We start from the raw sequence: 56,545 nt of genomic DNA on the forward strand, positions 1-56,545 counted from the left end.
ACTCTTAAATAAAATCATTATTGTCTTTATCGTTTTGATAACCTTACTTCCTTTACTTTATATCGTCGTAGCATCCTTTATGGATCCTAAGGTTCTGGTTAGTAGAGGGATTAGCTTTAATCCAGCCGATTGGACGGTAGAAGGTTACCAGCGTGTATTCAGTGACCAATCTATTCTAAGAGGTTTTATCAATTCTCTACTATACTCTTTTGGCTTTGCGGCTTTAACAGTCTTGCTATCTGTGTTTACAGCTTATCCTCTTTCTAAGAAAGACTTGGTTGGACGTCGTTGGATTAATTATTTCTTGATTGTAACCATGTTCTTTGGTGGTGGTTTAGTTCCAACTTACTTACTAGTAAAAGATTTGGGCATGCTTAATACTCCATGGGCTATCATCGTTCCCGGTGCTGTCAATGTTTGGAATATTATTCTTGCTAGGGCCTATTTCCAAGGATTGCCTGAAGAGTTAGTTGAAGCTGCTGTCATTGATGGTGCAAATGATTTACAGATTTTCTTCAAAATCATGCTTCCTCTTGCAAAACCAATTATGTTTGTTCTCTTCCTCTATGCTTTTGTAGGACAGTGGAACTCATACTTTGATGCAATGATTTATATCAAGGATCCAAACTTGGAACCATTGCAACTAGTACTTCGTAAAATTCTCATTCAGAGCCAACCAGGTCAAGACATGATTGGAGCACAAGCGACTATGAATGAAATGAAACGTTTAGCTGAATTGATTAAATACGCAACTATTGTCATTTCCAGCTTGCCATTGATTGTTATGTATCCATTTTTCCAAAAATACTTTGATAAAGGAATTATGGCTGGTTCACTTAAAGGATAAAAAAAGAAAAAATAAAAGGAGTTTTCTCATGAAATTCAAAACATTCTCAAAATCAGCAGTTTTGTTGACAGCTAGTTTAGCAGTACTTGCAGCCTGCGGCTCAAAAAATACAGCTTCAAGTCCAGATTATAAGTTGGAAGGTGTAACATTCCCGCTTCAAGAAAAGAAAACATTGAAGTTTATGACAGCCAGTTCACCGTTAGCACCCAAAGACCCAAATGAAAAATTGATTTTGCAACGTTTGGAGAAGGAAACTGGCGTTCATATTGACTGGACCAACTACCAGTCCGACTTTGCAGAGAAACGTAACTTGGATATTTCTAGTGGTGATCTACCAGATGCTATCCACAACGACGGAGCTTCAGATGTGGACTTGATGAACTGGGCTAAGAAAGGTGTTATCATTCCAGTTGAAGATTTGATTGATAAATACATGCCAAATCTTAAGAAAATTTTGGATGAGAAACCAGAATACAAGGCCTTGATGACAGCACCTGACGGACACATCTATTCATTCCCATGGATTGAGGAGCTTGGAGAAGGCAAAGAATCTATCCATAGTGTCAACGATATGGCTTGGATTAACAAAGATTGGCTTAAGAAACTTGGTCTTGAAATGCCAAAAACTACTGATGATTTGATTAAAGTCCTAGAAGCTTTCAAAAACGGGGATCCAAATGGAAATGGAGAGGCTGATGAAATTCCATTTACATTTATTAGTGGTAACGGAAACGAAGATTTTAAATTCCTATTTGCTGCATTTGGTATAGGGGATAACGATGATCATTTAGTAGTTGGAAATGATGGCAAAGTTGACTTCACAGCAGATAATGATAACTATAAAGAAGGTGTCAAATTTATCCGTCAATTGCAAGAAAAAGGCTTGATTGATAAAGAAGCTTTCGAACATGATTGGAATAGTTACATTGCTAAAGGTCATGATCAGAAATTTGGTGTTTACTTTACATGGGATAAGAGTAATGTTACTGGAAGTAACGAAAGTTATGATGTTTTACCAGTACTTGCTGGACCAAGTGGTCAAAAACACGTAGCTCGTACAAACGGTATGGGATTTGCACGTGACAAGATGGTTATTACCAGTGTAAACAAAAACCTAGAATTGACAGCTAAATGGATTGATGCACAATACGCTCCACTCCAATCTGTGCAAAATAACTGGGGAACTTACGGAGATGACAAGCAACAAAATATCTTTGAATTTGACCAAGCAACTAACAGCCTCAAACACTTACCGCTAAACGGAACTGCACCAGCAGAACTTCGTCAAAAGACTGAAGTAGGAGGACCACTAGCTATTCTAGATTCATACTATGGTAAAGTGACAACTATGCCAGATGATGCCAAATGGCGTTTGGATCTTATCAAAGAATATTATGTTCCTTACATGAGCAATGACAATAACTATCCAAGAGTCTTTATGACACAGGAAGATCTGGATAAGATTGCCCACATCGAGGCAGATATGAATGACTATATCTACCGCAAGCGCGCTGAATGGATTGTAAATGGCAATATTGATGCTGAGTGGGATGATTACAAGAAAGAGCTTGAAAAATACGGACTTTCAGATTACCTCGCTATTAAACAAAAATACTACGACCAATACCAAGCAAACAAAAACTAGAGGTTGATTATGGGAGATAAGAAATACACAGTAGAAAAAGCCAATCGTTTTATAGCAGAAAATAAACATCTCGTAAATACTCAGTATAAGCCTAAAGAACATTTTTCAGCTGAGATTGGTTGGATCAATGATCCAAATGGATTTGTCTATTTTCGTGGAGAATACCATCTCTTTTATCAATTCTATCCATATGATAGTGTTTGGGGGCCTATGCACTGGGGACATGCTAAAAGTAAGGACTTGGTGACTTGGGAGCACTTGCCAGTGGCACTTGCTCCTGACCAAGATTATGACCGCAATGGTTGTTTCTCAGGCTCTGCCATTGTCAAGGATGATCGCCTCTGGCTTATGTATACTGGTCATATCGAAGAAGAAACAGGTGTTCGTCAAGTGCAAAATATGGCATTTTCAGACGACGGGATTCACTTTGAAAAGATTGAACAAAATCCAGTCGCAACTGGAGCAGATTTGCCAGATGAGTTAATTGCAGCTGATTTCCGTGATCCAAAACTCTTTGAAAAAGATGGACGCTATTACTCCGTAGTAGCTGCCAAACACAAGGATAATGTGGGCTGTATCGTTCTACTAGGATCCGATAACCTAGTAGAATGGCGGTTCGAATCCATCTTTCTAAAAGGGATAGAACACCAAGGCTTTATGTGGGAATGCCCAGATTACTTTGAGTTAGATGGGAAGGATTGCCTTATTATGTCACCTATGCGTTATCAGCGTGAGGGAGACTCATATCATAACATCAACTCATCGGTTTTGTTTACGGGTAAGGTAGATTGGGGAGAAAAACGTTTTATCCCAGAATCAGTTCAAGAAATTGATCATGGGCAAGACTTCTATGCGCCTCAAACATTGTTGGACGATCAAAATCGTCGTATCCTGATTGCTTGGATGCAGACATGGGGGCGTACCCTTCCAACCCATGACCAAGAACACAAGTGGGCATGTGCCATGACTTTACCTAGAATTCTAAGGTTGGAAGATGGCAAACTAAGACAATTCCCTGTTAAAAAAGGCCAATATCAAATCCAAATAGATAAAGATTGTCATTACCACTTAGGAAATGATACAGATTATCTTGAATTTGGTTATGACAGTAATGCGCAGCAAGTTTACATTGATCGTAGCCATCTTGTTCAAAAAATTCTAGGTGAAGAAGAACAGGACACTAGTCGACGGTATGTAGATATTGAAGCTAAAGAATTGGAAGTTGTTCTAGATAAAAATTCCATCGAGATTTTTGTCAATCAAGGTGAAGCAAGCTTGACTGCAACTTATTACTTAACGGTGCCAGCTAAGCTATCACGAATCGATTAAAAATTAATACTTTTCGAAAATCTCTTCAAACCACGTCAGCGTCGCCTTACCGTACTCAAGTACAGCTTGCGGCTAGCTTCCTAGTTTGCTCTTCGATTTTCATAGAGTATAAGTTATTTCTCCTAAAGAAAAAGTTCTCTTTCTAGCAAAATGGAAAGAGAACTTTTTCTAATTAAGCAGAGCAGATTTCTGTTTAAATAACTCAATTTTATCATTACAGTAAGTGATTAAATCTTGAGCTTTCTCAAAAGTATAGCCTTTTTCAGAAACAGATTTCACTTTCTTCTCATCAAAATAGTAGCCAGTCAAACCAGTGACTTCTTCTGATAATGTAAGATAGTAGCCTGTTTCAATTCCCTCGTCTAGATTTTTGGAAAATGACTTCATCAAGCGTCCGAAGAGAGACTTTTTAGTCTTTTCATCACTGGAATCACTCCCCAAGTTGGTTGAAATCAAACCTGGATGGTAGGCATTGATGGTGATGTTTGAACCTTTTAAAAAGAAGTCTCTTGCCAGATAACGTGTCATCCAAATGGTATAGAGTTTGGAATTATTATAGGCCAATCCGGGATTATAGTTGTTCTCAAATCCAAAGTCTAAATCCTTGACCTTGGCAAAATGATGCATATAGGAAGAAGTATTAATGACACGGCCGTCAGACGCTTTTTCTAACAAGGAACTTAGCTCAGTTGTTAATATATAGGGAACTAGAACAGATAACATAAATGTCAACTCGACATTTTCAGCACTCGCTTTTCGTTCTTTTCCAGCATACAGACCTGCGTTGTTAAACAAGACATCAATACTTTGAAAGTCTCGCTTGATTTCCTCTACAAATCGATAAACGTCGTCTAATTTTGAAAAATCTGCAAGGTAGCTAGAAACTCTGCCTCTCAAGGAGACTGAACGAACCTCTTGAAGCGCTAGCTCAAGTTTTTGGGGATTTCGACCATGGAGGATGACATGATGGCCTTCACTGGCCAATTTCTTTGCCAAATGTTTACCAATACCGTCAGTAGCACCTGTAATCAGAATTGTTTTGACCATATTAGTTCTCCAAGAAAGCTTTTAATTCTTTTGAAAATTCGTTTGCATATTGGAAAATCGAACCGTGGCCAGCATTTGGATAGATGATCAGCTTACTATCTTTTATTTTCTCATGCATATCATAAGAATTTTCCGTTGGAACCTGCATATCCTTATCACCATTGACGATTAAGGTTGGTTGGGTGATAAATTTTAGGTCGTCTTGAGAATCTTTCCCCCAACGTTTAATCGCTTTGAGTTGAGTTAGGAATCCTGGTAGGTTCATATCTTTATCCGCAAATTCCTTTGTTCTCATCCCCATTCGTCCTAGGACTTTCAAAGCTTCAATTTTCCCTTGTTCATCATGATTATAGAAGATATAGCGTTTAGGATCGATGCGTTCGAGTTCCGCTTTAAACATATAGTTAAAGGTTTTCCCTGTTACCTTATTGACCTCTTTTCCACCTCGAGGTCCTGTTCCAGCCAAGATTAAATGATTGACTAGAGTGGGATTTATTCTGATGATTTCTTGGGCAATCATACCTCCCATAGAAAGGCCAAGAAGATTGATTTTATCGTAATCAAGCGCTTTCACACAGTCAATTGTCTGCTCAGCCATTCCAGGAATCGTCGAAGCAACTTTGCCCTGACTAGCTCCAACACCAGGAAGATCGACTACAATGACATGGTGCTTTTCAGCGATTAAGTCTAATAGTTTTGGATCCCAGTTATCGAGAGTTGCTGCCAAATGGACCAGCATCAGAAGAGGTAGTTTTGATTTACCTTTCCCGAGTTCGCGATAGGCAATTTGGTTTCCTTGGACAGTGATGTATTGATTTTTTGTTGTAAGATATGACATTGTGTTTTCCTTTTTATTTCTTAAAGCTGAGAACTGTTTTACCACGAGAGCGACCATTAGCGACTTTGTCTAAGGCGCTATTTACCTCTTCAAATGGATAAACTATATCGATAGAGGGTTTGATTTCTAATTTGCTAAAGAGGTCAGCTACCTCTTGTAATTGAGCGCCATTGCTTTCTACAAAGATAAAATGGTAGTGGACACCATATTTTTCCGCCATTTTATCAAATTTGCGACCCGCTAGTCCAAGTAAGATTTGTTTCCATTTTGGTAGATTCATGCGTTTGGCAAAGGCACCGTTTGGCATGGCACGAAGGGAAACAAGCTGTCCACCTTTTTTCATGATAGACATTTGTTTCTCAGTTTCAGCTCCACCGAGAGTATCGAGGACATAATCTACCTCACTAACAGTCTTTGTATAATCCTCTGTTTTGTAATCGATAAAGCGGTCTGCTCCTAGGTTCAATACACGCTCAGCGCTATCTCCAGAACCGTTGGTAATGACCTTCAAACCTTTCGCCTTGGCAATCGGAATGGCCATGCCACCGACACCTCCAGTACCACCAGAAATAAAGATCGTTTTCCCAGCTTGAGCGCCCATGAGGTCAAGAGCCTGCATAATGGTCAAGGCAGTAAGAGGAACAGCAGCAGCTTCCTCGTCTGATAGATAGTCTGGAACCTTGGCTAAGGCTTGGCTATCGACAGCTAGGTATTCTGCAAAGGCACCAATATGATCAAGTGGCAGACGGCCAAAAACTCGGTCTCCTATCTGAAAGTTGTCAACTTGCTTGCCAATGCTTTCAACGATTCCAACGACCTCATTACCAGCAGTTTGAGGAAGTTTGTAAGGAACAATCATCTTGACCTCACCACGAGAGATCATGTTATCGAGAGGATTAACCCCGGCTGCGGTGACTTTGATTAAAACTTCTGTGTCTGTAATACTTGGTTTAGCGACTTCTGTGATGTTCAGTGTGATATTGTTTTTGTTATAAGTAGTGTGTTGTGCGACTTTCATGTGTTTTCTCTTTTCTTTTTTAATATAATTAAATGAACTTGTATCTAATACAAGTACATATTGTTTTTAGTAAAAACTGACTTGCTATCAAATCAGTTTCGGACTTGTTTGGCTTGTTTATATAGATTGTCAATGACATCTTCTAAAGTTTGATTAGCTAATTCCTTCTCTAATTGAGATTCGGCACTAGCGAAAAGCGGTGAAACTGCTCCTTGGATATGTTTTCCAACGGGACAATCGGGATTACTATTTTGATGAACAGGGAATAAACTAATGTGATTGATTTCTTGAGTAGCATAGTAGATCTCTAGTAAAGTCATTTCCTTTGGAGACTTATTGAGTTGATAGCCAGTTTTTCCTTGCTGGGAATGAATCAAATCTGCATTTTTCAATAAGGCAATCACTTTTCGAATGTAACTAGCATTGGTCCCGACACTAGTAGCTAGTGCTTGAGAACTTAAGGTTTCCTTGCTTTCACTAATCATTGTTAAGATATGCAAAGCAACTGAGAATTTTGTATCCATCTGAGCTCCTTTTTATAAACGTGTATCAGATACAAGAACAAGTATATCAAAAATAAAAAGAAAAGCAAGACTTTTGTTTTAAATTTTTTAAAATTTTAAGTGCAATCAGATTAGAGCTGTCTGGAAAGGGTGTTCACAAAATTATATCTTTAATATCCATTGGTTGACCAAAAGTAGAACAGATATGCAAAAAAGCCCTATATTATAAGACTTTTCCTGTTGTATTTAGATGCCCCCTACAGGGATCGAACCTGTGACCCACGGATTAAGAGTCCGCTGCTCTGCCAGCTGAGCTAAGGAGGCGAAGAAAAAAGCTGTATTGGTGCCGAAACTTCACGGTTTGTATTGAACCCGCGCAATTAAGCAGGTGGGCAACTCGCTCTAACTGAAGCTGTTTCCGTGTGAGACGGCCTACATGCTGTTAGAAGACTTTTGTTTCCCTAATAATACAAAAAATAGTCGGTCAACACTTAAGTGTGAAGTCGTACACCACAGCGTTTCTATGTTTATATGATACCACTTTTTCAAAAAAAATCAAGAGGAAAGTGCAATTTTTTGAAAAGGATTTCAGATTTTTCGCAAACGGTCGATGGCTTCCTTTCTTTGAGCCAAAGCCCGTTCATATTTACCAGTATCTTCTGCTTGGAAATAGTGATGATTACGAATTTTTTCTGGTAGATAGTCTTGCTTGACCCAATTTCCAGGATAGTTGTGTGGATAGAGATAGTCTTGGGCATTCCCCAGTTCCTTGCTTCCGCTGTAGTGCCCATCACGCAGGTGTCGCGGAATAGGCAAGTGCCCTGATGTTTTGAGGTCAGCAAGTGCCTTATCCATAGCTACATAGGCTGAGTTGGATTTTGGAGAAAGTGCCAAATCAATGACGACATTGGCAATGAGAATGCGGGCTTCTGGGAAACCAATCTTTTGGGCGGCATCCAGAGCAGTCACGGTATGAATCTGGGCTTCAGGATTGGCTAAACCGATATCTTCATAGGCGATAACAGTCAAGCGACGAGCGAGACTAGGTAAATCACCAGCCTCAATCAAGCGGGCAGCATAGTGGAGACTGGCATCCACATCCGAGCCACGGATAGACTTTTGCAGGGCTGAGAGAACATCATAGTGGCCATCTCCATCCTTATCCATAGTGATGTAGCTTCGCTGTAGGCTATTTTCCATGATGTCGAGGGTGATATGGCGGATGCCCTCGTCATTCTCAGGGGTAGAAAGAACAGCCAAGTCCAATGAGTTGAAAGCAGAGCGCAGGTCTCCGTTTGTAGAGGTTGCGATGAACTCCAGCGCATCCTCATCTAGTCCTACTGGAAAATCAAAACCACGCTCAGGGTTACTTAGAGCTATCTGCAGGGCCTCTTTGACGTCTTGGTTAGACAGAGGTTCCAACTCAAAAATTTGAACACGGCTACGAATGGCAGGGGTGACAGAGAAGAAAGGATTTTCAGTCGTAGCCCCAATCATGATGACCAGACCGCTTTCCAAGAGGGGAAGGAGAAAGTCTTGCTTGGTCTTGTCAAGACGATGAATCTCATCTAGTAATAGGACGAGACCACCAGAAAATTTAGCCTCTTCGGCAATTTCTTGTAGTCGTTTTTTACTATCAACAGTGGCATTAAAGGTACGAAAGGCATACTTAGTAGTTCCAGCGATGGCAGAGGCAATACTGGTCTTGCCGATTCCTGGAGGTCCATAGAGAATCATGGAGGACAGACGATTGGCTTCCACCATGCGGCGGATAATTTTTCCAGGGCCGACCAGATGCTCCTGACCGATGACCTGGTCGATTGTTTTAGGGCGCATGCGAAGCGCGAGATTGTCTGGCATAGCAGTCCTTTCTAACGTGGATTTTCTGATGTATATGTGGTAAGATGGTAGTATCTATTTTAGCATATTTCCGAGCAATCGGGGCGATTAAAGAGTCGCATAGAAAGAGGACAAAATGGCAACATACGGATTTTTAGATGTTTTAGAGGAAGAGTTGGACAAGAATTTTCCCTTTGACTTTGAGATTAGTTGGGACAAGCGCAATCACGCGGTAGAAGTGAGTTTTCTATTGGAAGCGCAAAACTCTAAAGGTGTGGAGATGGTGGATGAAGATGGAGAGGTTTCATCAGATGACATTCTCTTTGAAGAAGCAGTCCTTTTCTACAATCCTGCCAAGTCAACCGTCAATGAGGAAGACTATTTGACGGTCATTCCTTACTTACCTAAAAAAGGCTTTTCTCGCGAATTTTTAGCTTATTTTACGCTATTCCTTAAAGATACTGCCGAGGTTGGGCTGGATGCCCTCATGGACTTTTTGGAAGACCCAGAAGCAGAAGAATTCGTCATGGAATGGAACCAAGAAGTCTTTGAAGAAGGAAAAGTTGGCTTGGAAGAAGGAGAGTTTTATCCTTATCCGAGATACTAGGAGTTGGTTGGAGATTTTATGAAGAAAATTGGGATTTATTTGGTTTATGTGCTAGCTGTTGTCTTTATTATGCTGGCTTGTGCTTGTGGAACAATCGCATTTGCAGAGCTGGGATATTCCGCAGTTTTAGTCTTTACTTTTGGTTATGCATTTGCTCTTCTAAGCATGTATTTAATCTTTATTCTTCATGAGTTGGGTCATGCATTTTGCGGTTACCTGACAGGCTATCGCCTGGTGGCTTTTGGATTAGGAAACTTTCTTTTGACCAAAAAGTCAGGCAAGTTTCATCTGAGTCGAACAGCCGTTCTGAAAAATGTTGGTGCTCAGTATATTGGATTAAAAGAAGATGAAAGTGATCAAAGAATCATCATGATGCTTTCAGGAGGCTTGATGGTTCATCTTGGTTTGATTTTATTGGCGATATTGTTTGGATTTTTGACAAAAAGCTGGTATTTTGCTGGTACTTGGATTTTTCTTAATTTGTCTTTCTTCCTAAACAACGCTTTGCCAGTCGACATTACCGATGGAGCGAAAATCTGGGAATTGTTACAACACCCTGAAAATACCAAATACGCTTACTTGGTGTTGAGGCATTCTGCTCAAACTTTGCTGGCTCCTCAAGAATATGATTTAAAAGACTTTATCATGCCTGTTGATGAGGAGGTGAGAGGGAGTTTTGCAGAAAGTGTTCAGACTCTTCAGGGGTTGGTATTCATATTGGATGATAATATAGAACTTGCAAAGCAACAGTTTCAGTCTGTGTTAGAGAAAACAGATAATTCAATGTCTAAAACTATTTCTCAAATATACCTTCTTCAAGTTGCTCTGATGGAAGGAGATAATAAGAAAGCGGAAGAATATGCAAGTATTCGAGGGGTCAAATCCTTTTTATCTATAAAAACAGCAGATATGCAGGTCATTCAAGCTTGGTATCAATTTAAGGTAAAGAAAGATGTAGTTCAAACTCACAAGGCTATGAAGATTGCTAGACGTAAAATGAATAGCAGTCGGATGTTACGGGATGAGAAAATCTATTATCAAAACTGGTTAGCCGAGCTGGAAAAGGAATTAACCGAAGGAGTCTAATATGGAAATAGAAATTTCTGATTTCACAGGCTGTAAGATTGCTTTGTTTTGTGGGGATAAGCTTCTGACTATCTTACGCGATGATAAGGCAAGCATTCCCTGGCCCAATATGTGGGAACTGCCCGGTGGGGGACGCGAGGGGGATGAAAGTCCTTTTGAGTGCGTGGCGCGTGAAGTTTATGAAGAACTGGGAATTCATCTGACTGAGGATTGTCTGCTATGGAGTAAGGTTTATCCAAGTATGCTTTTTGCGGATAAACAATCTGTATTTCTAGTCGGTCTGTTGACACAGGCCCAGTTTGACAAGATTGTCTTTGGAGATGAGGGACAGGGTTATCAGTTAATGAATGTCGAGGAATTTCTTAGTTCCAGTCAAGTTGTACCTCAGTTGCAAGAAAGGGTGAGAGATTATATGGAGGAAGTTTGATAAATGGAAAAGCGAAGCAAAAATATCAATATGTTTCTCATGGATGGTGAAGTGACTGGAAAAATAAAATGTACTTTGTCAAATTGGACGGGAGTGATTTACAAAATACCTCGTATTCAGTTGGGAGATTTGAAGTCACGTGATGAAATGAAACAAAGTGGTATTTATTTCTTATTTGGTCGAGATGAAGATAAGCAGAAAGATATGACCTATATTGGTCAGGCGACAACTCGGAAAAATGGTGAAGGGGTATTGTTGCGAATTCAAGAGCATACCCGTGATACTCATGCAGATTATTTTAATGATGTCATCATTCTAACAACTCAAAATAATTCTTTCGGTCCAACAGAAATTAGCTATTTGGAAAATAAATTTACTCAACTTGCTAAAGAAGCTGGTCGCTACATTGTGAAAAATGGGAATGATCCAAATCCTGGTAATGTAACTGAGGAAAAGGAATCTGAACTGGATGAAATTATTGAAAATACGCTTATGATTATTGGAACTTTAGGTTATCGTGTTTTTGTTCCGATGACAAAGAAAGTTAGTCAAGATTTGATTGATAATCATTCCACTTATCTTTATTTAAAGCGTAAAACTAAGAAATCTAACAAAGTAATAGAAGCAACTTGTGAACAGACAACTGAAGGTTTTGTTGTTTTAGAAGGAAGTCAAGTAGAAATAATGGATTCTCCAAGCCTCCCAGCAAGTTTAAAAGAAATGCGTCAGAATTTAATAGCTTCACAGGTCATTCAAGATGGAGTGTTGAAAGAAAAACAACTCTTTTCTAGCCCTTCTTATGCAGCGGCTTTTTTGCTGGGTTTGCAAACGAACGGTCGAACTGATTGGAAAAATCAGGATGGAAGAACTTTAAAAGAATTGGAAGAATTAATAGATTGATAAGGAAAAATTAAATGGAAACATGGCAAGAGTTAAAAGTTACGGTTAAGCGTGAGGGGGAGGAGTTGGTTTCCAACCTCTTGATTGAGCTGGGAGCTCAAGGAGTCGCAATCGAAGACAGTATGGACTATGTGGGGAATGTGGATCGTTTTGGTGAAATTTTCCCAGAGATTGAGCAACAAGAAGAAATCGTAGTGACAGCCTATTACCCTGATACGGTTGATATAGCAACGGTTGAGGCAGACTTGCAGGCTCGCTTAGCAGAATTGGCAGATTTTATGGATTTGGGTGAGGTCAAGATGGGGACAACTGCCTTGGCTGAGGAAGACTGGGCAGACAACTGGAAGAAATACTATGAACCAGCTCGTATCACTCATGATTTGACCATCGTGCCATCTTGGACAGACTACGAGGCGACTGCGGGAGAGAAGATTATCAAGCTGGATCCAGGTATGGCTTTTGGTACGGGGACCCATCCAACCACTAAGATGAGCCTCTTTGCCTTGGAGCAGGTCCTTCGTGGTGGCGAAACGGTGCTAGATGTGGGGACTGGTTCAGGGGTTCTCTCTATTGCCAGCTCGCTTCTGGGTGCTAAGGAAATTTTCGCCTACGACCTAGATGATGTGGCGGTTCGTGTGGCTCAGGAAAATATTGAGCTAAACCCTGGTATGGAAAACATCCATGTAGCAGCAGGAGACTTGCTTAAGGGAGTTGAGATTGAGGCAGATGTGATTGTAGCTAATATCTTGGCGGATATCCTCGTTCATCTGACGGATGATGCTTATCGCTTGGTCAAGGATGAAGGCTACCTGATCATGAGTGGCATTATCAAGGACAAGTGGGACATGGTGCGCGAGTCGGCTGAGTCAGCTGGATTTTTCCTTGAAACCCACATGATTCAAGGGGAATGGAATGCCTGTGTCTTTAAGAAAACCAAGGATATTTCCGGTGTGATTGGAGGCTAGCATGCAACAGTATTTTGTCAAAGGCAGTGCAGTCTCTCCTGTCACCATCGAGGACAAGGAAACCAGCAAGCATATGTTTCAGGTTATGCGCTTGAAAGAAGATGATGAGGTTACTTTGGTCTTTGATGATGGTATCAAGCGTTTGGCGCGTGTGCTGGATGTGGAAGCCCGTCAGTTTGAGTTGGTCCAAGAATTAACTGACAATGTGGAACTGCCCGTTCAAGTGACCATTGCATCTGGATTTCCCAAGGGGGACAAGCTGGAGTTTGTCACTCAAAAAGTAACCGAACTGGGTGCCAGTCAAATCTGGGCCTTTCCTGCCGATTGGTCGGTCGCCAAATGGGATGGCAAAAAATTGGGTAAAAAGGTTGAAAAACTAGAAAAAATTGCCCTTGGAGCAGCGGAGCAAAGTAAGCGTAATGTTGTTCCAAGTATCCAGCTTTTCGAGAAAAAATCAGACTTTCTAGCTCAACTGGACCAATTTGACTCTATCATAGTAGCCTATGAAGAATCAGCCAAAGAAGGTGAAGCCGCTGCGCTTCTGCAAGCAGTCTCTGGTCTTGAAAAAGGAGCCAAATTGCTCTTTATCTTTGGTCCAGAAGGTGGCCTGTCACCTGCAGAAATTGAGAGTTTTGAAGCTAAAGGAGCGGTATTGGCAGGACTTGGTCCTCGTATTTTGCGAGCAGAAACAGCACCACTTTATGCCCTATCAGCCCTTAGTGTTTTATTAGAATTAGAGAAATAAGAGGAAGAAAATGGAACAAAAACACCGTTCAGAATTTCCAGAGAAGGAACTTTGGGATTTAACAGCCCTATACCAAGATCGTGAGGATTTCTTACGTGCGATCGAGAAGGCTCGTGAAGACATCAACCAATTTAGTCGTGATTACAAGGGCAATCTTCATACTTTTGAGGATTTTGAAAAGGCCTTTGCGGAATTGGAACAAATCTACATTCAGATGAGCCATATTGGCAACTATGGCTTTATGCCTCAGACGACAGATTATAGCAATGAAGAATTTGCCAATATCGCCCAAGCTGGGATGGAATTTGAAACAGATGCCAGTGTAGCCTTGACCTTCTTTGACGATGCCTTAGTGGAAGCTGATGAGGAAGTCTTGGACCGTTTGGGGGAATTGCCTCACTTGACGGCAGCTATTCGTCAGGCCAAAATCAAAAAAGCCCACTACTTAGGGGCTGATGTGGAGAAGGCATTGACCAATCTCGGTGAAGTTTTCTACAGTCCGCAGGACATTTATACTAAGATGCGAGCTGGGGATTTTGAAATGGCTGACTTTGAAGCCCAGGGCAAGAGATATAAAAACAGCTTTGTGACTTATGAGAATTTCTACCAAAATCATGAGGACGCTGAGGTTCGTGAGAAATCTTTCCGTTCCTTCTCAGAGGGACTTCGTAAGCACCAGAATACAGCTGCAGCAGCCTATCTAGCCCAAGTCAAGTCTGAAAAACTACTGGCAGATATGAAGGGCTACGACTCAGTTTTTGATTATCTTCTAGCTGAGCAAGAAGTGGACCGTGCCATGTTTGACCGCCAGATTGACCTCATCATGAAGGATTTTGCGCCAGTTGCTCAGAGATACCTCAAGCATGTTGCCAAGGTCAATGGTCTTGAAAAGATGACCTTGGCAGACTGGAAATTGGACTTGGATAGCGCCCTCAATCCTGAAGTGACTATTGACGATGCCTATGATTTGGTCATGAAGTCGGTAGAACCTTTGGGGCAAGAATATTGTCAGGAAGTTGCTCGTTATCAAGAAGAGCGCTGGGTGGACTTTGCTGCCAATAGTGGCAAGGATTCTGGTGGTTATGCAGCGGATCCATATCGTGTGCACCCTTATGTCCTCATGAGCTGGACAGGCCGTTTGAGCGATGTCTATACCTTGATTCATGAAATCGGGCATTCTGGTCAATTCATCTTTTCAGATAATCATCAAAGCTACTTTAATGCTCACATGTCGACCTACTATGTCGAAGCACCGTCAACTTTCAATGAATTGCTTCTCAGTGATTATTTAGAGAACCAATCTGATGACCCACGTCAAAAACGCTTCGCTCTGGCTCACCGCTTGACAGACACCTACTTCCATAATTTCATCACCCACCTCTTAGAAGCAGCCTTCCAGCGTAAAGTGTATACATTGATTGAAGAAGGAGAAACTTTCGGAGCAAGCAAACTCAACAGCATTATGAAGGAAGTTTTGACCGATTTCTGGGGAGATGCCATTGAAATCGATGATGATGCAGCTTTGACTTGGATGCGCCAAGCTCATTATTACATGGGCTTGTATAGTTACACTTACTCAGCTGGACTTGTGATTTCGACTGCAGGTTACCTCCATCTTAAAAACTCAGAAACTGGAGCTGAAGATTGGCTCAATCTTCTCAAATCAGGTGGTAGCAAGACACCGCTTGAGTCAGCCATGATTATCGGAGCCGATATTTCAACAGACAAACCACTCCGTGATACCATTCAATTCTTGTCAGACACGGTTGACCAGATTATCGCCTACAGTGCCCAGTTGGGAGAGTAAATTAAAAGAGTCTGGGACAAAAGTTTAACCTTAAATATAAAAAGCGAACAAAACGAGTTATCTGATACTCAGAATTCTGTCTTATTCGCTTTTTTCTAATCTATCGATTTTAAAAATTTATAATAAAGAATTCCTAAAATCAAAGTTTTTTGTCCTAGCCTCTTAAATTATCCCCAAAAGCTATCTTCTTCAGCTTGATCTGAAGAGAAGAGCCAAACTTCTTTGATTTTTCCGTCTTCAATGCGGAAGAGGTCAATTCCGTTCATATTGAGTTCAGTACCATCAGCACGTGTTCCAAGAAAAGTAACATTGGCTGCGATTAAATCCTTATTGTCAGAAACCCAATTTGTTATCACCTTAAAGGTTCCATTGGTTTTCTCAGCAAATGTAGCCAAGTGAGATCCTAGCTTGTCCTTACCAACAACTGTACCAGATATACTATGAGTACCAGGTTGATGCCAGACAATATCGTCTGCCATCGTTTCAAAGACACCAGGAAAGTCACCAGCAATTAAAGCTTGGTTATAAGCATTGAAAATTTCTAAGTTTGTTGACATATATATTCTCCATTTCTTTTTTATGATATAATTGTAACAATTACAAACAAAAAAACAAGTAGACACTTTTTCGATAGCTAGTATCAAAAGTAGTACTATTATTGATACTAAAAGATAAATTTTTTTTAAAAAATAGAAAGAAGATATTTTATGACAAATAAAGTGAGTGAGTATGGTATTTGTCCATTTGCGACAACGCAGAGGGTTTTAACGGGGAAATGGGCACTGGTAATCATTTATCAGTTGAGTACGGGTACCAAACGATTTAAAGAATTGCAGAGATTATTGCCTGGGATTACTCAAACTATTTTGACCCGTCATCTCCGTCAATTAGAAAAGGATAAGATTGTTCAACGAAAGGTCTATGCCGAAGTTCCACCACGAGTTGAGTACAGCTTAACTGAAATGGGGCAGGAATTCAGAGTTGTTTTAGATGCTGTCGAGAAATGGGGTCTAGATTATATCAAGTTGCTAGAAATGTAGAGGTATTGCCCATGTATCAAGAATTACTTAGAAAAATAGCAGAAGAAAAACCAAGTTATCATGAGGAAGAAATCTAATGGTTGCTTGATCATTTGGGAGATTCTTCTCCAGAAATTCGCGATGATCTTGTTTTTACAAGCTTTGCTAGAGGGATTCAGGAAGAGCTATTTACACAGGAGCAATTTCATTTCATTGCTGAGGTTGTCTTAGCTGATGGAGGACTAGATAAAGAAATTGATAAGGTAGGTCTGCCAACCCTTGAACGTTCTTTTAGGGCGCTTATTTATGCAAATCTCTTGTCTGCTGATGCCAACCAGCAATCGATTTTTTATCAGGGATTAAAAGCAGAAATTCGCAATGTTCTTTTAAATCAAGGCTTGTATTATCTTTCAAAAGAAAAGGATACAACGGGTTTTTCAAGTCAGTATGGTTGGGTTCATTCTTTTGCGCATGGAGCTGATTTACTGACAGAGGTGGTTTGTCATCCAGATTTTCCTAAAAACAGAATTCATGAAGTATTTGAGATACTTGGTCAATTATTTAAAAGAATTCCCATTCGTTTTACAGATGATGAAGATTGGCGTTTAGCAATAGTGATCTATGAAACTATTTTACAAGGGAAGTTAGCGCAAGAACAGGTAGCTTCTTGGATAAAAACTGTTGATTTTCCGATAGAAGAAAGGGAAGATTTTTATAAATTTTCCAACTTCAGATCCTGTCTGTTGGAAGTCTATGTCCAACTTGACCAGAGAAATAGTTTACAAGATGACTTGAAAGAAGCTATCCAGTCTTTTCAATACTAGGGATAAGCTAATATTGCCTATTGAGAGAGTTTCTATTGTATCCTCCTAACTAATAATGAAAACTAATAAAAGAGGTTGAATCATTTTCCAACCTCTTTTTGTGTATCTTAATGGAATTGCATACCACCATCAACGATAATGGTTTGTCCTGTAATGTAGTTTGAATCTGGTCCTGCAAGGAAGCTGACAGCAGCAGCCACATCTTCTGGTTCAGATAGACGTTTTAGAGTAATATCTTTTGCAAATGTCTGCATACCCCACTCGTCATCTTTTCCTGCATTTTTACCAACTTCATGAGCGATGTCGTACATCATTGGTGTTTTCACAATACCTGGTGCGTAGGCGTTAACAGTGATGCCTGAGTCTGCTAAATCACGTGCTAATGTTTGCGTAATTCCGCGAACAGCAAATTTGGTTCCACCATAAACAGTTAGATTTGGGTTACCGACTACACCGGCTTGAGAGGTTGCGTTGATAATTTTACCTCCGTGGCCAAGTGCTTTAAATTGCGCTTGTGCAGCTTGTGAACCCCAAATGACACCACCAACGTTGATACCGAAAGTGCGTGTAAATTGTTCCTCAGTAATTGTATCAAGAGGAGTAGTTGGAGCAACACCAGCGTTATTTACGACAACATTCAAATCACCAAAATGGTCAACAACCTTTTGAAATGCTTGTGCAACTTCGGCCTGTTTCGAAACATCGGCCACGACAGCAAAGGCATTTTCAGCTGATAATTCGGCAACAGCTTTTTCAGCTGTTTCGGGATTGTAGTCTAAGACTCCTACCTTAAAGCCATCTTGAACCAATCGTTTTGCGATTGCAAAACCGATTCCTTGACCTGCACCTGTGACAATAGCAACTTTAGACATATGATTCCTCCTTGGTATCCACGATACCATTCAAACGTTCATAAAAGAACAGCAAAGTTGTAAAAATTAGTTCAAATTAGGGACTGAACAACATATCTGAACTATGTTAATAGTATATACCTTTGGAAAAAATGTTTCAAATAAACACTACCGTTTTTATAGAATTTTATCCTGAAAATTTCCAATCAATTTTCTTGAAACCCTTTCCCTCTTTTGATAGACTAGTATCTAGTTTTTGAAAAAAGGAGAAAGAAAATGAAAAAATTTGTTGCTGAGTTAATCGGTACGTTCATGCTTGTGTTCATCGGAACAGGAGCTGTTGTTTTTGGAAATGGTCTTGAAGGTCTTGGACACCTAGGGATTGCCTTTGCCTTTGGTTTGGCAATCGTAGTTGCAGCTTACTCAATCGGAACTATTTCAGGTGCTCACTTGAACCCAGCTGTTTCGATTGCTATGTTTGTAAACAAACGTTTGTCATCTTCAGAAATTGTAAACTACATCCTTGGTCAAGTAGTTGGTGCTTTCTTAGCATCTGGATTTGTATTCTTCCTCTTGGCAAATTCAGGTATGTCAACTGCTAGTCTTGGTGAAAATGCCTTGGCAAACGGTGTCACTGTCTTTGGTGGTTTCTTGTTTGAAGTTATCGCAACTTTCTTGTTTGTCTTGGTTATCATGACTGTGACATCAGCAAGTAAGGGCAATGGCGCGATTGCTGGTTTGGTAATCGGTTTGTCCTTGATGGCGATGATTCTTGTGGGCTTGAACATCACTGGACTTTCAGTAAACCCAGCACGTAGCTTGGCACCAGCTGTCTTGGTAGGTGGTGCAGCCCTTCAACAAGTTTGGATTTTCATCCTTGCACCAATTGTTGGTGGAGTTCTTGCAGCCCTCGTTGCGAAAAACTTCCTTGGAACAGAAGAATAATTGAAACTCAAAAAGCCTTGCTCCTCATCTTGAGGAACAGGGTTTTTTCGTATGATACTCTTCGAAAATCTCTTCAAACCACGTCAGCTTCACCTTGGATTATATATGTGACGGACTTCGTCAGTCTTATCTACAACCTCAAAACAGTGTTTTGAGCTGACTTCGTCGGTATTATCTACAACCTCAAAGCAGTGCTTTGAGCAATCTGCGGCTAGCTTCCTAGTTTACTTTTTGATTTTCATTGAGTATGAGTTTAACGATTGTCAATTTTCTCTGGATAAAGATCGTGTTGGAAGAGGCGTTGTTCTGCCAAGCCTTCATACTTAGTTCCTGGCTTACCGTAGTTGTAGTAGGGGTCAATTGAGATGCCACCGCGAGGAGTGAATTTTCCCCAAACCTCCAAATAGCGAGGGTCTAGCAAGTTGACCAAGTCTTTACCGATGGTGTTGATACAGTTTTCGTGAAAATCTCCATGATTTCGGTAACTAAAGAGGTAGAGTTTGAGGGATTTTGACTCAACACAGAGCTTGTCAGGGATGTAGGAAATATAGATAGTTGCAAAGTCTGGCTGAGCAGTGATGGGGCAAAGTGAGGTAAATTCAGGGCAGTTGAACTTGATGAAATAGTCATTTTCCACATGACGATTGTCAAAGGATTCGAGGACATCTGGTTGATACTCGAAAATGTAGTTGGTTTCTTTGTTGCCTAGTAGGCTGAGGTTTTTCATTTCTTCTTGTTGTGACATAATTTTTTCTTTCTAATCTTAAACACCACGTTGGTTATCGTAGAGGAGGGTATGGAGTTGAGGAAGGACGCGGACATTGCCCCAGCTATCGTCGGCAGCGATGCGTTCCCAGAGTTCTTTGAGGCGGTCCAGTTGGTCTTGGACAATATTGCCTCTAGTCTTGGGTTCAGGATTTCCTGCTGATAAAAAGAGAACATCTGGTTGGTAGCGTTCTTGTATTCCTCTGGCAAAGGCCAAATCTGCATCGTCAAAGACAGGGATTTTAAAGGTGACCTTATCTGGATCCAGTTGGGAAACGATAAAGTCCAAGGTCTCAAAGTTGACTTCCATCTTGGATGAAGGAGGTTTGGGGCTCAGAGTGACCTGGTCAATATCTTTTAACCAATTTTGCCAGCGAGAACCTTGAGTCTCGACAGCAAGGGTGACACCGCGTTCCTTGAGTTTGGTGACGAGTTCGGCCATGTTAGCTGCTAGGATAGCAGGATTTCCCCCAGATAGGGTTACATAGTCGTAGCTCCCCAATTTATCCAAGGCAGCAATGACCTCATCAGCTGTCATACGAGTCGGTTTTTCAGAGCCATCCCATGTAAAGGCAGAATCGCACCAGTCGCAGTGGTAGTCGCAACCTGCAGTGCGGACAAACATGGTTTTCTGCCCGATAGCACGGCCTTCGCCTTGAAAGGTTGGACCAAAAATTTCCAGAACTGGTAGTTTGAGGACACGTTCCCTAGTCATCTAACCACTCCCGTCTAAACTCCGCAAAGGCAGTCGGAGTCTCATAGAGGCGAACGTATTCCAAATGGAGACCGCGCTCGTCTGGCAACTCTTGGTTCATGGTTTGGAAAATCCAGTAAACCATATTTTCAGCAGTCGTGTTCATATAGGGCAGGGTTTCATTGAGATAGCGATGATCCAAGTGGGGCTCTAAGTAGTTCTTGTAGATGGCTTTGATGTCTCCAAAATCGTAGGTCATACCCCGTTCATCTAAAAATCCACTGACAGCAATCTGCAGATGATAGGTGTGGCCGTGCAGGGATTTGCATTTTCCCTCATAGTGAAAGAGGTGGTGGGCAGCATCAAAGGTAAATTCTTTTGATACCAAGGTTCTGTGAGGATTGTAGACAAGAGACTCCCCGGTTTCCTGTTTGATTTCTTTGGGTGCAAAAAACATTAGGCCTCTCCTTTCTGTGAGAGATAAACATCCAGACCATGTTGACGTAGGTGGCAGGCTGGGCAATCTCCACAGCCACTTCCGATAATCCCGTTGTAGCAGGTTAAGGTCTTTTCACGAACATAGTCAAAGGCACCGAGTTGGTCGGCTAATTCCCAAGTTTCAGCCTTGTCTAGCCACATGAGAGGTGTTTGGATAACAAAGTCGTAATCCATAGCAAGGTTGAGGGTAACATTGAGAGATTTGATAAAGACATCCCGACAATCGGGGTAGCCTGAGAAGTCTGTCTCGCAGACACCTGTCACGATGTCTGTAATGCCTCGTTGCTTAGCAAGGACTGCCGCAAAGGACAGAAAGAGGTGGTTGCGACCGTCAACGAAGGTATTGGGAACCTCACCCTCTTTTTGTTCGATTTCCAAATCAGAGGTCAAGGCATTCTCAGTGATTTGCCCCAGCAGAGACATATCTAGGATATGATGACGAATCCCTTGTTCCTTAGCGATTTCTCTAGCGACTTGAATTTCGAGATGATGGCGTTGGCCGTAGGCAAAGGTAACGGCTTCGACTGTTTCATAGTGTTCTTTAGCCCAAAAGAGGCAGGTTGTAGAATCTTGACCGCCACTAAAGACGACCAAGGCAGATTGACGTTTCATAGTACTCCTTCCAAAATGGGAAATGTTCAGAGCACGCAAAAAGCTCCCATGAGGGAGCTAAAAAATACCAAGTCAAGGTTTTTTTTAGCGATGGCGTGTCCCAAACATCGTAATATTCTATCTACAGTCTAGCATATTTTTTGAAAAATGGCAAAGGGCAAGAAAAAAGAGACCAAAGAAAGTACTTGGTCTCTAGTGCGATTAGCTCAATTCAGCAACGATGGCCTTGATTTGTTCTGCTGTGTGAACACCAGCAACTTGTTTGACAACTTGGCCGTCTTTTTTGAAGAGAAGAGTTGGGATAGACATGATTCCAAAAGCACGAGCTGTGTTTGGATTTTCATCAACGTCCATTTTAACGATTTTCAAGACATCTTCTGAAAGTTCTTCAGACAATTTATCCAAGATTGGACCTTGCATACGACATGGACCACACCAAGTTGCCCAGAAGTCTACCAAGACCAAACCGTCTTTTGTTTCTTGTTCGAATGTTGCATCTGTAATTGCTTTTGCCATTGTATTTCTCCTTTTTTAGTTATATTGGCTTAAATCTTGTTTCTTGAGATAGAAGAAGATGTCTCCATAAGTCCCATGGTAGTCCAAATCATGACCCTTATAAGTCAATTTTTGGACAGGGTAGTAGTCTGCGACGCCGATAAGGCAAGCTTGCTGCGAACGATCAAAGTCTTCATAAGACTCGAAAGTCACAGTTCTTTCGTTCTTGCTGGCATCTAAATAGGTGATTTCAATCATGTTTAAAACTCCTTTGTTTAATGATGACTTTATTTTACTCCTTGTAGAAGAGAATGTCAAGAAAAATGATTGCGCACGCAACTTTTTTCTAAAATCATCTCAAATCAAGAAATCCAAACCAGTTTCCAAGCTTGCTTCGACAGCCTTTTGTAGCGAGGTCAGTGTCTTTTGCCCATCACTTGTCAGGCAGATAAAACTAGAGCGTCTATCTTGATGGCAACACATGCGACTGAGCAGACCGCAATTTTTAGCTTCCAAACGAGCCACCATCCGAGAAACAGCGCTCGGGCTCAGATGAAGCTTATCTGGCAGGTCAATCTGGCGTAGAGATTTTTCTTCAGCCAAGTCCAGATAGTAGAGCAGGTAAAACTCTTTCAAGGTCAGACTTTGCTCGCTCTTCTGGGCAATGGTCTCTTCCAAGAGACTTTCAATTTCTTTCTGACGCCGATTGAAGTCAAACCATTTTTCCAAATAGGTCATAGTATCTCCTTTCTTTTTAGAGTTGTAAATAGAAGAAAGTCCATTTACGGACAGTCTCTGCATCACAAGATGATTGTGCATGCAATAATTATACTACTTTTCAAAAGAGCTAGCAAGTTCTGTTTTTTAGTGGTTTTCTTTTTTACTGTCCATATTTTTGGTAAAAATCAACTTTTACTTGGATGAAGGTTTTGGCTTCACGTAGGAGTTGAAGAAGGGTGGCACGGGTTTCAAATTCGTCTCTTGTCTTGGGCAGACTGCGGTTCCGGAAGACTTCCAGATAGCGTTCAATTTCATCTAGCAAATCAGAAGCAGGATTGGTCTGGCTTAGTTGACTAGCAATTTTTGAAAAGAGTTGGGCCAAAATCAGGCTTTCACTGGCAGCTAGGTGACAGGTGTTGATTTGGTGGGCCATATTTCGCAGGATACGACTTTGTCGCTGTCTCATCTCAAAGTAGTGGATATGGTAGTCGGTTTGGTGAAAGAGGTGGTCAGAGTGATCCAAATAGACCAGTCTGAGGGCTTCTTCTAAAAGTGTGTCTAATTCCTCTACCAACTGTGCTCGGTTGCGTCCATCCCCTCTGGATAAATAATATTTGAAACGCTGGAGGATATCTTTTAACTTTTCTTCCACCAGCGTGTGGTAGTGCTGGATTTCCTCTTCTCGTGAAGGCATGTAGAGATTGACCAGTAAGGCAAATCCTGTACCGATAGCAAAGAGAAGGAATTCATTGACTAGAAGGTCTGGAGAGGTTGATTTTTGCACCAAGAGATGGCTAACCAAAACGCTACTTGGTGTGATGCCAATTTCCCAGCCCATCTTGTAGGCTAGGGGAACATAAAGAGCCAGATAGAGGCCAAGGCTCCAGATATGAAATCCGCTCAAGTGAAAAGTCAAAACCCCGATAACCAGAGCCAGAAGCATGGAAAAGAGCCGATTGCGGGCCAGTTTTAAGGTACTTCTACGCGTATCAGATAGGCTCAAGAGAGCGATAATTCCAGCCGAAACTGCTGAGGAAAGATTGAGAAAATAAGCAAGAAGGCAGGCAAGACAGGTAGCTAAGATGAGCTTGGTCGTACGTTGGCTAATAGACATAAAAATTTCCTGATAATACTCAATGAAAATCAAAGAGCAAACTAGGAAGCTAGCCGTAGGCAGTACTTGAGTACGGCAAGGCGAAGCTGACGTGGTTTGAATTTGATTTTCGAAGAGTATAAGTTAGAATAAAAGAGCAAAAGACAAAACCTGAGCAGGCTTGTCTTCTTGCTTATTTTTTACGGGCTGCTGCGTATTCGGCAACGGCAGTAAAAAGGACATCTGTAGAAGAGTTAAGGGCTGTTTCACATGAGTCTTGGATGACCCCAATCACAAAACCAACTCCGACAACTTGCATGGCAATATCGTTAGAAATACCGAAAAGGCTACAAGCAACTGGGATAAGAAGGAGGGAACCTCCAGCAATACCAGAAGCACCGCAGGCTGAGATAGCTGCTACTACACTGAGGACAAAGGCTGTGGCAAAGTCAACAGGAATTCCAAGAGTATTAACTGCAGCAAGGGTCAAAACGTTAATGGTAATCGCTGCTCCAGCCATGTTGATAGTAGAACCAAGTGGGATAGAAACAGAATAGGTATCTGGGTTGAGTCCAAGGTCATGGCAGAGTTTCATGTTGACAGGAATGTTAGCCGCAGAACTACGAGTGAAAAAGGCTGTTACACCGCTGACACGGAGGCAGTTCCAAACTAGAGGGTAAGGATTGCGTCTCATAAAGAAGAAGGCAATCAAAGGGTTGACCACAAGGGCAACAAAAAGCATAGTTGTTACTAATAGAACCAATAAAATACCGTAGTTGGCTAGGCTTCCGATTCCCTTGTCAGAAATGGTTTTAAAAACAAGACCAAGGATTCCAAATGGAGCCAGGTTGATGATCCATTCGACAATTTTAGAAGTCACATCAGCGATAGTTTTTAGCAATTCTTTACTATTTTTGCTGGCCTCTCTCATGGCAATCCCGAAAACAACTGCCCAAGATAGGATACCGATGTAGTTGGCAGTAATGAGGGCATTGACTGGATTGTCAACCAGTTTGAGCAAGAGGTTGCTGAGGACTTGCCCAATCCCATCTGGTGGTGCAATTTCAGTATTGGCACTATTTAGGGTGATTTCAATAGGGACGATGAAACTAGCTACAACAGCGACAAGAGCAGCAGCAAAAGTTCCTAGGATATACAAGAAAACAACAGTTTTCATATTGCTATCTTGCCCCTTTTGATGTTGGGAAAGGGCATTGGCAACGAGGGCAAAGACTAGGATAGGAGCAACAGCTTTTAGACCTCCGACGAATAAATCCCCGAGTAGCCCAATTCCTGAGAGATTAGGAAGGGTCAGTCCTAGGATTCCCCCACAAAGCATACCAATCAAGATACGCTTGACAAGGCTTGCCTTATTCCAAGCATGAATGATTCTTTTCATAATAATCTCCTTTTTGTGTAGTGATTATGATTATAGTATAAATGATAGACAAAATCAAGAATTTTCTGTCTATTTTTTGAATATTTATGGAGAATGAGACTGATGAAAATATGGTATAATGAAATAAAGGAGTTTTATATGCAAAAATTTATTCAAGCTTATATTGAAAAGCTAGATGTGACAACCATTATCGAGAATATTCTAACCAAGATTATTTCTCTTTTACTGCTTTTGATTGTATTTTATATTGCTAAAAAAATGCTTCATACCATGGTTCAGAGAATTGTCAAACCTTCTCTAAAAATGTCTCATCATGATGTCGGGCGCCAAAAGACTATTGCGCGTTTACTAGAAAATGTGTTTAATTATACGCTATATTTCTTTTTACTCTACTGTATTTTATCGATTTTAGGCTTACCTGTATCTAGTTTGTTGGCTGGAGCTGGGATTGCTGGGGTGGCCATTGGGATGGGAGCCCAAGGTTTTCTGTCTGATGTCATCAATGGCTTTTTCATCCTTTTTGAACGTCAACTGGATGTGGGAGATGAGGTCGTTCTGACAAATGGTCCTATTACTGTATCGGGCAAGGTCGTCAGCGTGGGAATTCGTACGACCCAGCTTCGTAGCGAGGAGCAAGCTCTTCACTTTGTTCCTAACCGAAATATCACAGTTGTTAGCAATTTCTCACGCACAGACTAGACCTGTTATTTTAAGTAATTTGTGGTACAATAGAAAGAGTTTAATTTTAATAAAGGAGAAAAGATGGTTTTAGAAAAGCAGTTGGGCAATGGTTGTACCTGGATAGACCTTGATGTGGATAAGATTAAAAATATGGAAGATCTTTCTGACATCTATGGATTGGACAAGGAAACCATTGAGTATGCTCTGGATAGAAATGAACGAGCTCATATGGATTATAACCGTGAAACGGAGACGGTAACCTTTATTTATAATGTTCTTGATTTAGAAAAAGACAAAGAATATTATGAAGCGATTCCGATGACCTTTATCGTTGAAAAACAACGAATGATTACCATCAGCAACCATAAGAATGCTTATGTCATTGATCAGATGTCAGCTTATCTGGATAGCCATGAGTCGCTTTCTATTTACAAGTTTCTCTTTTCTGGTTTAGAGATTATCAGTAACGCTTATTATCCTGTCATTGAAGAGATGGATAAAAGTAAGGACGAAATTAGTGCCTTGCTACGTCAAACTACAACAAAGAAAAATCTCTTCGCCCTCTCTGACTTGGAGACTGGTATGGTTTACTTGACAGCAGCAGCAAAACAAAATCGACTCCTCTTGGAACATATCCAGGGCCATGCTCTTTATCGGAGATTTAATGATGTCGAACGAGAGCAGTTTGATGATGCCATGATTGAAGCCCATCAGTTGGTGTCTATGACAGACTTGATTTCTCAAGTCTTGCAACAACTCTCAGCTTCTTACAACAACATCCTAAACAATAACTTGAATGATAGTTTGTCAATTTTGACTATTATCTCCGTCTTACTAGCAGTACTTGCGGTTATTACAGGTTTCTTCGGAATGAATGTTCCTCTACCATTTACAGAAGAGCCAAATGCTTGGATTTATATCTTAATGGCTAGCTTGATTTTATGGGCAGCCTTATCTCAATGGATGAAGAAAATTACTAGAAAATAAAAGAGAAGGAGCCAGAATGGCGATTGAAAATTACATGCCAGATTTTGCTGTGGAAGCAGTTTATGATCTGACAGTCCCAAGCCTGCAGGCGCAGGGAATCAAGGCTGTTTTGGTCGATTTGGACAATACTCTCATTGCTTGGAACAATCCTGATGGTACGCCAGAGATGAAACAATGGCTACATGACCTTCGGGACGTGGGTATTCGCATCATTGTGGTATCAAATAACACCAAAAAACGGGTCCAACGTGCAGTTGAGAAGTTTGGGATTGATTACGTTTATTGGGCTCTGAAGCCCTTCACATTTGGAATTGACCGTGCCATGAAGGAATTCCACTATGAGAAAAGTGAAGTGGTCATGGTTGGCGACCAGCTCATGACAGATATACGAGCAGCTCACCGTGCTGGCATTCGCTCGATTTTAGTCAAACCCTTGGTCCAACATGACTCGATTAAAACGCAGATTAACCGAGCTCGTGAGCGTCGTGTCATGCGAAAAATCACTGAAAAGTACGGACCGATTACATATAAAAAAGGAATTTAACTATGGAAGAAATTCTCTGTATTGGTTGTGGAGCAACCATTCAGACGACAGACAAGTCTGGTCTTGGTTTTACCCCCCAGTCGGCACTTGAAAAAGGTTTGGAGATTGGCGAAGTCTATTGCCAACGCTGTTTCCGTCTCCGTCATTACAATGAAATCACGGATGTCCAGTTGACAGACGATGATTTCCTCAAGCTCTTGCACGAGGTGGGAGACAGCGATGCCTTAGTGGTCAATGTCATTGATATCTTTGATTTTAATGGCTCTGTCATCCCAGGCTTGCCACGCTTTGTATCGGGCAATGATGTCCTCTTGGTGGGAAATAAAAAAGATATCTTGCCCAAGTCTGTTAAACCAGGCAAGATTAGCCAGTGGCTCATGGAACGTGCCCACGAAGAAGGTCTTCGTCCAGTCGATGTCGTCCTAACTTCAGCCCAAAACAAACATGCCATTAAGGAAGTCATTGACAAGATTGAACACTACCGTAAGGGCCGCGATGTCTATGTGGTCGGTGTGACAAACGTTGGAAAATCAACTCTAATCAATGCCATCATCCAAGAAATCACGGGTAACCAGAATGTCATCACGACTTCACGCTTCCCAGGGACAACCTTGGACAAGATTGAGATTCCTCTTGACGACGGATCTTATATCTACGATACGCCGGGAATCATCCACCGTCACCAGATGGCCCACTACTTGACGGCTAAAAACCTCAAGTATGTCAGCCCTAAAAAGGAAATCAAACCTAAAACCTATCAGCTCAATCCTGAACAAACCCTATTTCTAGGTGGTCTCGGACGATTTGATTTCATTGCGGGAGAAAAGCAAGGTTTCACAGCCTTCTTTGACAATGAATTAAAACTCCATCGTACCAAGTTAGAAGGTGCTAGTGCCTTTTACGATAAGCACGTCGGAAGCCTTTTGACACCACCAAATAGCAAGGAAAAAGAAGATTTTCCAAAATTGGTCCAACATGTCTTTAATATCAAGGAAAAGACAGACCTAGTCATCTCAGGCCTAGGCTGGATCCGCGTAACAGGCACCGCCAAAGTCGCCGTCTGGGCACCAGAAGGCGTTGCCGTCGTCACACGAAAAGCAATAATTTAAAACAAAATCACTGAGCGAACAAAGTGAGCTCATAAAAAGATAGTTATTGCCGTGGTGTTTTGCCAATCTGTAGATTGGCAAGGGGCATAATTGAGACCAAGGCTCAATTGTGAGGTCAGGAAATCCATTTTTCAAAGATGAGATCTTTGGAAAATTAGTTCCGACCGTCCCTCACCACCTAAAATAACTATCAAAAAACAAGGAAGAAAATTATGTCATTAACATCAAAACAACGTGCCTTCCTCAACAGTCAGGCACACACCCTCAAACCCATCATCCAAATCGGGAAAAATGGACTCAACGACCAAATCAAAACCAGCGTCCGTCAGGCTCTTGATGCCCGTGAATTGATCAAGGTTACTCTTTTGCAAAACACCGATGAAAATATCCACGAAGTAGCTGAAATTTTGGAAGAAGAAATCGGTGTGGATACAGTCCAAAAAATCGGACGCATCTTGATTTTGTTTAAACAATCCAGCAAGAAAGAGAATCGCAAGATTTCTAAAAAAGTCAAAGAAATTTGACCCCCATACTCCAAACAACTGTTTTTTACAGAGAAATAAAGGAGACTAGCCTATGGCAATCGAATTATTGACTCCCTTTACTAAGATAGAGTTGGAGCCAGAAATCAAGGAGAAAAAACGCAAACAAGTTGGGATTTTAGGGGGGAATTTTAACCCTGTTCACAATGCCCATCTTATTGTTGCGGATCAAGTACGCCAGCAGTTGGGATTGGACCAGGTTCTGCTCATGCCTGAATACCAACCTCCTCATGTAGATAAAAAGGAAACCATCCCTGAACACCATCGTCTCAAGATGCTTGAGTTGGCGATTGAGGGGATTGAAGGACTAGCCATTGAAACCATTGAGTTGGAGCGCAAGGGCATTTCTTACACCTACGACACCATGAAGCTTCTAACTGAGAAGAATCCAGATACAGATTATTATTTTATCATCGGTGCCGACATGGTGGACTATCTGCCCAAGTGGTACCGAATTGATGAACTGGTAGATATGGTTCAGTTTGTGGGAGTTCAGCGCCCACGCTACAAGGCAGGGACTTCCTATCCAGTTATCTGGGTGGATGTACCTCTCATGGATATCTCATCCAGCATGGTGCGTGACTTCCTTGCCCAAGGACGGAAACCCAACTTTCTCCTACCTCAGCCAGTGCTAGACTATATCGAGAAGGAGGGGCTTTACTGATGGCCTATCAAGACCATATCAACTGCTCTCGTGAGGCTTTGTTGGAAAAAATGGCAGAGCTTCTACCTGAGAAACGTCTAACCCATTGTCTAGGTGTGGAGCGTGCCGCTATGGAATTAGCTCAGCGATTTGGAGTCGATACCGAGAAAGCAGGTCTAGCAGGCCTTCTTCATGACTATGCTAAGAAGTTGTCAGATCAGGAATTTCTGGATTTGATTGACCGTTATCAGCTAGACCCTGACCTCAAAAACTGGGGCAATAATGTCTGGCATGGTATGGTCGGAATTTACAAGATTCAAGAAGACTTGGATTTGCATGATTCTGAAATTATACGAGCCATTGAAATCCATACAGTTGGGGCTGGTCAGATGACAGATCTTGATAAGGTCATCTACGTCGCAGACTATATCGAGCACAATCGAGCCTTTCCTGGAGTAAATGTGGCGCGTGAGATTGCAAGTCTATCGCTTGATAAGGCAGTGGCCTATGAAACATCTCGTACCGTAGAGCATCTAGCTCATCAGGGATTCCCCATCTATCCCCAAACTCTTGAAACCTATAACGCCTTTGTGTACTATTTGAAAGAGGACTAAATGAACGAAAAAGAATTACTAGAACTAGTCGTGAAAGCGGCTGATGAGAAACGTGCGGAGGATATCCTCGCACTTGATGTACAAGATTTGACTAGCGTGACGGATTACTTTGTTATTACTAGTTCAATGAATAGCCGTCAGTTGGATGCTATCGCTGACAATATCCGTGAAAAAGTAGCGGAAGCTGGTTTTAAAGGCAGCCATATCGAAGGCGATGCAGCTGGGGGATGGGTCTTGCTAGACCTCGGTGCTGTCGTTGTGCATATCTTCTCAGAAGAAATGCGTGCCCACTATAACCTAGAAAAACTATGGCATGAGGCAAATTCAGTAGATATTTCAGAAGCTCTTGCTTAGAAGATGAACTTAGTTGTAGTCAACTGGGTTTCTTTGCTTATTTTAGAAAATTGGATAGAAAGGTGAGGGCGAGTGGTGTTTGCCATGTAGGCTCTTGGTATCATGATTATGGCAACTTATGAAACTTTTGCGGCGGTCTATGATGCGGTCATGGATGACAGTTTATACGACAAATGGACTGATTTTTCGCTGCGTCATTTGCCAAAAACTAAGGAGAGAAAGAAACTCTTGGAATTGGCTTGTGGAACAGGTATCCAGTCTGTTCGCTTTTCTCAAGCTGGTTTTGATGTGACTGGGCTTGATTTGAGTGCGGATATGTTGAAGATTGCTGAGAAGAGAGCTTCTTCAGCCAAACAAAAGATTGATTTTATGGAAGGCAATATGCTGGATTTGTCTAAGGCAGGTCAATACGACTTTGTCACGTGTTACTCAGACTCAATCTGCTACATGCAGGATGAGGTGGAAGTAGGGGACGTCTTTAAGGAAGTGTATAATGCCCTCAACGAAGACGGAGTTTTCATCTTTGATGTGCATTCGACTTACCAGACGGATGAGGTTTTTCCAGGCTATTCCTACCATGAAAATGCGGAAGATTTCGCTATGCTTTGGGACACCTATGAGGACGCGGCGCCTCACTCCATCGTGCATGAGCTGACTTTCTTTGTCAAGGAGGCTGACGGCTCCTTTAGTCGTCACGATGAGGTGCATGAGGAGCGGACCTATGAAGTCTTGACCTATGATATTTTGCTGGAACAGGCTGGATTTAAGTCTTTCAAACTCTATGCAGACTTTGAGGACAAGGAGCCGACAGAGACAAGTACCCGTTGGTTTTTTGTCGCGCAGAAGTAGGAGATCACTATGACCATCACAGGTATTATCGCGGAGTTTAATCCTTTTCATAATGGGCATAAATACCTGCTGGATCAGGCTGAGGGACTGAAAATCGTAGCCATGTCTGGAAATTTCATGCAACGTGGAGAGCCTGCTATCGTTGACAAGTGGACACGGGCCCAGATGGCACTGGAAAATGGAGCGGATCTGGTAGTGGAATTGCCCTTTTTAGTCAGTGTTCAGGCTGCGGATTTCTTCGGTCAAGGAGCTGTGGATATCTTGGCTCGGTTGGGCATTGATACTTTAGCTTTTGGGACAGAGGAAGTTCTGGATTACCAGAAAATCGCTGACTTATACACAGAGCAAGCTACTGAGATGGAGAAATTTGTGGAAAATCTGCCAGATGCCCTCTCCTATCCACAGAAAACCCAAGCCATGTGGCAGGAATTTGCAGGTCTTGATTTTTCAGGCAATACGCCTAATCATGTCCTTGCTCTGGCCTATGCCAAGGCAGTTGCAGGACGTAAAATCAAACTGCATCCAATTCAGCGTCAGGGGGCAGGTTATCATTCTGTGGACAAGGATGTGGACTTTGCCTCGGCAACAGCCCTCCGTCAGCACCAGAAGGACCAAGATTTCTTAGAACGCTTTATGCCTTCTGTTACCCTTTTTGAGCAGGCCAGTAAGGTGAACTGGGAAGACTATTTTCCCTTGCTCCATTATCAAATCTTGTCCAATCCAGACCTAACCACTATCTATCAGGTCAATCAAGAAATGGCAGTGCGCATCAAGGAAGCTATCAAAAAAGCTCAGTCTGTTGACGAATTGGTCGAGGCGGTTGCGACCAAACGCTACACCAAGGCGCGTGTCAGACGCCTCTTGACCTATATCTTGGTGCAGGCTAGAGAAAATGACTTGCCAGAATCCATTCATGTCCTTGGCTTTACTGAAAAAGGCAGGCAACACCTCAAGTCCTTGAAGGGACAGGTCAATCTAGTCAGCCGAATTGGCAGAGAACCTTGGGATGCTATGACCCAAAAAGCAGACCAGATTTACCAACTAGGAAATCCAAGTATAGCAGACCAGAATTTTGGAAGAGTGCCGATAAGAATAGAAACAAACTAAGTCTACTGAAAGGTGGACTTTTTGAGATTTTTTACGAATAAATAGATAGAAAAGAAAATCTTGTACAAGTTCCTGACAAATTCTTTCTTTTCGTGTATAATAGTGGAAAAGAGGTAAAACGAGGTATGGTTATGGAAGCAGTTCTTTACTCAACATTCCGAAATCATTTAAAGGACTACATGAAAAAGGTAAATGATGAATTTGAGCCTTTAACGGTGGTCAATAAAAATCCAGACGAGGACATTGTAGTCCTTTCAAAGAGCGAGTGGGATAGTATTCAAGAAACTTTGAGAATTGCTCAAAACAAGGAGTTATCGGACAAGGTCTTGCGAGGAATGGCTCAAGTTCGTGCTGGAAGTACTCAGGTCCATGTTATTGAGGAGTAAGAAATGCTGCTCAAGTTTACAGAAGATGCCTGGGCAGATTATTGCTACTGGCAAAATCAGGATAAGAAAACGTTAAAAAGAATCAATAAACTAATCAAGGATATTCAACGTGATCCCTTTACAGGAATAGGTAAACCAGAACCACTCAAGTATGACTACCAAGGAGCTTGGTCACGTCGTATTGATGCAGAAAATCGATTGATTTATATGATGGATGGAAATAGCGTGGCTTTCTTGTCTTTCAAAGATCATTACTAAGTCTACTGAAAGGTGGGATTTTTCTAAAATCTCTACTAAACAACTGTTTTTAAGTAATAAGGATTATACAGATGTATTTTAGTGAAATAAACACCAAATTCCCCAAAACATATTCTATTTTAGGTTTGTGAAAATCACTTTTTTATGGTAGAATGTAAAAGAATGTATGTCATTCGGAATAACAATAAAATGAGGTAAAAACATGGAAATCATGTCGCTTGCGATTGCTGTTTTTGCCGTCATCATTGGTTTAGTCATTGGATATGTCAGCATCTCAGCTAAGATGAAATCATCTCAGGAAGCTGCAGAGTTGATGCTTTTAAATGCTGAACAAGAAGCAACTAATTTACGTGGACAAGCTGAGCGTGAAGCGGATTTACTTGTTAATGAAGCCAAGCGTGAAAGCAAGTCTCTTAAAAAAGAAGCACTATTGGAGGCCAAAGAAGAAGCCAGAAAATACCGTGAAGAAGTGGACGCTGAATTCAAATCAGAACGTCAAGAACTCAAACAAATCGAAAGTCGTTTGACCGAGAGAGCTACTAGCCTTGACCGTAAAGACGACAATTTGACGAGTAAAGAACAAACACTTGAACAAAAAGAACAAAGTATTTCTGATAGAGCGAAAAACCTTGATGCGCGTGAAGAGCAATTAGAGGAAGTCGAAAGACAAAAAGAAGCAGAACTAGAGCGTATTGGTGCCCTGTCTCAGGCAGAAGCACGAGATATTATCTTGGCACAGACAGAGGAAAACTTGACCAAGGAGATTGCTAGCCGTATTCGTGAAGCTGAGCAAGAGGTTAAGGAACGTTCTGACAAAATGGCCAAGGACATCTTGGTTCAAGCTATGCAACGTATCGCTGGTGAATATGTAGCGGAGTCAACAAACTCAACAGTTCATCTGCCAGATGATACTATGAAGGGACGCATTATTGGTCGTGAAGGTCGTAACATTCGTACTTTTGAAAGTTTGACAGGGGTCGATGTGATTATCGACGATACACCAGAAGTGGTGACCTTGTCAGGATTTGATCCGATTCGTCGTGAGATTGCCCGTATGACTATGGAAATGTTGCTCAAAGATGGTCGTATCCACCCAGCTCGTATCGAAGAGTTGGTTGAGAAAAACCGTCAAGAGATTGATAATAAGATCCGTGAATACGGTGAGGCAGCAGCCTATGAGATTGGTGCGCCAAACCTTCATCCAGACTTGATGAAGATTATGGGACGTTTGCAGTTCCGTACTTCTTATGGACAAAATGTCTTGCGTCATTCGATTGAGGTTGCTAAGTTGGCTGGTATCATGGCGAGCGAGCTTGGTGAAAATGCGGCTCTTGCTCGTCGTGCTGGATTCCTTCACGATATTGGGAAAGCTATTGACCGCGAGGTTGAAGGTAGCCACGTTGAAATCGGTATGGAATTGGCCCGTAAGTACAAGGAACACCCAGTTGTGGTCAATACGATCGCTAGTCACCACGGTGATGTTGAAGCTGAGAGCGTCATTGCAGTGATCGTCGCTGCGGCAGATGCCTTGAGTGCAGCCCGTCCAGGAGCTCGTAGTGAGTCTCTTGAAAGCTACATCAAGCGTCTCCATGATTTGGAAGAAATTGCTAACGGCTTTGAAGGGGTACAAAATAGCTTTGCCCTTCAAGCAGGACGTGAAATCCGCATCATGGTCAATCCAGGACAAATCAAGGACGACAAAGTCACAATCTTGGCTCACAAAGTTCGTGAGAAAATTGAAAACAATCTCGATTACCCAGGAAATATCAAGGTAACCGTGATTCGTGAGCTTCGTGCAGTAGATTATGCTAAATAAATAAGAAAGAGCAGTTGAAAAATTACTGCTTTTTTGTTACACTAGATAGAAAGACTGTAAAGGATAATCTGGCTTTTTGCCATTATTCTAGAGAAATGTTATTTCACAGACGGACTAAAAGGAGACACAATGGCAGACCGAGGCTTACTAATCGTTTTTTCTGGTCCTTCAGGGGTTGGAAAAGGAACGGTTAGAAGAGAGATTTTTGAGAGTTCTGAAAACCAATTTCAATACTCTGTATCAATGACGACACGCGCACAACGTCCTGGAGAAGTGGACGGTGTTGACTATTTCTTCCGTACTCGTGAAGAGTTTGAAGAGCTGATTCGTCAAGGACAGATGTTGGAATACGCAGAATATGTCGGCAACTACTATGGAACTCCTCTGACCTATGTCAATGAAACCTTGGACAAGGGAATCGATGTTTTCCTTGAAATTGAGGTTCAGGGTGCTCTTCAGGTCAAGAAAAAGGTTCCAGATGCTGTCTTTATCTTCCTGACACCACCAGATTTGGATGAATTGCAAGATCGTTTGGTAGGACGTGGAACAGACAGTGCAGAAGTAATTGCCCAACGAATCGAAAAAGCCAAGGAAGAAATTGCTCTTATGCGTGAGTATGATTATGCGATTGTCAACGATCAGGTGCCCCTAGCTGCTGAGCGTGTCAAACGTGTGATCGAAGCAGAGCACTTCCGTGTGGATCGTGTCATTGGTCACTATCAGGAGATGTTACCGAAATCTCCAACTACCCGATAAAATTTAGAAAATAGGTACAAGCAAATGATGTTAAAACCCTCTATTGATACCTTGCTTGACAAGGTTCCTTCAAAATATTCACTCGTAATCTTGGAAGCAAAACGTGCCCACGAATTAGAAGCAGGTGCGCCAGCAACTCAAGGTTTCAAGTCTGAAAAATCAACTCTTCGCGCTTTAGAAGAAATCGAATCAGGAAACGTTACAATTCACCCAGACCCAGAAGGAAAACGTGAAGCGGTGCGTCGCCGTATCGAAGAAGAAAAACGTCGCAAAGAAGAAGAAGAAAAGAAAATCAAAGAGCAAATCGCTAAAGAAAAAGAAGATGGTGAAAAAATTTAAGGTTGGGGGGACTCAATCTTATTTTTTCTATTGCAAGAATGTACTGACAAGGAGGAGGTGAGAAGATGGCCATAGCCAAGATTATTGTAGATGTGCCCTTGATGCAGACGGACCAGCCCTATAGTTATAGGATTCCTGAGGAATTTGAGGGAATGCTGGAAGTTGGGATGCGGGTTCATGTGCCTTTTGGTAAGGGCAATCGCCTGATTCAAGGGATTGTTCTTGGTTTGGAGTCTCAAGTGGATGAAGAAGGGGTAAGTCAAGATTTAAAAGATATTGCCGAGGTACTGGATTTTTCTCCTGTTCTCACGCAAGAACAACTCTGGCTGGCTGAGGAGTTACGTAAATCTGTCTTCTCCTACAAGATCTCCATCCTCAAGGCTATGTTACCAGGGTTTCTGAACTCCAGCTATGACAAAATTCTCTATCCTAAGGAAGGTCTGAGTCAGGAAGACCGAGATCGTCTGTTTGGTTCAGAAGATTCGCTTGCCTTTTCTTCTCTAGATTTAGGTAAGCAAGCTGAAATGATGCGTTTGACTAGAAAAGGTCTGCTTGGTCTGGAATATCAGGCGGTCGATCAAAAGAAGGTCAAGACCCAGTCTTGGTATGAGGTGAATCTTGCTCAATTAGAAGATGTAGAGATTTCTACACGTGCTAAGAAAAAGTTGGAACTGAGAGACTATTTACTGTCTCATCCTGAGAGTGCTTCCTTGGCTAGTTTGCTAGAGTTCTATTCACGGGAGCAAGTCAACTTCTTTGTGGAACAAGGTGCTGTGACCATAGTCCAAAAGGAAGTTCAACGCTCGGCTGCTTATTTTGAAGGCATTGAAGCAAGTCAGCCTTTGGAATTGAATCCAGAGCAAAGACAGGCGCGTGATGCGGTTGTGAGTGCTATTGGCAGTCATCAGCCTCCCTTCCTCCTTCAAGGGATTACAGGAAGTGGGAAGACCGAGGTTTACTTACAAATAATCCAAGGAGCTTTGGATAAGGGGAAAACAGCCATCTTGTTAGTGCCTGAGATTTCCTTGACTCCACAGATGACGGAGCGTTTTATTGCTCGTTTTGGTGAGAAAGTGGCCATTCTTCACTCAGGCTTATCCAATGGTGAAAAGTATGATGAATGGCGCAAGGTCGAGCGTGGAGACGCTCAAGTTGTTGTTGGTGCCAGATCGGCCATCTTTGCTCCGCTGAAAAATCTAGGTGTTATGATTATCGATGAGGAGCACGAAGCGACTTATAAGCAAGACAGTAATCCCCGCTACCATGCTAGAGATGTGGCTCTTTTACGTGCCCAGTACAATCAAGCTGCCTTGGTCCTTGGGTCTGCAACACCAAGTCTGGAAAGCCGTGCGCGAGCTGGCAAAGGCGTCTATCAACACTTACGTCTGACCCAACGGGCCAATCCTTTGGCTACAATCCCTGAGGTTCAAGTGATTGACTTTCGAGACTATATCGGACAAAATGAGACGTCAAACTTTACACCTCCCTTGCTAGAAGCCATCCAAGACCGTCTGGCTAAAAAAGAGCAGGTGGTTCTCATGCTCAATCGCCGTGGTTATTCTAGCTTTGTCATGTGTCGGGAGTGTGGGACGGTGGATACTTGTCCCAACTGTGATATTTCTCTAACATTGCACATGGATACCAAGACCATGAACTGCCATTATTGTGCTTTTTCGAAAGACATTCCTCAAGCCTGTCCTAACTGTAAGAGCCGTAGCATTCGTTACTACGGGACGGGAACTCAGAAGGCTTATGACGAGCTAGCAGAACTCTTTCCGCAGGCCCGTATTTTGCGCATGGATGTGGATACAACGCGTAAGAAAGGCAGTCACCAAGCTCTGCTTGACCAGTTTGGTCGAGGGGAAGCAGATATTTTACTAGGAACTCAGATGATTGCTAAGGGATTGGATTTTCCCAATGTGACTCTAGTCGGAGTTCTAAATGCGGATACGGCCTTAAATCTGCCTGATTTCCGTTCTTCTGAGAGAACCTTCCAGCTCTTGACTCAGGTGGCAGGTCGAGCAGGTCGGGCTGAAAAAGCTGGTCAGGTTTTGATCCAGTCTTACAATCCGCAGCACTACGCTATTCGATTTGCAAAAGACCAGGACTACGAAGGCTTTTACGCTTATGAAATGGGAATCAGACGGCAACTTGGTTATCCACCTTACTATTTCACCATTGGCATTACCCTTTCTCACAAGAAAGAAGAAGAGGTGGTCAAACGTGCCTATGAAGTTATGAACATTTTGCGCTCAGGCCTGTCTGAAATCAGTAACATCCTTGGGCCAACGCCCAAACCGATTGCTCGTACCCACAACCTCTATCATTACCAGATTTTAATTAAATACCGTTTAGAAGATAAGCTGGGGCCGACTCTAAATCAGGTTCTGGCCCTGACTCAAGAACGGGAAAATAGTGAGCTCCGTCTCAGCATTGACCATGAGCCACAGCAATTTTTATAAGAAGGAGAAGATATGACAAAATTAATCTTTATGGGGACCCCCGACTTTTCAGCAACAGTTTTAAAAGGGCTTTTGACAGATGATCGTTACGAAATTCTAGCCGTTGTGACCCAGCCAGACCGTGCTGTTGGTCGTAAAAAAGTGATTCAGGAAACCCCAGTTAAACAAGCTGCCAAAGAGGCAGGACTTCCTATCTACCAACCTGAAAAATTATCTGGAAGTCCAGAGATGGAAACTATTATGCAGCTAGGAGCAGATGGAATTGTGACTGCTGCTTTTGGGCAGTTTCTCCCAAGTAAGCTCCTTGATAGTATGGACTTTGCTGTCAACGTTCACGCTTCTCTTCTTCCAAAACACCGTGGTGGTGCGCCTATCCATTATGCCTTGATTCAAGGGGATGAGGAAGCTGGTGTGACCATTATGGAAATGGTTAAGGAAATGGATGCAGGGGATATGATTTCTCGTCGTAGCATTCCGATCACAGATGAGGACAATGTCGGTACCTTGTTTGAGAAATTGGCGCTAGTTGGTCGCGATTTGCTTTTGGATACTTTGCCTGCCTACATTGCTGGGGAAATCAAACCAGAACCGCAGGATCCAAGTCAGGTTACCTTCTCGCCAAATATCAAACCCGAGGAAGAAAAGTTGGATTGGAATAAAAGCAATCGTCAACTCTTTAACCAAATCCGAGGCATGAACCCCTGGCCTATTGCTCATACTTTCCTTAAGGGCGACCGCTTTAAGATTTATGAAGCTCTACCAGTAGAAGGTCAGGGAAATCCAGGAGAAATCCTCTCTATCGGCAAGAAAGAATTGATTGTCGCAACGGCAGAAGGAGCTCTATCCCTCAAGCAAGTGCAGCCAGCTGGTAAGCCTAAGATGGATATTGCTTCCTTCCTCAATGGAGTTGGACGCACATTGACAGTAGGAGAACGATTTGGTGACTAAAGTAGAAACGGCTAGAAGTTTAGCCCTAGCAGTGCTAGAGGATGTTTTTATCAACCAAGCATACTCAAATATTGCCCTAAATAAGCATCTAAAGGGAAGTCAACTTTCGGCAACAGACAAGGGTTTGGTGACCGAGCTAGTCTATGGAACGGTAGCCCGTAAACTGACTCTGGAATGGTACCTATCCCACTTTATCGAGGACAGAGATCAGTTAGACAGCTGGCTTTATGTCCTGCTTCTCATGAGTGCCTACCAGCTCCGCTATTTGGACAAAATTCCAGATCATGCTGTGGTCAACGAAGCAGTGGAATTGGCCAAAATCCGTAAAAAAGGCAGTGAAAAATTGGTCAACGCCCTCCTTCGCCGTATCTTGCGTGAAGGCTGGCCAGATATTGCTAGCATCAAGCGAAAAAACAAGCGTGATTCCATTGCCTATTCTCTCCCAGTTTGGCTAGTTGCCAAGCTCAAAGAAGAATACGGCGAAGAGCGAGCGCAATCTATTTTTGAAAGTCTTTTGGTGCGCAACAAGGCCAGTATTCGTGTGACTGATTTAAGCAGAAAAGAGGAAATCCAAGCCTTGTTGGAGGCGAATAATTCCCTTTTAGCAACCACTGGTCTGGTTAAGGAGCAAGGGCATTTTGCAGGCCATGATTTGTTTGCGGAGGGAGCTATTACCATTCAAGACGAGTCTAGTCAGCTGGTTGCTCCGACGCTTGATTTACAAGGTGATGAGCGAGTGCTTGATGCCTGTGCGGCTCCGGGTGGGAAAACAGCCCATATAGCCTCTTATCTTACGACAGGTCAGGTTACTGCTCTGGATTTATATGACCATAAGTTGGACTTAATCCAAGAAAATGCCCAACGTCTGGGAGTTGCAGATCGGGTTCAAACGCAAAAATTAGATGCCAGAAAGGTGCATGAGTTTTTTAGTCAAAATTCCTTTGATAAGATTTTAGTGGATGCTCCCTGTTCAGGAATCGGTCTTTTACGCCGAAAACCAGATATCAAATACAATAAAGAAACGGCAGATTTCGCGTCCTTAAAGGAAATTCAGCTAGAAATATTAGGTAGTGTTTGTCAAACACTAGGCAAAGGTGGTATAATAACTTATAGTACCTGTACTATTGTCTCAGAGGAGAATTTTCAAGTCGTTGAGGCGTTTTTAGAAAGTCATCCTGAGTTCGAGCAGGTAAGACTAGAACATGAATGTAAGGATATCATGAAAGACGGCTGTATCCTCATTACACCTGAATTGTATGGAAGTGATGGATTCTTTATCAGTCAATTTCGCAAGATATCTAATTAGGAAGGAACTGACACATGGAAATTTCATTATTAACAGATGTTGGTCAGAAACGGACAAATAACCAAGACTATGTCAACCACTATGTCAATAGAGCTGGGCGTACTATGATTATTTTAGCTGATGGGATGGGAGGTCATCGCGCAGGGAATATCGCTAGTGAAATGGCGGTAACAGACCTAGGTATAGCTTGGGTTGACACCCAAATCGATACAGTCAATGAAGTGCGTGAATGGTTCGCCCATTACCTAGAAATTGAAAATCAAAAGATTCACCAGCTTGGTCAGGATGAAGCTTACAGAGGCATGGGAACTACTTTGGAAGTCCTTGCTATTATTGATAATCAGGCTATCTATGCTCATATTGGTGATTCGCGTATCGGCTTGATTCGTGGAGAAGAATACCATCAGTTGACGAGCGACCATTCTTTGGTCAATGAATTGCTCAAGGCTGGTCAATTGACACCAGAAGAGGCAGAAGCTCATCCGCAAAAAAATATTATCACCCAGTCTATTGGGCAAAAAGATGAAATTCAGCCTGATTTTGGGACAGTTATCCTTGAGTCAGGCGACTATCTCTTGCTCAATAGTGACGGCTTGACCAACATGATTTCAGGTAGTGAGATTCGTGATATTGTAACCAGTGATATTCCTTTGGCAGATAAAACGGAGACACTTGTTCGTTTTGCTAACAATGCAGGAGGTTTAGACAACATTACGGTTGCCCTTGTTTCTATGAACGAGGAGGATGCAGAATGATCCAAATCGGCAAGATTTTTGCCGGACGCTATCGGATTGTCAAACAGATTGGTCGAGGAGGCATGGCGGATGTCTACCTAGCCAAAGACTTAATCTTAGATGGGGAAGAAGTGGCAGTAAAGGTCTTGAGGACCAACTACCAGACGGACCCGATAGCTGTAGCTCGTTTTCAGCGTGAAGCGAGAGCTATGGCAGATCTAGACCATCCTCATATCGTTCGGATAACAGATATTGGCGAGGAAGACGGTCAACAGTATCTTGCAATGGAGTATGTTGCTGGACTTGACCTTAAACGCTATATCAAGGAACACTATCCTCTTTCTAATGAAGAAGCCGTCCGTATCATGGGACAAATTCTTCTCGCCATGCGCTTGGCCCATACCAGAGGAATTGTTCACAGGGACTTGAAACCTCAAAACATCCTCTTGACACCAGATGGGACTGTCAAGGTTACAGACTTTGGGATTGCAGTAGCCTTTGCTGAGACGAGTCTGACTCAGACTAACTCGATGCTGGGTTCGGTGCATTACTTGTCACCAGAGCAGGCGCGTGGCTCTAAGGCGACTGTACAAAGTGATATCTATGCCATGGGGATTATTTTCTATGAGATGCTGACAGGTCATATTCCTTATGACGGGGATAGTGCGGTGACCATCGCCCTCCAGCATTTCCAAAAGCCCCTGCCGTCCGTTATTGCTGAGAATCCATCTGTGCCCCAGGCTTTGGAGAATGTTGTTATCAAGGCAACTGCTAAGAAATTGACAGATCGCTACAAATCAGTAGCTGAAATGTATGTGGACTTGTCTAGTAGTTTGTCTTATAATCGTCGCAATGAACCAAAGCTGGTCTTTGATGATGCGACTAAGGCGGACACCAAGACTCTACCAAAAGTATCCCAGAGCACCTTGACTTCGATTCCTAAGGTTCAAGCGCAGACAGAACACAAACCAATCAAAAAAACAAGCCAGGCTGTGACAGAGGAAACTTACCAACCACAAGCACCGAAAAAACGTAGATTTAAGATGCGTTACCTGATTTTTTTGGCCAGCATTGTGTTGGTGGCAGCTTCTCTTATTTGGATACTATCCAGAACTCCTGCAACCATTGCCATTCCAGATGTGGCAGGTCAGACAGTTGCGGAAGCCAAGGAAACCCTCAAGAAAGCCAATTTTGAGATTGGCGAGGAGAAGTCAGAGGCCAGTGAAAAGGTGGAAGAGGGGCGGATTATCCGTACAGATCCTGGCGCTAGAACTGGTCGAAAAGAAGGAACGAAAATCAATTTGGTTGTCTCATCAGGCAAGCAATCTTTCCAAATTAGTAATTATGTCGGCCGGAAATCGACAGATGTTATAGCAGAACTCAAGCAGAAGAAGGTTCCTGAAAATCTCATCAAGATTGAGGAAGAAGAATCAAGTGAGAGCGAAGCAGGAACCGTTCTCAGACAGAGTCCAGCTGCCGGAACAACCTATGATTTGAGCAAGGCCTCAACGATTACCTTAACCGTTGCTAAGAAAGTAACTAGCGTTGCTATGCCAAGTTATATAGGATCTAGTCTCGAATTTACTAAAAACAATCTCGTTCAAATTGTTGGGATTAAGGAAGCCAATATTGAAGTTGTAGAAGTGTCGACAGCTCCTGATGGAACTGCTGAGGGGACTGTTGTAGAGCAAAGTCCAAAAGCAGGTGAAAAGGTTGATTTGACTAAGACGCGTGTCAAGATTTCAATCTACAAACCAAAAACACCGCCGTCAACGTCATCATCAGCACCAGCCCAACGTGGAAACCAAGGTTCTACTACGACACCAAGTCAGGGGAACCAACAAGGAAATCAACGAGAGAATTCACCTGCTACTACTCAATCAAGTAGTGAAGGGAACCACGAAAATTCTCGTAATTAAACGAATCTTTGTCATGTTTTCATGGCAAAGATTTTTTTTGAGTCCGGATTTGTGATAGAATAGAAAGAGTTGATAAAAGGAGGAAAGCATGGAAGAATCAAGAGAATTAAATGCCGTCATCGATGTGATTATGCTAGCAGGAACCATTCTCCTCAAAAGTGGTTCAGAGATTCATCGTGTAGAAGATACCATGATTCGGATTTCGCATTCGCAGGGGATTGTGGATTGCAATGTCCTTGCCATGCCTGCCGCTATCTTTTTCTCGATTGAAAATACCAATATTTCGCGCATGAAGCGCGTGACTTCCTCTTCTTATAACATTGAAAAAGTCTGCGATGTGAACCAGATTTCTCGTCAACTGGTTGGGGGGCGGATTGATTTAGAAACGGCCTTCAAGCAATTGACGGCCTTGCAAGCCCAACCCCTTCCCTATACTAAGTTGCAGGTAACTTTGGCTGCGACCTTAAGTGCCCCTTTCTTTTCAATTATGTTTAGTGGAAATATCTACGACGCACTTGGGGCAGGAGTGGCGACCTTGTTTGGTTTTGCCTTTTCCCTCTATGTGGAGAAGTTTATCCGAATTCCTTTTGTGACGGCCTTTGCTGGAGCCTTCGTCTTTGGGATGATTGCCCAGTTTTGGGCTCGCTACACAGGCTTTCCTTCAACAGCAGATTTGATTATAGCTGGTGCGGTCATGCCTTTTGTACCAGGTATTGCCTTGACCAATGCGGTCCGTGATATTATGACCAACCACATAAACTCTGGTATGAGCAAGATGTTTGAATCCCTGCTCATTACCCTTGCTTTAGGGGCAGGAACTTCTGTCGCCTTGGTATTGATGAACTAATATGACACTAACAACCTTTTTATTACAAGCAGTAGCAAGTCTTCTTGCCATTATCACTTTTCTAATCGTACTCAATGTGCAACGCTCTATGCTCTTACCTGGAGGGATTTTGGGCATGGCTGTCTGGCTAATCTATCTCTTGCTCAAGGAACCGACCAATGTTATTGTGGCTACCTTCATTGCGGCCATTATCGGTTCATGTGTCAGCCAGATTTTGAGTATTCTTTATAAGACACCTGCTGTGGTCTTTATCTTGGCCATCTTGGCACCCTTGGTTCCGGGTTATCTCTCCTATCGGACAACTGCCTTTTTTGTGACAGGGGACTATAATAAAGCGCTGGCAAGTGCAACATTAGTTGTTATGCTGGCTCTGGTCATTTCCATTGGAATGGCTAGCGGAACAGTGATTCTCAGACTGTATCATTATATAAAAACACATCGAGTATCGTAGAGTCTACAGAAATAAAAGAATTTTCTTAAAAATAAGATAAATATAGTGACAAGGCTTTCTATCTATGCTATTCTATATATAGAAAGGAGGAAAAATCATGAAAAAATCACTATTTTCCTTATTGTCTTTAAGTCTACTGACCTTGTTGGTTATCCCAGCCATGGTGTCTAGTTCAGGCTCAGAATTTCAAAGTGGATGGCAAGAGAATCAGTTGATTGCCGAAAAGGTTAGTAAAACACTTGACAAGACATTTGATAAGGATGTCAGAGAAATTCCGACCAGTCAGTTTTATCAAGAATTTGTAGATGAGATGGGAAGAACTTACTCAGGAAATTTAATCCTCCAGGAACTGATAACTGAGAATGGGGCTTATAAAGCTACTTATGTTGGTGAACTCTCTAGCAACTGATCATTCTTTAAAATTATGACCAATAAGAGGCTTGATTTGGTGAATCAAGTCTTTTTTCTCTCTTTTATTGCCATTTGTGATAAAATAGTACTGAACGATTTTTTACATGAATGATAAAACAGAGGTAAATATGACAATCGGTATTGATAAGATTGGTTTTGCGACCAGTCAATATGTCTTGAAATTACAAGACTTAGCAGAAGCGAGGGGCATTGACCCTGAAAAATTAAGCAAAGGACTCTTACTCGAGGAATTGAGTATTGCGCCCCTAACTGAGGATATCGTGACCTTGGCGGCTAGTGCAAGTGACTCTATTTTAACTGAGCAAGAAAGACAAGAAATTGATATGGTCATTGTGGCTACCGAGTCAGGAATTGACCAGAGTAAGGCTGCGGCCGTCTTTGTGCATGGCTTGCTGGGTATCCAGCCCTTTGCTCGTAGTTTCGAGATTAAAGAAGCCTGCTATGGAGCGACAGCTGCCCTTCATTATGCCAAATTGCATGTGGAAAATTCTCCAGAGTCCAAGGTCTTGGTCATTGCCAGTGATATTGCCAAATACGGTATTGAAACTCCAGGAGAACCAACTCAAGGTGCCGGCAGTGTGGCTATGTTGATTACACAAAATCCACGCATGATGGCCTTTAATAATGACAATGTAGCTCAGACCCGTGACATCATGGATTTCTGGCGTCCAAATTACTCAACAACTCCTTATGTAAATGGTGTCTATTCTACCCAACAATATTTGGATAGTTTGAAAACGACTTGGCTTGAATACCAAAAACGCTACCAGCTTACTTTGGATGATTTCGCAGCGGTTTGCTTCCACTTGCCTTATCCTAAATTAGCGCTAAAAGGCTTGAAAAAAATCATGGATAAGAACTTGCCTCAAGAGAAAAAAGACCTCTTGCAAAAGCACTTTGACCAGTCTATTCTCTACAGTCAGAAGGTGGGGAATATCTACACAGGATCCCTCTTCCTTGGACTCTTGTCTCTCTTGGAAAATACAGATAGCCTGAAGGCTGGGGATAAAATTGCCCTTTATAGTTACGGAAGTGGGGCTGTGGCTGAGTTCTTTAGTGGTGAATTGGTTGAAGGATATGAAGCTTATCTGGATAAGGACCGTTTGAACAAGCTCAATCAACGAACTGCCCTGTCTGTTGCAGACTATGAAAAAGTTTTCTTTGAGGAAGTAGACTTAGATGAAACAAATTCTGCCCAGTTTGCTGGCTATGAAAATCAAGATTTTGCCTTGGTTGAAATTGTGGACCACCAACGCCGTTATAGCAAGGTTGAAAAATAATGAAGATAAGTTGGAATGGATTTTCTAAAAAATCATACCAAGAGCGCCTCGAGCTGTTAAAAGCTCAGGCGCTCCTTAGTCCTGAGAGACAAGTCAGTTTGGAGCAGGATGAACAGATGAGTTTGACTGTCGCAGACCAGCTAAGTGAGAATGTAGTGGGAACTTTTTCACTGCCTTATTCGCTGGTTCCGGAGGTACTTGTCAACGGTCAGGAATACACTGTTCCCTATGTGACAGAAGAACCCTCAGTGGTTGCTGCGGCTAGCTATGCCAGCAAAATCATCAAGCGTGCAGGTGGTTTTACTACACAAGTCCATCAGCGACAGATGATTGGGCAGGTAGCCCTTTATCAAGTTGCCAAACCTAAACTAGCGCAAGAGAAGATTGCCAGCAAGAAAGCGGAGCTCTTGGAGCTTGCCAATCAAGCCTATCCTTCCATTGTTAAACGTGGGGGCGGGGCGCGTGATTTGCATGTAGAGCAGATCAAAGGCGAAACAGACTTTCTCGTTGTTTATCTCCATGTCGATACCCAGGAAGCCATGGGTGCCAATATGCTCAACACCATGCTGGAAGCCTTGAAACCAGTCTTAAAAGAACTCAGCCAGGGACAGAGTCTTATGGGAATCCTGTCCAACTACGCGACCGATTCTCTGGTGACTGCAAGTTGTCGTATCGCCTTTCGCTACTTGAGCAGTCAAAAGGATCAAGGACGAGAAATTGCGGAGAAGATAGCCATGGCTAGTCAGTTTGCGCAGGCTGATCCTTATCGAGCCGCTACTCACAATAAAGGGATTTTTAATGGTATTGATGCCATTTTGATTGCCACTGGTAATGACTGGCGTGCCATTGAGGCGGGAGCTCATGCTTTTGCCAGTCGAAATGGACATTACCAAGGTCTTAGTCAATGGACGCTGGATCTTGAAAGAGAAGAATTGGTTGGTGAGATGACCCTGCCCATGCCTGTGGCGACCAAGGGTGGCTCTATCGGCCTTAACCCTCGTGTAGCCCTCAGTCATGAGCTACTGGGAAATCCTTCTGCCAAAGAATTGGCCCAGATTATCGTGTCTATCGGTCTTGCACAAAATTTTGCAGCCCTGAAAGCTTTAGTCAGCACAGGAATTCAGCAAGGCCACATGAAATTGCAGGCCAAATCCTTAGCTCTCCTAGCAGGTGCCAGTGAATCCGAGGTAGCTCCCCTAGTCGAGCGCCTCATCGTAGATAAAACCTTTAACCTAGAGACAGCCCAGCGTTATTTAGAAAATTTAAGATCATAAAAAACTCAGACGAATTGGTCTGAGTTTTCTTGTGCTTATATTCTTCGAAAATCTCTTCAAACCACGTCAGCTTCGCCTTGCCGTAGATATATGTAACTGACTTCGTCAGTCTTATCTACAACCTCAAAGCAGTGCTTTGAGCAGCCTGTGGCTAGCTTCCTAGTTTGCTCTTTGATTTTCATTGAGTATTAAATACTTTTTCCTGGTAATAGAGTAACTGGTAGGAAGTAACCGGTTGTTGCGACTTCCTTGCCTTCGATTTTTTGCAAGAGTAGGTCAACAGTGAGGCAGGCAATCTCTTCCAAAGGTTGTTTGATGGTCGCGAGTTGAGGATAGTAATTTTCGATAAAGTAGGTCCCATCATAGCCGATGACCTTGAGCTCTTCTGGGACAGAAATGCCCAATTCTTGAGCGATTTTAATGACCAGAATAGCTGTTAAGTCATCTGAAGTAAAGATGGCATCTGGTTTTTGTCGCATCAAAATATTCTTGATTTCCATTTCTTTTCTGACGGGAGAAAAGTCACTGGAAACATTGATAATAGGAGCTTGGGGGAGTACAGAAGCAAAGCCAGCGTGGCGTAGTCCAGTCGGCGAATTAGAATTGTCATTCCCTGTAATCATGATGATAGATTGGGCGCCTGTCTTGACTAAGGTCTGGGCTGCGAGAACCCCACCAGCATAGTTGTCAGAAGAAACGACAGGGATGTCTGGTGACAGATTGCGGTCAAAGGAAATAATTGGTGCCGTCACGCGATTGTAGTCTTCGATTCCCAAGTTGTGACTACCCGAAATGATGCCGTCCACCTGATTGGCTTCCAGCATTTCGATGTACTCGCGTTCCTTCTCAGAATCATGCTCACTGTTGCAAATGATGGTCTTGTAGCCATTTTTGAAGAGTTGGTGTTCCAGCTTATCAATCAATTCTGCGTAGAAAACGTTGGAAATATTTGGGAAAATCAGGCCGATTAACTTAGCTGATTTTCCTTGCAGACTACGAGCCAGGTTGTTGGGTTTATAGCCCAATTCTCGCATGGCTTCATTGACCTTTTGAATGGTTTTTTCAGATAGATAGCCTTTTTTATTGATAACCCGAGAAACGGTAGTAGGGCTGACGCCTGCGAGTTTTGCGACATCAGTTAGTTTTGCGACCATAATCTAATTCATAGTAAGTTCCAGTTGGGTTTCCAGACTTGATCAGGATACCATTTTGGTCCGCATGTGGGAAGACACGACCAGAAAATACTTTTTCTCCTTTATTGATGAAAATTTCAAAGACAGAGTTATCGATGAAGATTGTAGCAGTAGTAGCCTGATTATCGATTGGGCAAGAACGAGTTGTCCCAAATTCTTGAGCATACTGTTCACCAGCCTGGCTACGATCCACTGTCACTTGACCATTTACAAGGTCAAAGTTGATTGCAAGTCCCTTGCCTTCTTTGTCAGCAAGTAAGACAATCTCGCTCTGGCTATTAGCTTCCAAGTTGAGCTCGAGTTCGTAGGTGTTATTGGTTTGAGCACGGTTTGAGAAGACTTCTTCAGAAGCACGAAGGTCCTTGATAGCTGCGACTGGGTATTGGTAGAGTTTGCCGTCTTTGATAGTGAGTTCCTTGACCAAAGAGAAGGTTCCTTGGTGGTCAAAACGGTCAGATGGATATGAAACATCAGGCAAGCCAAGCCAGCTAACAGCTAGAGCACGTCCATCAGGAGCGTTGAAGGCTTGAGTTGCATAGGCTTCGAAACCATAGTCCATGTTTTGAAGTTGAGACACATCTACCATTTTGGCATTTTCAGGGTCAAAGGAAGCCCCAATCTTATACATATTTGGAAAGATATTATCGTAGTCTAGAACGTTCTTATCCAATCCTTGTGGGCAGTAGAGAAGGACAGGTTGTTCCCCTACAAAGACCAGATTTGGACATTCCATCATGTAGGCAGTACGGTCGTTAGCAAAGTCAAGGTTGCCAACGGCTTGCCAGTTTGTATAGTCATTATCGACAGCCTTGTAGAGACGGACGAAACCTTTTTTCTCCAAGTCCTGTCCACCAACGATAGCATAATATTGCCCCTTAAAGTTAAAAATTTGCGGATCACGGAAGTGGTCAGTTGAGTCTGCTGGCTGGTCGATCAAGGTCTTGTCAATCTTGGTAATCTTACCATCCTTATCCATCAAAGCTCCAATCTGGTAAGGGTGACGGATCCAGTTTTCATCGCGGACATTTCCTGTATAAAATAGGAATAACTGATCACCAAATTGCATGGCAGAACCAGAGTAGGCACCGTGGCTATCTAATGGAGTATCAGGTAAAACTTTGACACCAGTTTCTGTGAAGTGAACCAAGTCCTCACTTTCCAATTGCACCCAAGATTTTAAACCATGGGCTGCACCAAATGGAAAGTTCTGATAAAAAACAATCCACTTGCCATCAAAGTAGGAAAAGCCATTTGGATCGTTGAGAAGTCCTGTTTTTGGCTCAACATGGTAATGAGTATGCCATGGAGATTGTGCTATATTTTCTTTTATATGTTGAATTTCTTCTTGCGTCCAATCTTGATAAAGTCTGTAACGACGCTCAGTTGTCCATTCCATTCATTCATTCCTCCAAAAATCTTATCACTTTTAATAGTAACCGTTTTCGATAAAAAATGCAAGCCTTTTATGTTAAAAAAGAGGAAAAGCTGTCAAGCGTTTATCACAAATTAAAACCAGAAAATCAATCATCTATCTACAAAAAAATGAAAGAAAGTGAAGCAAAATCCTTTTAAACAAGATTCCAAACTTATTTTTTTAAGAAATGCCTGCTAAAACAGTCAAAAACAATCAATCTATGGCGTGCCCACTAAGTGGATAGAATATTTTTTCTGCAAAACGCTTGACATATTTCTAAAACATGATAAAATAATAGTCGTAGGGCGAATAAAATCGCTTTCAAACAATAACAAAATTTTATATAAGGAGATTTTTGCAAATGAACAATCAGGAAATTGCAAAAAAAGTCATCGATGCCTTGGGCGGACGTGAAAATGTCAACAGTGTAGCTCACTGTGCGACTCGTCTTCGTGTCATGGTCAAAGATGAAGGAAAAATCAATAAAGAAGTGATTGAGAACTTGGAAAAAGTTCAAGGTGCTTTCTTTAACTCAGGTCAATACCAAATCATCTTTGGTACAGGTACAGTTAACAAAATGTACGATGAAGTTGTTGCGCTTGGCTTGCCAACATCATCTAAAGCTGACATGAAAGCAGAAGCTGCTAAACAAGGGAACTGGTTCCAACGTGCTATCCGTACTTTCGGTGACGTTTTCGTTCCAATCATCCCAGTTATTGTAGCGACAGGTCTCTTCATGGGTGTGCGTGGTCTTTTCAACGCTCTTGAAATGCCACTTCCAGGTGACTTTGCAACTTACACACAAATCTTGACAGATACGGCCTTCATCATCTTGCCAGGTTTGGTTGTGTGGTCAACCTTCCGTGTATTTGGTGGAAATCCTGCCGTTGGTATCGTTCTTGGTATGATGCTTGTTTCTGGCTCACTTCCAAACGCTTGGGCAGTCGCTTCAGGTGGTGAAGTAACAGCTATGAACTTCTTTGGTTTCATCCCTGTTGTTGGTTTGCAAGGTTCTGTTCTTCCAGCCTTCATCATCGGGGTTGTCGGAGCTAAATTTGAAAAAGCTGTCCGCAAGGTTGTTCCAGATGTCATTGACCTTTTGGTAACGCCATTCGTGACACTTTTGGTCATGTCTATCCTTGGACTCTTTGTCATCGGACCAGTCTTCCACGTAGTTGAAAACTACATCCTTATCGCTACAAAAGCGATCCTCAGCATGCCATTTGGTCTTGGTGGTTTCTTGATTGGTGGGGTTCACCAATTGATCGTCGTGTCAGGTGTGCACCACATCTTCAACTTGCTTGAAGTTCAATTGCTTGCTGCTGACCATGCTAACCCATTCAACGCTATCATCACAGCTGCTATGACAGCTCAAGGTGCTGCGACTGTTGCGGTTGGTGTTAAAACTAAAAATCCAAAACTAAAAACACTTGCTTTCCCAGCTGCTCTTTCTGCCTTCCTAGGTATTACAGAGCCTGCTATCTTCGGGGTTAACTTGCGCTTCCGTAAACCATTCTTCCTTTCATTGATTGCTGGTGCAATCGGTGGTGGATTGGCTTCAATCCTTGGACTTGCAGGTACTGGTAGTGGTATCACTATTATCCCTGGTACAATGCTTTATGCTGGTAATGGACAACTTCCACTATACCTTCTTATGGTAGCTGTATCATTTGTACTTGGTTTTGCCCTAACTTACATGTTTGGTTATGAGGATGAAAAAGAAGTTGCTACTGAAGTAGCGACAGAACGTTTGATCCAAGAAGAAACAACTGGTAACATTCCAGCATCGCTTCAAAATGAAACACTTGTAACTCCTATCGTCGGTGATGTTGTAGCTCTTGCTGATGTTAATGATCCAGTCTTCTCAAGTGGAGCTATGGGACAAGGTATCGCTGTGAAACCAAGTCAAGGTGTGGTATATGCACCAGCTGATGCTGAAGTTTCAATTGCCTTTCCAACAGGACACGCTTTTGGTTTGAAAACAACTGATGGTGCTGAAGTTTTGATTCACGTTGGTATTGACACTGTGTCTATGAACGGTGACGGTTTTGAAGCAAAAGTTGCCCAAGGTGATAAGGTTAAAGCGGGCGATGTTCTTGGAACCTTTGACTCAAATAAAATTGCTGCAGCTGGACTTGATGATACAACAATGGTTATCGTTACAAATACAGCTGACTACGCTTCAGTAGCTCCAGTCGCAACAGGTTCAGTTGCGAAGGGGGATGCTGTGATCGAAGTGAAAATCTAATCAATCCTCTCTAATGCGAAAACGAACAAATGACATGTTTGTTCGTTTTTGCTTGAATGGTAAGATTTACAGAGGAAAATCTAAAAAATAGAGAAATTTAGCCTTTCGAAATATGCTATAATAAAGAAAATAAAAACAAGAGGTTTATCATGACAAAATTATATGGAAGCTTGGAAGCGGGCGGTACAAAGTTTGTCTGTGCTGTCGGTGATGAAAACTTTAACGTTGTAGAAAAAACACAATTTCCAACAACAACTCCAATCGAAACAATCGATAAAACCATTGAGTTCTTCTCAAAATTCGACAACCTTGCTGGTCTTGCAGTTGGTTCATTTGGTCCGATTGATATTGATAAAAACTCAAAAACTTATGGCTTTATCACAACGACTCCAAAACCAAACTGGGCAAATGTGGACTTGCTTGGTGCCCTTCGTCGCGCCCTCAACGTGCCAATGTACTTCACTACAGACGTAAACAGCTCTGCCTATGGTGAAGTGGTTGCCCGTAACAATGCTGGTGGTCGTATCGAAAACTTGGTTTACTACACAATCGGTACAGGTATCGGTGCAGGTGTCATCCAACGTGGTGAGTTTATCGGCGGTGTGGGTCACCCTGAGATGGGTCACTACTATGTTGCTAGACACCCAATGGATATTGAAAAAGAATTCAACGGTGTTTGTCCTTTCCATAAGGGATGTCTGGAAGGCTATGCAGCTGGTCCAAGTTTGGAAGCTCGTACAGGTGTTCGTGGGGAAAACATTGAACTCAACAACCCTGTTTGGGATGTCCAAGCCTACTATATCGCTCAAGCTGCGGTCAATGCGACAGTGACTTTCCGCCCAGACGTGATTGTCTTTGGTGGAGGGGTTATGGCTCAACAACACATGCTGGACCGTGTCCGTGAGAAATTTACATCTCTTCTAAATGGTTACTTACCAGTACCTGATGTGCGTGACTACATCGTGACGCCAGCAGTCGCAGGAAATGGTTCTGCTACTCTTGGAAACTTTGTCCTTGCAAAAGAAGTTTCAAAATAAAGCACAAAATCCGCTTGGGAAACCAAACGGATTTTTTATGTGTCAAAGCATTTGCCAGAAGAAGTCGATAATATAGGTCAGACCGTAGGTATAAACCACGAGGGTAAAGGGCTTGGTCAGAATGATGATAATCATATAGCGTTTGAAGGTCATCTTGGTCAGGGCAGCCAGCATACAGAGAAAGTCAGCTGGACTAATGGGCCAAATCATCATAAAGATAAAGAAACGGTCAAAACGATTGCCCTTATCTAACCAACCGATATACTTGTCATAGGTGCGCTTGCTGACGACAGACTGGACAAAGGCAGCCCCATAGAGGCGCACCAGATAAAAGATAATGGCACAGCCAATCACGATACCGATATAGTTGTAGATTGTCCCGATGATGTGACCGTAGATAAAGACCCCAGCTACCGAGGTCAAGGCCCCAGGAATGATAGGGACGACCGTTTGTAAAATCTGTAAAAAGATAAAGAGGGGTGGCCCCCAGATGCCTGCCTGCTGGATAAAGGCAGAGAGGGTTTCCTTAGACTGTAAAATCCCAGCCTGATAAGCCCAAATACAGAAAATCAAACTCCCAACCCCACCGACAATCGATGAGATATTGATAACTTGCTGCAGAAGGGGAGAAACAGCTTTCATTTGTTTATCCTGTGACATGTAAACTCCTCATAGATAGTATATTTCTACTATACCATATTTTGGAGGAGAAAGGGGGAATGAGTGTTTTTGATGAGGAATGGATAGTGAATAGTCCTTCGAGACTTAGAATAGGTCCGTTCCCTAAAGTTTACATGTATTCTAGGTTTAGAATAATCGCAATTACATAAATTTAAAAGCATTCTAAGTTTCGAATAGCTTATCTGAGATAATTTTGATGCATTCGAGCTTTCGAATAGTCATATTCCCTAAAGTTTAGATGTATTCTGAAGCTAGAAAAGCTAAAATCTAAAAATAATAAGGGTCTCTATCTGATGGATGTAATTTATGTCTAGTATGAATCCTTTGAATCGTTAGTTAATTTTAATATGAATCAGTTCTGAAATAATTACTAAATATAGTTAGATGGTGAATGAATTATTGCTAAATTTCGAGTTCAAGTTAGCCATCCAGAAGTCTTCTCTAGGCGACTTGTAGTTCAAGCATTTTTTAGGATAGTTGTTAATCCATTTTTCGATGAATGCGATTTCTTTGGGAGTCGTTTTCTTAGTTCCCTTAGGCTTAGGTAACCATCTACGAATAAGCCTGTTGTGATTCTCATTAGTTCCCCTTTCCCAAGAGGTATAGGGATGTGCATAGTAGATATGTTCCTTAGAAAACATATCGGACAGGCGGTTGAATTCCGTTCCGTCCATTAGTAGATAAAGGATTACTCCTTCTTGAAATGACAGATGAACTTGTTTCTTATAAAAAATGTTGTCAAGAAATTATTCGCTTTTTTCCAGAAGTTTTAGAGGAAGAGAACTTTATGGGGAAAAAGGAGTTACTCAAATAACAATTCAGGATCAAAAATAGACAGTTGAGGAGCAGAGTGGATAAATTAAGTTTGCTACTGTATAATGGATTTATCACTAAAAACGCTCCATGCCATATTTTACATAGCATTAGTCTTCTAAAAATGGACAGAAATCATTGTAAAGGCTATCAAAAAAGAGTATAATGAGTGAAAGAAATTTCGGAGGTTAAAGATGCTAGAAGTAAGAAGTCTAGAGAAAAGTTTTGGATCCAAGCAAGTTTTGTTTGGTATTGACTTTCAAGCGCGACCAGGTCGTATTTTGGGACTAGTCGGAAAAAATGGTGCTGGGAAGACAACGATTTTCCACAGTATTTTGAAGTTTTTAGAATATCAAGGAGAAATTAGTCTTGATAATCAGGATATTCGTCAGGAGACCTACACTCGGATTGGCTATCTGCCTGAAGAACGCAGTCTCATGCCTAAATTGACAGTTCTTGAACAAGTTCGCTATTTGGCGACTCTAAAAGGTATGGATGCCAAGGAGGTCAAGGAAAAACTCCCTCAATGGATGAAGAAGTTGGAAGTGAAAGGGAAGCTGACTGATAAAATCAAGAGTCTGTCAAAAGGAAATCAGCAGAAGATTCAGCTTATTATTACTCTGATTCATGAACCAGACTTGATTATCTTGGATGAGCCTTTCAGTGGCTTGGATCCAGTCAATACTGAATTGCTCAAGCAAGTCATCTTTCAGGAAAAAGAACGTGGGGCAACCATTATCTTTTCTGACCATGTTATGACCAACGTCGAGGAACTTTGTGACGATATTCTCATGATCCGAGATGGCCGTGTGGTCTTGCATGGACCAGTTCAGGATGTCCGCAATCAATACGGGAAAACGCGTCTCTTTGTTGCAAGTGAACGAAGCAAGGAAGAACTGGAAAAACTTCCTCATGTTAAACAGGTGAGCTTGACCAAACAAGGCAGTTGGAAATTGATTTTGGAGGATGAGAGCGCTGGAAGGGAACTCTTCCCAATCTTGAC

Annotated in this window: 60 protein-coding genes, 1 tRNA gene and 2 pseudogenes (2 of these 63 cut by a window edge); 41 read left to right on the plus strand and 22 right to left on the minus strand. The window is 42.2% G+C overall.

The features are described 5' to 3' along the window. The 3 genes in view from DSY56_RS03125 to DSY56_RS03135 are tightly spaced (at most 28 nt apart) and all read left to right on the plus strand, a layout consistent with a single transcriptional unit that may run on beyond the window. On the plus strand, positions 1–847 hold the 3' portion of the coding sequence (locus DSY56_RS03125) for a carbohydrate ABC transporter permease (protein WP_112443836.1). It extends 44 nt beyond the left edge of the window; 847 of the gene's 891 nt are visible here — the last part of the coding sequence; the start codon falls outside the window, past its left edge; it ends in the stop codon at positions 845–847. Between the two features lie 28 nt (positions 848–875). After that, positions 876–2,492, plus strand: a complete 1,617-nt coding sequence (locus tag DSY56_RS03130; protein ID WP_023935662.1) for an ABC transporter substrate-binding protein — start codon at positions 876–878, stop codon at positions 2,490–2,492. Between the two features lie 9 nt (positions 2,493–2,501). Then, positions 2,502–3,821 (plus strand): glycoside hydrolase family 32 protein, encoded by a 1,320-nt coding sequence (locus tag DSY56_RS03135; RefSeq protein WP_112443837.1) that lies wholly within the window; start codon positions 2,502–2,504, stop codon positions 3,819–3,821. Positions 3,822–3,989: 168 nt separating this feature from the next. On the opposite strand, the gene DSY56_RS03140 is transcribed toward DSY56_RS03135, so the two are convergent. The 6 genes from DSY56_RS03140 to DSY56_RS03165 form a co-directional block, all read right to left on the minus strand. Further along, the gene (locus DSY56_RS03140; RefSeq protein ID WP_112443838.1) at positions 3,990–4,868 is read right to left on the minus strand and encodes an SDR family NAD(P)-dependent oxidoreductase; all 879 of its coding nucleotides are present in this window, start codon (positions 4,866–4,868) and stop codon (positions 3,990–3,992) included. A 1-nt stretch (position 4,869) separates the two neighbouring features. Beyond that, the gene (locus DSY56_RS03145; protein ID WP_112443839.1) at positions 4,870–5,706 is read right to left on the minus strand and encodes an alpha/beta fold hydrolase; all 837 of its coding nucleotides are present in this window, start codon (positions 5,704–5,706) and stop codon (positions 4,870–4,872) included. A gap of 13 nt (positions 5,707–5,719) precedes the next feature. After that, complete coding sequence (locus tag DSY56_RS03150) at positions 5,720–6,724, minus strand: NADP-dependent oxidoreductase (RefSeq protein WP_112443840.1); 1,005 nt, start codon at positions 6,722–6,724, stop codon at positions 5,720–5,722. A 92-nt stretch (positions 6,725–6,816) separates the two neighbouring features. Beyond that, complete coding sequence (locus DSY56_RS03155) at positions 6,817–7,248, minus strand: Rrf2 family transcriptional regulator (protein ID WP_112443841.1); 432 nt, start codon at positions 7,246–7,248, stop codon at positions 6,817–6,819. Positions 7,249–7,478: 230 nt separating this feature from the next. Further along, a tRNA-Lys gene (locus tag DSY56_RS03160) sits at positions 7,479–7,551 on the minus strand. Positions 7,552–7,815: 264 nt separating this feature from the next. Next, positions 7,816–9,087, minus strand: coding sequence for a replication-associated recombination protein A (locus tag DSY56_RS03165; protein ID WP_112443842.1), 1,272 nt, complete (start codon positions 9,085–9,087; stop codon positions 7,816–7,818). A gap of 115 nt (positions 9,088–9,202) precedes the next feature. On the opposite strand from DSY56_RS03165, the gene DSY56_RS03170 reads away from it, so the two are divergent. The 7 genes from DSY56_RS03170 to pepF are packed head-to-tail and all read left to right on the plus strand — an operon-like array spanning position 9,203 to position 15,603. Next, positions 9,203–9,673 carry a DUF3013 family protein gene (locus DSY56_RS03170; RefSeq protein ID WP_112443843.1) on the plus strand — a complete coding sequence of 157 codons (471 nt, stop codon included), beginning with the start codon at positions 9,203–9,205 and terminating at the stop codon, positions 9,671–9,673. Between the two features lie 18 nt (positions 9,674–9,691). Beyond that, the gene (locus tag DSY56_RS03175; protein WP_200832349.1) at positions 9,692–10,759 is read left to right on the plus strand and encodes a M50 family metallopeptidase; all 1,068 of its coding nucleotides are present in this window, start codon (positions 9,692–9,694) and stop codon (positions 10,757–10,759) included. Between the two features lies 1 nt (position 10,760). Further along, positions 10,761–11,186: an NUDIX hydrolase gene (locus DSY56_RS03180; RefSeq protein ID WP_112443845.1), complete on the plus strand. Its 426-nt coding sequence runs from the start codon at positions 10,761–10,763 to the stop codon at positions 11,184–11,186. A 3-nt stretch (positions 11,187–11,189) separates the two neighbouring features. Next, on the plus strand, positions 11,190–12,086 hold the full coding sequence (locus DSY56_RS03185) for a GIY-YIG nuclease family protein (RefSeq protein WP_112443846.1): 897 nt from the start codon (positions 11,190–11,192) through the stop codon (positions 12,084–12,086). 14 nt (positions 12,087–12,100) lie between these two features. Continuing rightward, complete coding sequence (gene prmA, locus DSY56_RS03190) at positions 12,101–13,051, plus strand: 50S ribosomal protein L11 methyltransferase (protein ID WP_112443847.1); 951 nt, start codon at positions 12,101–12,103, stop codon at positions 13,049–13,051. Position 13,052: 1 nt separating this feature from the next. Further along, the gene (locus tag DSY56_RS03195; RefSeq protein ID WP_112443848.1) at positions 13,053–13,796 is read left to right on the plus strand and encodes a 16S rRNA (uracil(1498)-N(3))-methyltransferase; all 744 of its coding nucleotides are present in this window, start codon (positions 13,053–13,055) and stop codon (positions 13,794–13,796) included. A 10-nt stretch (positions 13,797–13,806) separates the two neighbouring features. Further along, positions 13,807–15,603 (plus strand): oligoendopeptidase F, encoded by a 1,797-nt coding sequence (pepF, locus tag DSY56_RS03200; RefSeq protein ID WP_112443849.1) that lies wholly within the window; start codon positions 13,807–13,809, stop codon positions 15,601–15,603. Positions 15,604–15,770: 167 nt separating this feature from the next. Here the strand turns inward: pepF and DSY56_RS03205 are convergent, their stop codons facing one another. Next, positions 15,771–16,160 (minus strand): nuclear transport factor 2 family protein, encoded by a 390-nt coding sequence (locus tag DSY56_RS03205; RefSeq protein ID WP_112443850.1) that lies wholly within the window; start codon positions 16,158–16,160, stop codon positions 15,771–15,773. A 150-nt stretch (positions 16,161–16,310) separates the two neighbouring features. On the opposite strand from DSY56_RS03205, the gene DSY56_RS03210 reads away from it, so the two are divergent. Both DSY56_RS03210 and DSY56_RS03220 read left to right on the plus strand, forming a co-directional pair. Next, positions 16,311–16,643 carry a winged helix-turn-helix transcriptional regulator gene (locus tag DSY56_RS03210; RefSeq protein ID WP_000182730.1) on the plus strand — a complete coding sequence of 111 codons (333 nt, stop codon included), beginning with the start codon at positions 16,311–16,313 and terminating at the stop codon, positions 16,641–16,643. 71 nt (positions 16,644–16,714) lie between these two features. After that, positions 16,715–17,446: pseudogene (locus DSY56_RS03220) on the plus strand (DUF2785 domain-containing protein). 107 nt (positions 17,447–17,553) lie between these two features. On the opposite strand, the gene DSY56_RS03225 reads toward DSY56_RS03220, so the two are convergent. Next, complete coding sequence (locus tag DSY56_RS03225) at positions 17,554–18,318, minus strand: (S)-acetoin forming diacetyl reductase (protein WP_000048147.1); 765 nt, start codon at positions 18,316–18,318, stop codon at positions 17,554–17,556. A gap of 255 nt (positions 18,319–18,573) precedes the next feature. Between DSY56_RS03225 and DSY56_RS03230 the strand changes: the two genes are divergently transcribed. Then, positions 18,574–19,242: an MIP/aquaporin family protein gene (locus DSY56_RS03230; protein WP_112443851.1), complete on the plus strand. Its 669-nt coding sequence runs from the start codon at positions 18,574–18,576 to the stop codon at positions 19,240–19,242. Positions 19,243–19,495: 253 nt separating this feature from the next. Here DSY56_RS03230 and queF read toward each other — a convergent pair whose 3' ends face one another. From queF to sstT, 9 genes are all read right to left on the minus strand, one after another. Next, complete coding sequence (queF, locus tag DSY56_RS11990; RefSeq protein ID WP_000082584.1) at positions 19,496–19,987, minus strand: preQ(1) synthase; 492 nt, start codon at positions 19,985–19,987, stop codon at positions 19,496–19,498. A gap of 18 nt (positions 19,988–20,005) precedes the next feature. Then, a complete protein-coding gene (gene queE / locus DSY56_RS11995; protein WP_173277561.1) occupies positions 20,006–20,722 on the minus strand; it encodes a 7-carboxy-7-deazaguanine synthase QueE in 717 nt (238 codons plus the stop codon). Then, positions 20,715–21,158, minus strand: a complete 444-nt coding sequence (gene queD / locus DSY56_RS03240) for a 6-carboxytetrahydropterin synthase QueD (protein WP_112443852.1) — start codon at positions 21,156–21,158, stop codon at positions 20,715–20,717. Before queD ends, queE begins: the two co-directional genes overlap by 8 nt. Beyond that, positions 21,158–21,811, minus strand: a complete 654-nt coding sequence (gene queC, locus DSY56_RS03245; protein ID WP_112443853.1) for a 7-cyano-7-deazaguanine synthase QueC — start codon at positions 21,809–21,811, stop codon at positions 21,158–21,160. The genes queD and queC overlap by 1 nt, the downstream gene beginning before the upstream one ends. Positions 21,812–22,012: 201 nt before the next feature. After that, positions 22,013–22,327, minus strand: a complete 315-nt coding sequence (trxA, locus tag DSY56_RS03250) for a thioredoxin (RefSeq protein ID WP_001029581.1) — start codon at positions 22,325–22,327, stop codon at positions 22,013–22,015. Between the two features lie 15 nt (positions 22,328–22,342). Then, positions 22,343–22,564 carry a DUF4649 family protein gene (locus tag DSY56_RS03255; RefSeq protein WP_000570253.1) on the minus strand — a complete coding sequence of 74 codons (222 nt, stop codon included), beginning with the start codon at positions 22,562–22,564 and terminating at the stop codon, positions 22,343–22,345. A 99-nt stretch (positions 22,565–22,663) separates the two neighbouring features. Next, complete coding sequence (locus tag DSY56_RS03260) at positions 22,664–23,044, minus strand: MarR family winged helix-turn-helix transcriptional regulator (protein WP_112443854.1); 381 nt, start codon at positions 23,042–23,044, stop codon at positions 22,664–22,666. A 142-nt stretch (positions 23,045–23,186) separates the two neighbouring features. Then, positions 23,187–24,140, minus strand: a complete 954-nt coding sequence (locus DSY56_RS03265; protein ID WP_112443855.1) for an aromatic acid exporter family protein — start codon at positions 24,138–24,140, stop codon at positions 23,187–23,189. Between the two features lie 172 nt (positions 24,141–24,312). Beyond that, complete coding sequence (gene sstT / locus DSY56_RS03275; RefSeq protein WP_050079233.1) at positions 24,313–25,518, minus strand: serine/threonine transporter SstT; 1,206 nt, start codon at positions 25,516–25,518, stop codon at positions 24,313–24,315. 138 nt (positions 25,519–25,656) lie between these two features. Between sstT and DSY56_RS03280 the strand changes: the two genes are divergently transcribed. The 25 genes from DSY56_RS03280 (at position 25,657) to DSY56_RS03400 (ending at position 48,156) form a co-directional block, all read left to right on the plus strand. Further along, entirely contained in the window at positions 25,657–26,217 is a 561-nt protein-coding gene (locus DSY56_RS03280; RefSeq protein ID WP_001168881.1) for a mechanosensitive ion channel family protein, read from the plus strand. 63 nt (positions 26,218–26,280) lie between these two features. Next, positions 26,281–27,186: a magnesium transporter CorA family protein gene (locus tag DSY56_RS03285; protein ID WP_112443856.1), complete on the plus strand. Its 906-nt coding sequence runs from the start codon at positions 26,281–26,283 to the stop codon at positions 27,184–27,186. Positions 27,187–27,202: 16 nt separating this feature from the next. After that, on the plus strand, positions 27,203–27,730 hold the full coding sequence (locus DSY56_RS03290) for a YqeG family HAD IIIA-type phosphatase (protein WP_112443857.1): 528 nt from the start codon (positions 27,203–27,205) through the stop codon (positions 27,728–27,730). A gap of 2 nt (positions 27,731–27,732) precedes the next feature. Next, positions 27,733–28,839, plus strand: coding sequence for a ribosome biogenesis GTPase YqeH (gene yqeH, locus DSY56_RS03295; protein WP_112443858.1), 1,107 nt, complete (start codon positions 27,733–27,735; stop codon positions 28,837–28,839). Between the two features lie 212 nt (positions 28,840–29,051). Then, positions 29,052–29,363: a ribosome assembly RNA-binding protein YhbY gene (yhbY, locus tag DSY56_RS03300; RefSeq protein WP_000060169.1), complete on the plus strand. Its 312-nt coding sequence runs from the start codon at positions 29,052–29,054 to the stop codon at positions 29,361–29,363. A gap of 52 nt (positions 29,364–29,415) precedes the next feature. After that, positions 29,416–30,045 (plus strand): nicotinate-nucleotide adenylyltransferase, encoded by a 630-nt coding sequence (locus tag DSY56_RS03305; RefSeq protein WP_112443859.1) that lies wholly within the window; start codon positions 29,416–29,418, stop codon positions 30,043–30,045. Beyond that, the gene (gene yqeK / locus DSY56_RS03310) at positions 30,045–30,638 is read left to right on the plus strand and encodes a bis(5'-nucleosyl)-tetraphosphatase (symmetrical) YqeK (protein WP_112443860.1); all 594 of its coding nucleotides are present in this window, start codon (positions 30,045–30,047) and stop codon (positions 30,636–30,638) included. The genes DSY56_RS03305 and yqeK overlap by 1 nt, the downstream gene beginning before the upstream one ends. Next, entirely contained in the window at positions 30,639–30,992 is a 354-nt protein-coding gene (gene rsfS / locus DSY56_RS03315; protein ID WP_112443861.1) for a ribosome silencing factor, read from the plus strand. It begins immediately after the preceding gene. A 108-nt stretch (positions 30,993–31,100) separates the two neighbouring features. Beyond that, on the plus strand, positions 31,101–31,841 hold the full coding sequence (locus DSY56_RS03320) for a class I SAM-dependent DNA methyltransferase (RefSeq protein ID WP_306416186.1): 741 nt from the start codon (positions 31,101–31,103) through the stop codon (positions 31,839–31,841). 9 nt (positions 31,842–31,850) lie between these two features. Next, entirely contained in the window at positions 31,851–32,948 is a 1,098-nt protein-coding gene (locus DSY56_RS03325) for a nucleotidyltransferase (protein ID WP_112443863.1), read from the plus strand. Positions 32,949–33,079: 131 nt separating this feature from the next. Then, complete coding sequence (locus tag DSY56_RS03330; RefSeq protein ID WP_000388572.1) at positions 33,080–33,334, plus strand: type II toxin-antitoxin system Phd/YefM family antitoxin; 255 nt, start codon at positions 33,080–33,082, stop codon at positions 33,332–33,334. 3 nt (positions 33,335–33,337) lie between these two features. Next, positions 33,338–33,592, plus strand: coding sequence for a Txe/YoeB family addiction module toxin (locus tag DSY56_RS03335; protein WP_112443864.1), 255 nt, complete (start codon positions 33,338–33,340; stop codon positions 33,590–33,592). Between the two features lie 202 nt (positions 33,593–33,794). Then, positions 33,795–35,408, plus strand: coding sequence for a ribonuclease Y (locus DSY56_RS03340; RefSeq protein WP_000404934.1), 1,614 nt, complete (start codon positions 33,795–33,797; stop codon positions 35,406–35,408). A gap of 129 nt (positions 35,409–35,537) precedes the next feature. Continuing rightward, entirely contained in the window at positions 35,538–36,164 is a 627-nt protein-coding gene (gene gmk, locus DSY56_RS03345) for a guanylate kinase (protein WP_000775041.1), read from the plus strand. 24 nt (positions 36,165–36,188) lie between these two features. Further along, entirely contained in the window at positions 36,189–36,503 is a 315-nt protein-coding gene (gene rpoZ, locus DSY56_RS03350; RefSeq protein WP_000979235.1) for a DNA-directed RNA polymerase subunit omega, read from the plus strand. Positions 36,504–36,568: 65 nt separating this feature from the next. Beyond that, positions 36,569–38,965: a primosomal protein N' gene (locus DSY56_RS03355; RefSeq protein ID WP_112443865.1), complete on the plus strand. Its 2,397-nt coding sequence runs from the start codon at positions 36,569–36,571 to the stop codon at positions 38,963–38,965. A 12-nt stretch (positions 38,966–38,977) separates the two neighbouring features. Continuing rightward, positions 38,978–39,913, plus strand: coding sequence for a methionyl-tRNA formyltransferase (fmt, locus tag DSY56_RS03360; RefSeq protein WP_112443866.1), 936 nt, complete (start codon positions 38,978–38,980; stop codon positions 39,911–39,913). Beyond that, positions 39,906–41,219 carry a 16S rRNA (cytosine(967)-C(5))-methyltransferase RsmB gene (rsmB, locus tag DSY56_RS03365; RefSeq protein ID WP_200832351.1) on the plus strand — a complete coding sequence of 438 codons (1,314 nt, stop codon included), beginning with the start codon at positions 39,906–39,908 and terminating at the stop codon, positions 41,217–41,219. Before fmt ends, rsmB begins: the two co-directional genes overlap by 8 nt. Positions 41,220–41,233: 14 nt before the next feature. Then, the gene (locus DSY56_RS03370; protein ID WP_000406237.1) at positions 41,234–41,974 is read left to right on the plus strand and encodes a Stp1/IreP family PP2C-type Ser/Thr phosphatase; all 741 of its coding nucleotides are present in this window, start codon (positions 41,234–41,236) and stop codon (positions 41,972–41,974) included. Next, positions 41,971–43,872 (plus strand): Stk1 family PASTA domain-containing Ser/Thr kinase, encoded by a 1,902-nt coding sequence (pknB, locus tag DSY56_RS03375; protein WP_112443868.1) that lies wholly within the window; start codon positions 41,971–41,973, stop codon positions 43,870–43,872. The genes DSY56_RS03370 and pknB overlap by 4 nt, the downstream gene beginning before the upstream one ends. 88 nt (positions 43,873–43,960) lie before the next feature. Next, positions 43,961–44,719 carry a threonine/serine exporter family protein gene (locus tag DSY56_RS03380; RefSeq protein WP_112443869.1) on the plus strand — a complete coding sequence of 253 codons (759 nt, stop codon included), beginning with the start codon at positions 43,961–43,963 and terminating at the stop codon, positions 44,717–44,719. Between the two features lies 1 nt (position 44,720). Continuing rightward, complete coding sequence (locus tag DSY56_RS03385; RefSeq protein ID WP_057487161.1) at positions 44,721–45,170, plus strand: threonine/serine exporter family protein; 450 nt, start codon at positions 44,721–44,723, stop codon at positions 45,168–45,170. Positions 45,171–45,330: 160 nt separating this feature from the next. Continuing rightward, complete coding sequence (locus DSY56_RS03390; RefSeq protein WP_173282527.1) at positions 45,331–45,579, plus strand: hypothetical protein; 249 nt, start codon at positions 45,331–45,333, stop codon at positions 45,577–45,579. A gap of 130 nt (positions 45,580–45,709) precedes the next feature. After that, positions 45,710–46,882 carry a hydroxymethylglutaryl-CoA synthase gene (locus tag DSY56_RS03395; protein ID WP_200832353.1) on the plus strand — a complete coding sequence of 391 codons (1,173 nt, stop codon included), beginning with the start codon at positions 45,710–45,712 and terminating at the stop codon, positions 46,880–46,882. Beyond that, on the plus strand, positions 46,882–48,156 hold the full coding sequence (locus tag DSY56_RS03400) for a hydroxymethylglutaryl-CoA reductase, degradative (protein WP_112443871.1): 1,275 nt from the start codon (positions 46,882–46,884) through the stop codon (positions 48,154–48,156). Before DSY56_RS03395 ends, DSY56_RS03400 begins: the two co-directional genes overlap by 1 nt. A 56-nt stretch (positions 48,157–48,212) precedes the next feature. On the opposite strand, the gene DSY56_RS12565 is transcribed toward DSY56_RS03400, so the two are convergent. From DSY56_RS12565 to DSY56_RS03410, 3 genes are read right to left on the minus strand one after another with little or no spacing between them, the layout of a single operon-like run. Then, positions 48,213–48,338, minus strand: a complete 126-nt coding sequence (locus tag DSY56_RS12565) for a hypothetical protein (RefSeq protein WP_033689216.1) — start codon at positions 48,336–48,338, stop codon at positions 48,213–48,215. Positions 48,339–48,344: 6 nt separating this feature from the next. After that, positions 48,345–49,310 carry a LacI family DNA-binding transcriptional regulator gene (locus DSY56_RS03405; RefSeq protein WP_112443872.1) on the minus strand — a complete coding sequence of 322 codons (966 nt, stop codon included), beginning with the start codon at positions 49,308–49,310 and terminating at the stop codon, positions 48,345–48,347. Then, complete coding sequence (locus DSY56_RS03410; protein WP_112443873.1) at positions 49,291–50,745, minus strand: sucrose-6-phosphate hydrolase; 1,455 nt, start codon at positions 50,743–50,745, stop codon at positions 49,291–49,293. The genes DSY56_RS03405 and DSY56_RS03410 overlap by 20 nt, the downstream gene beginning before the upstream one ends. A gap of 379 nt (positions 50,746–51,124) precedes the next feature. Here DSY56_RS03410 and DSY56_RS03425 point away from each other — a divergent pair, with 379 nt between their 5' ends. Beyond that, positions 51,125–53,011: a sucrose-specific PTS transporter subunit IIBC gene (locus tag DSY56_RS03425; protein WP_112443874.1), complete on the plus strand. Its 1,887-nt coding sequence runs from the start codon at positions 51,125–51,127 to the stop codon at positions 53,009–53,011. Positions 53,012–53,160: 149 nt separating this feature from the next. Next, on the plus strand, positions 53,161–54,048 hold the full coding sequence (gene scrK, locus DSY56_RS03430; protein WP_000164316.1) for a fructokinase ScrK: 888 nt from the start codon (positions 53,161–53,163) through the stop codon (positions 54,046–54,048). Between the two features lie 42 nt (positions 54,049–54,090). On the opposite strand, the gene DSY56_RS03435 is transcribed toward scrK, so the two are convergent. Further along, positions 54,091–54,708 carry a TVP38/TMEM64 family protein gene (locus DSY56_RS03435; RefSeq protein WP_049511033.1) on the minus strand — a complete coding sequence of 206 codons (618 nt, stop codon included), beginning with the start codon at positions 54,706–54,708 and terminating at the stop codon, positions 54,091–54,093. 401 nt (positions 54,709–55,109) lie between these two features. Then, positions 55,110–55,400, minus strand: a pseudogene (locus DSY56_RS03440) (IS30 family transposase); the annotation flags it as partial. Positions 55,401–55,736: 336 nt separating this feature from the next. Between DSY56_RS03440 and DSY56_RS03450 the strand changes: the two are divergent. Further along, positions 55,737–56,545: the 5' portion of an ABC transporter ATP-binding protein gene (locus tag DSY56_RS03450; RefSeq protein ID WP_112443875.1), read on the plus strand. 85 nt of this gene lie beyond the right edge of the window; the window shows 809 of its 894 coding nt (coding positions 1–809); the start codon lies at positions 55,737–55,739; the stop codon falls past the right edge of the window.

The organism is Streptococcus sp. 596553, assembly GCF_900411395.1.
GTDB lineage: Bacteria > Bacillota > Bacilli > Lactobacillales > Streptococcaceae > Streptococcus > Streptococcus mitis_BA.

Coding starts and splice junctions, on each gene's coding strand:
- DSY56_RS03130 (WP_023935662.1), top strand. CDS start 876: ATGAAATTCAAAACATTCTCAAAATCAGCAGTTTTGTTGACAGCTAGT.
- DSY56_RS03135 (WP_112443837.1), top strand. CDS start 2,502: ATGGGAGATAAGAAATACACAGTAGAAAAAGCCAATCGTTTTATAGCA.
- DSY56_RS03140 (WP_112443838.1), bottom strand. CDS start 4,868: ATGGTCAAAACAATTCTGATTACAGGTGCTACTGACGGTATTGGTAAA.
- DSY56_RS03145 (WP_112443839.1), bottom strand. CDS start 5,706: ATGTCATATCTTACAACAAAAAATCAATACATCACTGTCCAAGGAAAC.
- DSY56_RS03150 (WP_112443840.1), bottom strand. CDS start 6,724: ATGAAAGTCGCACAACACACTACTTATAACAAAAACAATATCACACTG.
- DSY56_RS03155 (WP_112443841.1), bottom strand. CDS start 7,248: ATGGATACAAAATTCTCAGTTGCTTTGCATATCTTAACAATGATTAGT.
- DSY56_RS03165 (WP_112443842.1), bottom strand. CDS start 9,087: ATGCCAGACAATCTCGCGCTTCGCATGCGCCCTAAAACAATCGACCAG.
- DSY56_RS03170 (WP_112443843.1), top strand. CDS start 9,203: ATGGCAACATACGGATTTTTAGATGTTTTAGAGGAAGAGTTGGACAAG.
- DSY56_RS03175 (WP_200832349.1), top strand. CDS start 9,692: ATGAAGAAAATTGGGATTTATTTGGTTTATGTGCTAGCTGTTGTCTTT.
- DSY56_RS03180 (WP_112443845.1), top strand. CDS start 10,761: ATGGAAATAGAAATTTCTGATTTCACAGGCTGTAAGATTGCTTTGTTT.
- DSY56_RS03185 (WP_112443846.1), top strand. CDS start 11,190: ATGGAAAAGCGAAGCAAAAATATCAATATGTTTCTCATGGATGGTGAA.
- prmA (WP_112443847.1), top strand. CDS start 12,101: ATGGAAACATGGCAAGAGTTAAAAGTTACGGTTAAGCGTGAGGGGGAG.
- DSY56_RS03195 (WP_112443848.1), top strand. CDS start 13,053: ATGCAACAGTATTTTGTCAAAGGCAGTGCAGTCTCTCCTGTCACCATC.
- pepF (WP_112443849.1), top strand. CDS start 13,807: ATGGAACAAAAACACCGTTCAGAATTTCCAGAGAAGGAACTTTGGGAT.
- DSY56_RS03205 (WP_112443850.1), bottom strand. CDS start 16,160: ATGTCAACAAACTTAGAAATTTTCAATGCTTATAACCAAGCTTTAATT.
- DSY56_RS03210 (WP_000182730.1), top strand. CDS start 16,311: ATGACAAATAAAGTGAGTGAGTATGGTATTTGTCCATTTGCGACAACG.
- DSY56_RS03225 (WP_000048147.1), bottom strand. CDS start 18,318: ATGTCTAAAGTTGCTATTGTCACAGGTGCAGGTCAAGGAATCGGTTTT.
- DSY56_RS03230 (WP_112443851.1), top strand. CDS start 18,574: ATGAAAAAATTTGTTGCTGAGTTAATCGGTACGTTCATGCTTGTGTTC.
- queF (WP_000082584.1), bottom strand. CDS start 19,987: ATGTCACAACAAGAAGAAATGAAAAACCTCAGCCTACTAGGCAACAAA.
- queE (WP_173277561.1), bottom strand. CDS start 20,722: ATGACTAGGGAACGTGTCCTCAAACTACCAGTTCTGGAAATTTTTGGT.
- queD (WP_112443852.1), bottom strand. CDS start 21,158: ATGTTTTTTGCACCCAAAGAAATCAAACAGGAAACCGGGGAGTCTCTT.
- queC (WP_112443853.1), bottom strand. CDS start 21,811: ATGAAACGTCAATCTGCCTTGGTCGTCTTTAGTGGCGGTCAAGATTCT.
- trxA (WP_001029581.1), bottom strand. CDS start 22,327: ATGGCAAAAGCAATTACAGATGCAACATTCGAACAAGAAACAAAAGAC.
- DSY56_RS03255 (WP_000570253.1), bottom strand. CDS start 22,564: ATGATTGAAATCACCTATTTAGATGCCAGCAAGAACGAAAGAACTGTG.
- DSY56_RS03260 (WP_112443854.1), bottom strand. CDS start 23,044: ATGACCTATTTGGAAAAATGGTTTGACTTCAATCGGCGTCAGAAAGAA.
- DSY56_RS03265 (WP_112443855.1), bottom strand. CDS start 24,140: ATGTCTATTAGCCAACGTACGACCAAGCTCATCTTAGCTACCTGTCTT.
- sstT (WP_050079233.1), bottom strand. CDS start 25,518: ATGAAAAGAATCATTCATGCTTGGAATAAGGCAAGCCTTGTCAAGCGT.
- DSY56_RS03280 (WP_001168881.1), top strand. CDS start 25,657: ATGCAAAAATTTATTCAAGCTTATATTGAAAAGCTAGATGTGACAACC.
- DSY56_RS03285 (WP_112443856.1), top strand. CDS start 26,281: ATGGTTTTAGAAAAGCAGTTGGGCAATGGTTGTACCTGGATAGACCTT.
- DSY56_RS03290 (WP_112443857.1), top strand. CDS start 27,203: ATGGCGATTGAAAATTACATGCCAGATTTTGCTGTGGAAGCAGTTTAT.
- yqeH (WP_112443858.1), top strand. CDS start 27,733: ATGGAAGAAATTCTCTGTATTGGTTGTGGAGCAACCATTCAGACGACA.
- yhbY (WP_000060169.1), top strand. CDS start 29,052: ATGTCATTAACATCAAAACAACGTGCCTTCCTCAACAGTCAGGCACAC.
- DSY56_RS03305 (WP_112443859.1), top strand. CDS start 29,416: ATGGCAATCGAATTATTGACTCCCTTTACTAAGATAGAGTTGGAGCCA.
- yqeK (WP_112443860.1), top strand. CDS start 30,045: ATGGCCTATCAAGACCATATCAACTGCTCTCGTGAGGCTTTGTTGGAA.
- rsfS (WP_112443861.1), top strand. CDS start 30,639: ATGAACGAAAAAGAATTACTAGAACTAGTCGTGAAAGCGGCTGATGAG.
- DSY56_RS03320 (WP_306416186.1), top strand. CDS start 31,101: ATGGCAACTTATGAAACTTTTGCGGCGGTCTATGATGCGGTCATGGAT.
- DSY56_RS03325 (WP_112443863.1), top strand. CDS start 31,851: ATGACCATCACAGGTATTATCGCGGAGTTTAATCCTTTTCATAATGGG.
- DSY56_RS03330 (WP_000388572.1), top strand. CDS start 33,080: ATGGAAGCAGTTCTTTACTCAACATTCCGAAATCATTTAAAGGACTAC.
- DSY56_RS03335 (WP_112443864.1), top strand. CDS start 33,338: ATGCTGCTCAAGTTTACAGAAGATGCCTGGGCAGATTATTGCTACTGG.
- DSY56_RS03340 (WP_000404934.1), top strand. CDS start 33,795: ATGGAAATCATGTCGCTTGCGATTGCTGTTTTTGCCGTCATCATTGGT.
- gmk (WP_000775041.1), top strand. CDS start 35,538: ATGGCAGACCGAGGCTTACTAATCGTTTTTTCTGGTCCTTCAGGGGTT.
- rpoZ (WP_000979235.1), top strand. CDS start 36,189: ATGATGTTAAAACCCTCTATTGATACCTTGCTTGACAAGGTTCCTTCA.
- DSY56_RS03355 (WP_112443865.1), top strand. CDS start 36,569: ATGGCCATAGCCAAGATTATTGTAGATGTGCCCTTGATGCAGACGGAC.
- fmt (WP_112443866.1), top strand. CDS start 38,978: ATGACAAAATTAATCTTTATGGGGACCCCCGACTTTTCAGCAACAGTT.
- DSY56_RS03370 (WP_000406237.1), top strand. CDS start 41,234: ATGGAAATTTCATTATTAACAGATGTTGGTCAGAAACGGACAAATAAC.
- pknB (WP_112443868.1), top strand. CDS start 41,971: ATGATCCAAATCGGCAAGATTTTTGCCGGACGCTATCGGATTGTCAAA.
- DSY56_RS03380 (WP_112443869.1), top strand. CDS start 43,961: ATGGAAGAATCAAGAGAATTAAATGCCGTCATCGATGTGATTATGCTA.
- DSY56_RS03385 (WP_057487161.1), top strand. CDS start 44,721: ATGACACTAACAACCTTTTTATTACAAGCAGTAGCAAGTCTTCTTGCC.
- DSY56_RS03390 (WP_173282527.1), top strand. CDS start 45,331: ATGGTGTCTAGTTCAGGCTCAGAATTTCAAAGTGGATGGCAAGAGAAT.
- DSY56_RS03395 (WP_200832353.1), top strand. CDS start 45,710: ATGACAATCGGTATTGATAAGATTGGTTTTGCGACCAGTCAATATGTC.
- DSY56_RS03400 (WP_112443871.1), top strand. CDS start 46,882: ATGAAGATAAGTTGGAATGGATTTTCTAAAAAATCATACCAAGAGCGC.
- DSY56_RS12565 (WP_033689216.1), bottom strand. CDS start 48,338: ATGAAAATCAAAGAGCAAACTAGGAAGCTAGCCACAGGCTGCTCAAAG.
- DSY56_RS03405 (WP_112443872.1), bottom strand. CDS start 49,310: ATGGTCGCAAAACTAACTGATGTCGCAAAACTCGCAGGCGTCAGCCCT.
- DSY56_RS03410 (WP_112443873.1), bottom strand. CDS start 50,745: ATGGAATGGACAACTGAGCGTCGTTACAGACTTTATCAAGATTGGACG.
- DSY56_RS03425 (WP_112443874.1), top strand. CDS start 51,125: ATGAACAATCAGGAAATTGCAAAAAAAGTCATCGATGCCTTGGGCGGA.
- scrK (WP_000164316.1), top strand. CDS start 53,161: ATGACAAAATTATATGGAAGCTTGGAAGCGGGCGGTACAAAGTTTGTC.
- DSY56_RS03435 (WP_049511033.1), bottom strand. CDS start 54,708: ATGTCACAGGATAAACAAATGAAAGCTGTTTCTCCCCTTCTGCAGCAA.